General features: G+C 43.4%; 48 protein-coding genes and 1 pseudogene. 29 read left to right on the forward strand and 20 right to left on the reverse strand.

Translation table 11 applies throughout. From position 1 onward, the window contains the following. Positions 1–93 precede the first annotated feature (93 nt). From O9X84_RS14065 to O9X84_RS14090, 6 genes are all read left to right on the forward strand, one after another. Positions 94–396: a M20/M25/M40 family metallo-hydrolase gene (locus O9X84_RS14065; protein WP_269520343.1), complete on the forward strand. Its 303-nt coding sequence runs from the start codon at positions 94–96 to the stop codon at positions 394–396. Positions 397–443: 47 nt separating this feature from the next. Further along, a complete protein-coding gene (locus O9X84_RS14070) occupies positions 444–809 on the forward strand; it encodes a hypothetical protein (protein WP_269520344.1) in 366 nt (121 codons plus the stop codon). A 304-nt stretch (positions 810–1,113) separates the two neighbouring features. Beyond that, positions 1,114–2,556: a uracil-xanthine permease family protein gene (locus O9X84_RS14075; protein WP_269520345.1), complete on the forward strand. Its 1,443-nt coding sequence runs from the start codon at positions 1,114–1,116 to the stop codon at positions 2,554–2,556. A gap of 236 nt (positions 2,557–2,792) precedes the next feature. Then, positions 2,793–5,222, forward strand: a complete 2,430-nt coding sequence (locus O9X84_RS14080; RefSeq protein ID WP_269520346.1) for a TonB-dependent siderophore receptor — start codon at positions 2,793–2,795, stop codon at positions 5,220–5,222. A 161-nt stretch (positions 5,223–5,383) separates the two neighbouring features. Beyond that, positions 5,384–6,490, forward strand: coding sequence for a purine nucleoside permease (locus tag O9X84_RS14085; protein ID WP_269520347.1), 1,107 nt, complete (start codon positions 5,384–5,386; stop codon positions 6,488–6,490). A gap of 129 nt (positions 6,491–6,619) precedes the next feature. Then, the gene (locus O9X84_RS14090) at positions 6,620–6,949 is read left to right on the forward strand and encodes a CCC motif membrane protein (protein ID WP_269520348.1); all 330 of its coding nucleotides are present in this window, start codon (positions 6,620–6,622) and stop codon (positions 6,947–6,949) included. 44 nt (positions 6,950–6,993) lie between these two features. Here the strand turns inward: O9X84_RS14090 and O9X84_RS14095 are convergent, their stop codons facing one another. After that, the gene (locus O9X84_RS14095; RefSeq protein WP_269520349.1) at positions 6,994–9,018 is read right to left on the reverse strand and encodes a response regulator; all 2,025 of its coding nucleotides are present in this window, start codon (positions 9,016–9,018) and stop codon (positions 6,994–6,996) included. Between the two features lie 277 nt (positions 9,019–9,295). Next, positions 9,296–10,222, reverse strand: a complete 927-nt coding sequence (locus tag O9X84_RS14100; RefSeq protein ID WP_269520350.1) for a GGDEF domain-containing response regulator — start codon at positions 10,220–10,222, stop codon at positions 9,296–9,298. A 443-nt stretch (positions 10,223–10,665) separates the two neighbouring features. Here O9X84_RS14100 and O9X84_RS14105 point away from each other — a divergent pair, with 443 nt between their 5' ends. Further along, a complete protein-coding gene (locus tag O9X84_RS14105; RefSeq protein WP_269520351.1) occupies positions 10,666–11,022 on the forward strand; it encodes an Hpt domain-containing protein in 357 nt (118 codons plus the stop codon). A gap of 18 nt (positions 11,023–11,040) precedes the next feature. Here the strand turns inward: O9X84_RS14105 and O9X84_RS14110 are convergent, their stop codons facing one another. Then, the gene (locus tag O9X84_RS14110; RefSeq protein ID WP_269520352.1) at positions 11,041–12,039 is read right to left on the reverse strand and encodes an adenosine deaminase; all 999 of its coding nucleotides are present in this window, start codon (positions 12,037–12,039) and stop codon (positions 11,041–11,043) included. A gap of 347 nt (positions 12,040–12,386) precedes the next feature. Here O9X84_RS14110 and O9X84_RS14115 point away from each other — a divergent pair, with 347 nt between their 5' ends. Then, positions 12,387–13,718, forward strand: coding sequence for an NCS2 family permease (locus tag O9X84_RS14115; protein WP_269520353.1), 1,332 nt, complete (start codon positions 12,387–12,389; stop codon positions 13,716–13,718). 85 nt (positions 13,719–13,803) lie between these two features. Here the strand turns inward: O9X84_RS14115 and O9X84_RS14120 are convergent, their stop codons facing one another. From O9X84_RS14120 to O9X84_RS14130, 3 genes are all read right to left on the reverse strand, one after another. Then, a complete protein-coding gene (locus O9X84_RS14120; RefSeq protein WP_269520354.1) occupies positions 13,804–14,061 on the reverse strand; it encodes a DUF3862 domain-containing protein in 258 nt (85 codons plus the stop codon). 190 nt (positions 14,062–14,251) lie between these two features. Continuing rightward, positions 14,252–15,166 carry an allantoinase PuuE gene (gene puuE, locus O9X84_RS14125; RefSeq protein ID WP_269520355.1) on the reverse strand — a complete coding sequence of 305 codons (915 nt, stop codon included), beginning with the start codon at positions 15,164–15,166 and terminating at the stop codon, positions 14,252–14,254. 3 nt (positions 15,167–15,169) lie between these two features. Beyond that, entirely contained in the window at positions 15,170–15,814 is a 645-nt protein-coding gene (locus O9X84_RS14130; RefSeq protein ID WP_269520356.1) for a TetR/AcrR family transcriptional regulator, read from the reverse strand. A 636-nt stretch (positions 15,815–16,450) separates the two neighbouring features. Between O9X84_RS14130 and xdhA the strand changes: the two genes are divergently transcribed. The 7 genes from xdhA to O9X84_RS14165 all read left to right on the forward strand — a co-directional run bounded on the left by xdhA (position 16,451) and on the right by O9X84_RS14165 (position 24,960). Beyond that, positions 16,451–17,896 carry a xanthine dehydrogenase small subunit gene (xdhA, locus tag O9X84_RS14135; protein WP_269520357.1) on the forward strand — a complete coding sequence of 482 codons (1,446 nt, stop codon included), beginning with the start codon at positions 16,451–16,453 and terminating at the stop codon, positions 17,894–17,896. After that, complete coding sequence (gene xdhB / locus O9X84_RS14140) at positions 17,889–20,318, forward strand: xanthine dehydrogenase molybdopterin binding subunit (protein WP_269520358.1); 2,430 nt, start codon at positions 17,889–17,891, stop codon at positions 20,316–20,318. Before xdhA ends, xdhB begins: the two co-directional genes overlap by 8 nt. Further along, on the forward strand, positions 20,318–21,283 hold the full coding sequence (xdhC, locus tag O9X84_RS14145; protein WP_269520359.1) for a xanthine dehydrogenase accessory protein XdhC: 966 nt from the start codon (positions 20,318–20,320) through the stop codon (positions 21,281–21,283). Before xdhB ends, xdhC begins: the two co-directional genes overlap by 1 nt. Then, complete coding sequence (gene uraD, locus O9X84_RS14150) at positions 21,273–21,788, forward strand: 2-oxo-4-hydroxy-4-carboxy-5-ureidoimidazoline decarboxylase (RefSeq protein ID WP_269520360.1); 516 nt, start codon at positions 21,273–21,275, stop codon at positions 21,786–21,788. The genes xdhC and uraD overlap by 11 nt, the downstream gene beginning before the upstream one ends. A gap of 127 nt (positions 21,789–21,915) precedes the next feature. After that, positions 21,916–22,248 carry a hydroxyisourate hydrolase gene (gene uraH / locus O9X84_RS14155; RefSeq protein ID WP_269520361.1) on the forward strand — a complete coding sequence of 111 codons (333 nt, stop codon included), beginning with the start codon at positions 21,916–21,918 and terminating at the stop codon, positions 22,246–22,248. A 5-nt stretch (positions 22,249–22,253) separates the two neighbouring features. Further along, positions 22,254–23,663, forward strand: coding sequence for a guanine deaminase (gene guaD, locus O9X84_RS14160; RefSeq protein ID WP_269520362.1), 1,410 nt, complete (start codon positions 22,254–22,256; stop codon positions 23,661–23,663). After that, positions 23,650–24,960, forward strand: coding sequence for a urate hydroxylase PuuD (locus O9X84_RS14165; RefSeq protein ID WP_269520363.1), 1,311 nt, complete (start codon positions 23,650–23,652; stop codon positions 24,958–24,960). Before guaD ends, O9X84_RS14165 begins: the two co-directional genes overlap by 14 nt. A 33-nt stretch (positions 24,961–24,993) precedes the next feature. On the opposite strand, the gene O9X84_RS14170 is transcribed toward O9X84_RS14165, so the two are convergent. Continuing rightward, positions 24,994–26,277 carry a diguanylate cyclase gene (locus tag O9X84_RS14170; protein ID WP_269520364.1) on the reverse strand — a complete coding sequence of 428 codons (1,284 nt, stop codon included), beginning with the start codon at positions 26,275–26,277 and terminating at the stop codon, positions 24,994–24,996. A gap of 360 nt (positions 26,278–26,637) precedes the next feature. Between O9X84_RS14170 and O9X84_RS14175 the strand changes: the two genes are divergently transcribed. The 3 genes from O9X84_RS14175 to O9X84_RS14185 all read left to right on the forward strand — a co-directional run bounded on the left by O9X84_RS14175 (position 26,638) and on the right by O9X84_RS14185 (position 31,378). After that, a complete protein-coding gene (locus tag O9X84_RS14175) occupies positions 26,638–27,285 on the forward strand; it encodes an NAD(P)H-dependent oxidoreductase (protein WP_269520365.1) in 648 nt (215 codons plus the stop codon). Further along, entirely contained in the window at positions 27,286–29,244 is a 1,959-nt protein-coding gene (locus tag O9X84_RS14180) for a monovalent cation:proton antiporter-2 (CPA2) family protein (protein WP_269520366.1), read from the forward strand. 202 nt (positions 29,245–29,446) lie between these two features. Continuing rightward, on the forward strand, positions 29,447–31,378 hold the full coding sequence (locus O9X84_RS14185) for an EAL domain-containing protein (protein WP_269520367.1): 1,932 nt from the start codon (positions 29,447–29,449) through the stop codon (positions 31,376–31,378). 11 nt (positions 31,379–31,389) lie between these two features. Here the strand turns inward: O9X84_RS14185 and O9X84_RS14190 are convergent, their stop codons facing one another. The 3 genes from O9X84_RS14190 to O9X84_RS14200 all read right to left on the reverse strand — a co-directional run bounded on the left by O9X84_RS14190 (position 31,390) and on the right by O9X84_RS14200 (position 35,459). After that, positions 31,390–33,111, reverse strand: coding sequence for a putative bifunctional diguanylate cyclase/phosphodiesterase (locus tag O9X84_RS14190; protein ID WP_269520368.1), 1,722 nt, complete (start codon positions 33,109–33,111; stop codon positions 31,390–31,392). Between the two features lie 136 nt (positions 33,112–33,247). Next, complete coding sequence (locus tag O9X84_RS14195; RefSeq protein WP_269520369.1) at positions 33,248–34,534, reverse strand: amidohydrolase; 1,287 nt, start codon at positions 34,532–34,534, stop codon at positions 33,248–33,250. Between the two features lie 145 nt (positions 34,535–34,679). Further along, positions 34,680–35,459, reverse strand: coding sequence for a ferredoxin--NADP reductase (locus O9X84_RS14200; protein ID WP_269520370.1), 780 nt, complete (start codon positions 35,457–35,459; stop codon positions 34,680–34,682). 596 nt (positions 35,460–36,055) lie between these two features. Here O9X84_RS14200 and O9X84_RS14205 point away from each other — a divergent pair. Next, positions 36,056–36,421 (forward strand): response regulator, encoded by a 366-nt coding sequence (locus O9X84_RS14205; protein WP_269520371.1) that lies wholly within the window; start codon positions 36,056–36,058, stop codon positions 36,419–36,421. Then, positions 36,418–36,723: a hypothetical protein gene (locus tag O9X84_RS14210; RefSeq protein ID WP_269520372.1), complete on the forward strand. Its 306-nt coding sequence runs from the start codon at positions 36,418–36,420 to the stop codon at positions 36,721–36,723. The genes O9X84_RS14205 and O9X84_RS14210 overlap by 4 nt, the downstream gene beginning before the upstream one ends. A gap of 39 nt (positions 36,724–36,762) precedes the next feature. Here the strand turns inward: O9X84_RS14210 and O9X84_RS14215 are convergent, their stop codons facing one another. Genes O9X84_RS14215 through O9X84_RS14225 form a run of 3 tightly spaced genes read right to left on the reverse strand, consistent with a single transcriptional unit; the run spans position 36,763 to position 40,038 of the window. Further along, complete coding sequence (locus tag O9X84_RS14215) at positions 36,763–37,659, reverse strand: SDR family NAD(P)-dependent oxidoreductase (RefSeq protein ID WP_269520373.1); 897 nt, start codon at positions 37,657–37,659, stop codon at positions 36,763–36,765. Continuing rightward, positions 37,659–38,483: an alpha/beta hydrolase gene (locus O9X84_RS14220; RefSeq protein ID WP_269520374.1), complete on the reverse strand. Its 825-nt coding sequence runs from the start codon at positions 38,481–38,483 to the stop codon at positions 37,659–37,661. Before O9X84_RS14220 ends, O9X84_RS14215 begins: the two co-directional genes overlap by 1 nt. After that, positions 38,467–40,038 carry a flavin-containing monooxygenase gene (locus O9X84_RS14225; RefSeq protein WP_269520375.1) on the reverse strand — a complete coding sequence of 524 codons (1,572 nt, stop codon included), beginning with the start codon at positions 40,036–40,038 and terminating at the stop codon, positions 38,467–38,469. Before O9X84_RS14225 ends, O9X84_RS14220 begins: the two co-directional genes overlap by 17 nt. Positions 40,039–40,141: 103 nt before the next feature. On the opposite strand from O9X84_RS14225, the gene O9X84_RS14230 reads away from it, so the two are divergent. After that, positions 40,142–41,278: a helix-turn-helix domain-containing protein gene (locus O9X84_RS14230; protein ID WP_269520376.1), complete on the forward strand. Its 1,137-nt coding sequence runs from the start codon at positions 40,142–40,144 to the stop codon at positions 41,276–41,278. A gap of 44 nt (positions 41,279–41,322) precedes the next feature. Here the strand turns inward: O9X84_RS14230 and O9X84_RS14235 are convergent, their stop codons facing one another. The 4 genes from O9X84_RS14235 to O9X84_RS14250 form a co-directional block, all read right to left on the reverse strand. Further along, positions 41,323–42,795: a M20 family peptidase gene (locus O9X84_RS14235; protein WP_269520377.1), complete on the reverse strand. Its 1,473-nt coding sequence runs from the start codon at positions 42,793–42,795 to the stop codon at positions 41,323–41,325. Positions 42,796–42,889: 94 nt separating this feature from the next. After that, complete coding sequence (locus O9X84_RS14240) at positions 42,890–44,857, reverse strand: DNA topoisomerase III (RefSeq protein WP_269520378.1); 1,968 nt, start codon at positions 44,855–44,857, stop codon at positions 42,890–42,892. A 358-nt stretch (positions 44,858–45,215) separates the two neighbouring features. Further along, the gene (locus tag O9X84_RS14245; RefSeq protein ID WP_269520379.1) at positions 45,216–46,136 is read right to left on the reverse strand and encodes a DUF3307 domain-containing protein; all 921 of its coding nucleotides are present in this window, start codon (positions 46,134–46,136) and stop codon (positions 45,216–45,218) included. A 22-nt stretch (positions 46,137–46,158) separates the two neighbouring features. Further along, positions 46,159–46,791, reverse strand: a complete 633-nt coding sequence (locus O9X84_RS14250) for a hypothetical protein (RefSeq protein WP_269520380.1) — start codon at positions 46,789–46,791, stop codon at positions 46,159–46,161. A 315-nt stretch (positions 46,792–47,106) separates the two neighbouring features. Between O9X84_RS14250 and O9X84_RS14255 the strand changes: the two genes are divergently transcribed. Beyond that, on the forward strand, positions 47,107–48,117 hold the full coding sequence (locus tag O9X84_RS14255; RefSeq protein ID WP_269520381.1) for a helix-turn-helix transcriptional regulator: 1,011 nt from the start codon (positions 47,107–47,109) through the stop codon (positions 48,115–48,117). Between the two features lie 74 nt (positions 48,118–48,191). Here O9X84_RS14255 and O9X84_RS14260 read toward each other — a convergent pair whose 3' ends face one another. Continuing rightward, positions 48,192–49,526, reverse strand: a complete 1,335-nt coding sequence (locus O9X84_RS14260; protein WP_269520382.1) for a cell division protein FtsZ — start codon at positions 49,524–49,526, stop codon at positions 48,192–48,194. 145 nt (positions 49,527–49,671) lie between these two features. On the opposite strand from O9X84_RS14260, the gene O9X84_RS14265 reads away from it, so the two are divergent. The 5 genes from O9X84_RS14265 to O9X84_RS14285 all read left to right on the forward strand — a co-directional run bounded on the left by O9X84_RS14265 (position 49,672) and on the right by O9X84_RS14285 (position 53,348). Further along, positions 49,672–50,346 (forward strand): nitroreductase family protein, encoded by a 675-nt coding sequence (locus O9X84_RS14265; protein WP_269520383.1) that lies wholly within the window; start codon positions 49,672–49,674, stop codon positions 50,344–50,346. Between the two features lie 137 nt (positions 50,347–50,483). After that, complete coding sequence (locus O9X84_RS14270) at positions 50,484–51,167, forward strand: spermidine synthase (protein WP_269520384.1); 684 nt, start codon at positions 50,484–50,486, stop codon at positions 51,165–51,167. Between the two features lie 366 nt (positions 51,168–51,533). After that, positions 51,534–52,079 (forward strand): superoxide dismutase [Cu-Zn] SodC, encoded by a 546-nt coding sequence (gene sodC / locus O9X84_RS14275; protein ID WP_269520385.1) that lies wholly within the window; start codon positions 51,534–51,536, stop codon positions 52,077–52,079. Between the two features lie 719 nt (positions 52,080–52,798). Then, complete coding sequence (locus O9X84_RS14280) at positions 52,799–53,041, forward strand: type II toxin-antitoxin system Phd/YefM family antitoxin (RefSeq protein WP_269520386.1); 243 nt, start codon at positions 52,799–52,801, stop codon at positions 53,039–53,041. 7 nt (positions 53,042–53,048) lie between these two features. Further along, positions 53,049–53,348 (forward strand): type II toxin-antitoxin system RelE/ParE family toxin, encoded by a 300-nt coding sequence (locus O9X84_RS14285; protein WP_269520387.1) that lies wholly within the window; start codon positions 53,049–53,051, stop codon positions 53,346–53,348. A gap of 170 nt (positions 53,349–53,518) precedes the next feature. Here the strand turns inward: O9X84_RS14285 and O9X84_RS14290 are convergent, their stop codons facing one another. Together O9X84_RS14290 and O9X84_RS14295 are read right to left on the reverse strand one after the other, a co-directional pair. After that, entirely contained in the window at positions 53,519–54,349 is an 831-nt protein-coding gene (locus O9X84_RS14290) for an IS630 family transposase (protein WP_269520388.1), read from the reverse strand. Between the two features lie 402 nt (positions 54,350–54,751). Further along, the gene (locus O9X84_RS14295) at positions 54,752–54,946 is read right to left on the reverse strand and encodes a hypothetical protein (protein ID WP_269520389.1); all 195 of its coding nucleotides are present in this window, start codon (positions 54,944–54,946) and stop codon (positions 54,752–54,754) included. Between the two features lie 94 nt (positions 54,947–55,040). On the opposite strand from O9X84_RS14295, the gene O9X84_RS14300 reads away from it, so the two are divergent. Continuing rightward, complete coding sequence (locus O9X84_RS14300) at positions 55,041–56,273, forward strand: PDDEXK-like family protein (protein WP_269520446.1); 1,233 nt, start codon at positions 55,041–55,043, stop codon at positions 56,271–56,273. Between the two features lie 191 nt (positions 56,274–56,464). Then, positions 56,465–57,641 (forward strand): annotated as a pseudogene (locus O9X84_RS14305) (IS3 family transposase). Positions 57,642–57,671: the final 30 nt, after the last annotated feature.

Below are 57,671 nucleotides of genomic sequence, written 5' to 3' on the forward strand. Positions count from 1 at the left end.
GATCGATTCCACAATAGTACGGATGTGTATTAGTATAAAAGTTCATTGAGTTTTCTCCCTTGGTTTGGTCGCCTATTAGGATAAACTTAGTTTATGCTGATAGGGAGGAGGCTCAATGATTATCAAACCCATAGTGCTCCCGCCGTTCAGTGCGATGAAGATTTAAAACAAGCGCTCGTGCGAGGTGTAGAGCTAAGCGACATTAAGCCTAGAATTTTGGCCTCAGGGGCAGGTCATGACGCCATGGCAATGGCTGATATTTGCCCAGTGGCTATGCTGTTCACGCGCTGTAAAGGCGGCATTAGCCATCACCCTGGCGAATCGATAAAGGAAAGTGACGTAGAGGCTAGTTTATCGGTGTTGTTTAAAAGCATTGAGAACCTTCAGTATGTCTAACGCCTTATAGGGCGCGGCTACACCTTAAAGGATAGAGGATAACAAGAATGAAAATAAGCAGAATTTATAACGATGATGAGGGGAAAAGCCACTTTGGTGAAGCCCATATCGATTTAAAAGACGGCGGCCCCATTGGGCTGCTTTCTGAAAAATTTGGTGTCGATAAAATTATATTTCGAGAAACACCTGCCGACTATGATTTTAAGTGGCACCCTGCCCCAGCCCGACAACTTTTGTTCATTATTAAAGGTCGCGCTGAATTCACCGTTTCAAATGGCGAGAGTAAAGTGTTAGGTGCAGGTGATGTCTTGCTTCTTGAAGATACCGAAGGCCAAGGGCATTGCTCAAAAGCGTTATTCAATGAAGTACGGCATTCTATCTTTGTCACCCTAGACGATGACACTACGTTTTAAGAAATTAAACCTAATACAGATATTTTTAAAATGACCTTAAGGTCATTTTTTTTTGCACTATTACCACTCAATTGCACATCTAAAGTGCACGATTCACTCCCTGTTTTCAAAACTCTTCTCACATCTTATTTTTATATATATTTTTCAGCCACTTAAATAAAACCAAATTCGAGAACAACAATGACCAACTGGTCAGCTAATTGCTTTATTTACTTTTTATTCTGCTTACTTTTTGTTGCTCACTTTTGCTGATCATTCTTAAGTGCGAAGCGCGAGTACAAAGCACGATTCATTTGGAAATATAATGCACAATAGCGATCTACTTTTTAATCTTCACGACAAGCCTAGTGCACTCACGTCACTTATCGCTGCCTTTCAACATATGTTAGCCAGCTTTGTAGGCGTAATTACACCTACGCTTATTATCGCTTCAACATTAGAGTTAGCAGATTACACTCCCTATCTCATTAGTATGGCTTTGTTTGTAAGTGGTATTGGTACGGCGGTTCAAACCAAACGAATTGGCCCTATTGGCAGCGGTCTCGTGGCTATTCAGGGAACTAGTTTTGCATTTATCAGCGCCCTGTTACTTGCTGGCAATCAAGTGAAAAACAATGGCGGCTCGCCTGAGGATATTCTTGCCCTTTTGTTCGGACTTACCATGGCCGGTGCTGTGGTTGAAATTGTATTTAGCCTATTCATTGCCCAGTTAAAGCGCATTATTACGCCACTCACCACGGGTATTGTCATAACGGCAATTGGGTTGTCATTAATCAACGTGGGTATGACAGACTTGGCAGGTGGTTTTAATGCAGAAGGGTTTGCTGATGTATCAAATTTGGGAATTGGTGTTGCCGTTTTACTTGTTATTGTTTTTTTAAACGCCTCGTCTAATCATTGGCTTAGATTGTCAGCTATTTTTATTGGTATGTTTTTGGGCACTATCTATGTTGCGTTTACCGGCGGCATAAACCTTCAACATTTATCGGTTCTGCCGGTTATCGCGATTCCACAACCCTTCGCATTTGGTATCGACTTCGACATTTCACTATTTTTGCCAATCGCACTCATTTATCTCTTTAGTGCTATCGAAACCGCGGGCGATCTCACTGCCAATAGTCTTTTTTGTAAGCAACCGACTAGTGGACCGCTTTATCTTTCTCGAATTAAGGGAGGGATACTCGGAGACGGCATAAACTCATTGCTAGCAGGCGCATTTAACACATTCCCAAATACTACATTTGGTCAAAATAATGGGGTTATTCAACTAACCGGGATCGCCAGCAGAAAGGTAGGGTTTTATGTGGCTGGTCTGTTTGTTGCTGTAGGGTTTTTTCCTGTTGTTGGCGGCATACTTCAAGCCATTCCAAAGCCTGTGTTAGGAGGAGCAACACTGGTTATGTTTGCCATGGTTGCGGTTGGCGGGCTTAAGCTATTAGCCAGTCACGCGTTAGATAGACGAAGCAGTTTGGTAACCGCTTGCGCACTTGGTATGGCTATTGGCGTGATGATGGTTCCCGAAGCGCTATCCCAATTGCCCGTGTGGCTTAAAAACGTACTGTCCTCTCCTGTCACCTCTGCGGGATTAACCGCAATAGCCTTAGATTTAACCCTGCCCAAAATGACTGATGCAGATTCATCTGTACTAATGCGTGGTGATCTTTCAAAGAGCGATGAAAATCAGCCAATTGCACGTGAAAATCGGGCCGCACTTATTGGTGCAAATAGCGGGCAAAATTCCCATTAATGGTGCGTTCGATATCATATAGAAAAAGCGTTATATAAATATAACATTATATTTATCGAGAATAGAAAATAACCCCACACTTATCAACACGTTAAACATTTCAAAAATGCAGACTAAGTGGACAGGAAGTTGGCACTTATTCTGCTCTTTAGTTTTTATGCATCAAGTTGTGCAGCAAGCAAGAACAGCGTTAAAAAGCGCCACAAAAGAGCTAAATAAAATAAAAAGAGGAAGCCATGAAACACACTACGTTCGCTCTATCCCCCCTATCTCGGGCTCTCATTGTAGGTATTGGTGCTATGGCATCAATATCTACCAGTGCGATTGCGCAAGAGGAAACGCCTAAAGAAGCTGATGTTGAAAAAATTGAAGTCACAGGCTCGCTGGGCAGCTTACCAGGGCAAGACGTTGAATCTGTTTTTGGGTTCGGAAAGTCTATCTTGGAGACCCCTCGCTCTGCTTCAACCATTTCACAAGAGCAAATGGAACGATTTAACGTCACGGATATAGACGAACTGGTTGCCTTTGCACCGGGTACATTTACACAATCTTTCTTTGGTGTGGCAGGCTCTTTGGATGTTCGAGGAACACCAGGTGAAAACTATTTTAGAGGAGTAAAGCGTCTTGATAACCCAGGCAACTACCCTACCCCTATTGGTGCATCTAGCCGAATAGATATAGTACGTGGCCCCGCTTCTCCCATTTACGGCCCATCCAAAATTGGGGGTTACCTTAACTTTAACCCTAAATCTGCTCGCGCATCGTCCGGCCAATACTTAGATTCTCCTACAGGTAGACTTTCTTACACCGCAGGTTCATGGGATAAAAGTATTCTTACCGCTGAAGTGGGCGGCCCTGCTGAGGTGGGTGGTAAAGAAATGGGTTACTATCTTTACGGCGAAGTAGAAAACTCAGATAGCTACTACGACAATACACAAACCGACCAAACCATTTTACAAGCCTCGTTCAATATCGATATTACCGATAATCTGCGCTTTGAGTTTGGTGGAATGTATCATGACTTTGACGGTAACCAGGTGGCTGGTTGGAACCGTTTAACTCAAGACCTCGTTGACGACGGAACCTACATTTCCGGTACAGCATTGCCATTAGATACCGATGGTGACGGACAAATAAGCCATGAAGAATATGGTGCTGTTAACATTGCGGGCAATAGCTTTTTCTACGTGCCTGGCGCAGCATTTACCGACGATGAAGCAACCGACTTGATGAAGCTTCAAAATGTGGGTACAACAACATTAAGCGGTAACCAAGTGCTTGTTGCACCTGATGATCAGCTCGGTAACGAAGCTATTACCCTTTATTTTGATACCATTTTTTACGCTGATGAGTGGGAAATTCGCAACCAGCTTTTCTACGATTATTACGATAACATCAATGAAAACGCCTATGGATTTTCTCAGTTTCACGAAAGCTGGGTAGTAGAAGATAAGCTCATTTTCGCTACCGAATATGAAAAAGACAGTTTACTCGCGCAGTTCCAATTCTCGCCATCTATACGCTACACCGACTTTGAACACGGTGATGACTTTACGTTTGAGTACTTTAACCGCCGCGACCTCACTATGGCGTCATCGCCTTTAGATCGCCGCTTATTGTCAACTCGCTCTGGTAAAAATTACGATAACTACGATGTAGGTAACTACCTAGATTTAGGCATCGCTGCAATGACCGATTTAACGTGGGATTGGGGGCTTAACCTCGTTTTAGGTTTACGTTACGACACCATAGACATTGAAAGTACTTCTCGCAGCGATTTATTACTTTTTGCTACGGGTGATGAGACGCCGGTTTACGCAGAAGAAACTGTAGACGGTTGGTCTTGGAATGCCAGTATTTCCTACGAGTTCGATTTTGGCCTTATTCCCTACTTCACCGCTGCCGAACAGGCAACGCTTGTTGCCGGTCAAGGTGCAGAAATTGGTGTAGGCCAGTTAAACCAACCCGGTTCTAGCGGTGCTTTTGATACTTCAGAACTTATTGAGTACGGTGTTAAAGGCTCGCTATTAGACGACACCCTTTACTTTGCCCTATCGGCCTTTGAGCAAGAGCGTACCGATTTCAACACGCAAAATGTTGTCACCAACAACACGACTAATAACGAAGGTATTGAGTTTGAGCTTCGCTGGGTGGTTAACGAAAACCTTGTGGTTTCAGCAGGCTACACTAACATTGAAGTAATTAACCTTACTGCATTAAGTAACGGCAATCAGTTTGGTTTCTTGGGCGCTGAAGATTTGGTCAACCTTACGGATCCGTCTCTCGTGTTTGGCGGAAATGTTATTGGGCTTAACCTTATTGGTGAAGGTTTTGCCAATTCAGACGGTCGTAAGGCGGGTATTCCTGAAAATATTTATACCCTGACGGCCACATACGATTTTCAAAATGGATACGCAGCCAATGTAAGTGTTGTTGATGTAGAAGAGGTTGCCTCTGGCTTTTCTGCTGCCGTTACACTTCCTGCTTACACCTTAGTGAATGCTGGTCTGTCTTATGAAGCCGAAGATTGGACAGTGAATGTGACGGTTAAGAACTTAACCGATGAACGTTATTTCCGTGCTAACTTCCCGGATTTGTTTGGTAGTCAAATTGTATTGCCTGAGTTACCACGTCACTGGAACGCTACTTTCGCTTATAAATTTTAATCCTGTTATTTAAGCGATAAGTAAAGGTAAATCCAGTTCGCTGGGTTTACCTTTTTTATTAGAGACATTTATTTATGTATTTACGCGTTTTATCCCTATTGCGACCCACTTTGTCATTAAGCGCTTTAACAATTTTGAGCGCTGTGAGCATCTTAAGCGCAATGAGTTTTTCATCATTGGCACAGGACACAAACCCCCAAGCTAATTCTTTATCGTTGTCACTATCGAGTGACAAAGCAGCTTCGGCTCATGAACAAACGAAGTTGAAGGTAAAAGTGGTCGTTGTAAGCATGTTTGAAATTGGCGAGGACACGGGTGACGCTCCGGGAGAGTTCCAGCTTTGGCGTGAACGAGAGTCATTAGATACAATTTACCCTATGCCCCATGCTCATCATGATGTGTTCGCAAATGAACAAAAAGGCATTATTGGTATGGTAACAGGAATGGGTATTGCCAGAGCGTCTGCTGCCATTATGGCGTTAGGGTTAGACCAGCGTTTTGACTTATCACAAGCGTATTGGATAGTGGCGGGCATTGCCGGTATCGACCCATTTGATAGCACCATTGGCAGTGCCGTTTGGACTGACTATGTGGTAGACGGCGACCTTGCTCATCACATTGATGCGCGGGAAATTCCGGATAGCTGGAACACGGGTTACTTTCCTCTATTCACCCACGCACCATACGCAAATGCCGAAAGTGTTAATGTTGAAGACAGCCCAAATGGCGAGGTTTATCAGCTCAACGAAAGTTTAGCAAAGTGGGCATATTCTCTTACTAAAAATACCGAGTTACCTAATACCCCTGCCATGGATGCATTGCGCTCTAAATACCAAGGGTTTCCCAACGCGCTGCAACAACCTGTTGTTACCTATGGCTCTCACCTATCAGCATCTACGTTTTGGCATGGCAAAAAGCTAAATACCTGGGCTAATGACTGGGTTGCTTACTGGACTCGTTCTAAGGGCAACTTTATGACGTCAGGCATGGAAGACTCGGCAACACTGCAAAGTATGAGCTATTTACACAACGCAGGTCTGGTAGACAAAAACCGCTTAGTCATATTGCGTACGGCGAGCAACTTTACTATGCAACCACCAGGGCTTACCGCCGCAGAAAATCTAGAAAAAGAAAGCTCAGGCGATGGGTATGCGGCAATGAGAAGTGCCATTGAATCTGCCTATTTAGTGGGAAGCCAATTCAGCGACTATATTCTTGCCCATTGGGATGAAGTGAAGACTGTACCGCCATCGCTTGATAGGCAGTAAGCAGTAGCCTGCGGTAATGCTACTACTAGAAGAAAGCAGCAGTTCGGCTACTTTTAGCTTTACACCGCCCTATCAATCGATTAAAAATAAACCATCAGGGAAAAACAATAATAATGATTGAAACACTAAATGAACAAATTACCCTATAGCGGCCTTACCTATTGGCTTGCCATGCTCAGCTGTTTTCTTTTTATTTTCGGTGGTTTCACTGTGGTGTTGGCACTTGCTGCCTTGATCCTATCGATAAAGTCTCAACGGCTTTATGCGCAAGCCCCCAATGAATACGACAACATTGGTAAAGTTAACAAAGCAAAAATCATCGCCATTATTGGTTTAGTGCTCAATGTGATCATTCTTGGCGTTACCATTTGGACACTGACAACTATCGGCTGGGATGCGTGGTCAGATGAATTTGTTCGCAAGTGGAATGAAGGGTTAGAAAACGGTCGCGGCTATTAGCGTAAAGGCTGCAGGCTCTGAGCTAATAACCGCATAAACACCATTTAGGCAAAAGTCGATTTGCTAATTAGCGTCTGCTTGACATGAGATAGCAACTCGCTTTTAATCACTGGCTTTGACAAGAAACCCTGCATACCCGCCTCGAAGCACGCTTTTTTATCATCAGGTGCGGTGTGGGCGGTTACCGCGACGATACGACCAACTTCAGACAACAGCTTTTCAGCAAGGATCGCTTTGCTAGCATCAAAGCCGTCAAGCACAGGCATAGCTAAATCCATCAATATGAGGTCGTACTGCTTATCTCTAGCCTTCTCAAGCGCAATTTGCCCATTTTCGGCAGTATCTACAACAAAGCTAAAATCTTCAAACATGGATGACAACACAAGTCTGTTAATGTCGTTATCGTCAACAATGAGCACAGTGATCTTCGTGCTTAACAACTCTGATGAAAACACAACGTCTGAACCAATATTGTCCTGGCTATTTTTCATTATTTCAACAGGCATGACTATATCGAAGCAGGTACCTCGCTGCTCGTTTGAACTCACGGTAAGTTCGCCGTTCATTTTGCTTACCAGTTGTTTAGCTGCTGATAATGCTAAACCGTTATCATTATGAGATTCTGAAGTCTCCTGAGGAGCGTTCTTGAGAGGCTTCAAAAGCTCTCGCATCGCGACTTCACTTATGACAACTCCTGCCCCCTCAACAGACGCATGAAAAACGGCGTTATCTTTTTTATGCAATAAGGCTACGTGAATATTAAGAGCCTCAAGCTGTGGACGTTTAATGAGAAATAAGGAAACATTTTTAAAAGTTTGAGCAACGCGTGCAGCATCTCCAACTACATAAGGATCTACCCCAAATTCAAAAGACCTAGTAAAACCCAAACCCAGAGCGTCACAACGTATCTTAATAATGCTTGAAACCTCTTCAAGAAGTGCTTGGAGACAAAATGGCGCTGTTTCAAGCTCAAAATCTTGTTTGATGATGGTGGTGTAATCTACAACATCGTTAATTAAGCTACCTAATCGATGTGCACTGCGTAAAGCAAAGTCTGCTTTTTTTTCTCGACGACCATCATTCTGCTCATGCTTTATTGCCTCTAGCATACCAACGATGCCATTTAATGGAGTCTTCAATTCGTGGCTGACTCTAGAGAGCAGTGCGCCCTTCTCCGCCGCAATCTCCTCGGCTTCTTTACGCTTTTGATCCAGTGCTATACGCAGCTCCACCGCTTTATTGACATTCTGACAGGTGCCAAATAGCCGCAAGCACTCACCATTTTTTATTTCGGCCATACCGTGAGTTTCAATCCACACAGTGTTTCCTTTTGCGGTAACCAGCCTCAGAGTAGAGCTCCATGGCTCGCCTGTTTCTGCGGTATGGGCCACAATGCGAGAAATCTCGTCCCTATCAAAGCCTTCTTTATAGAACTCAATGGCAGTCGCTAGTGAGGGTTCGAAATCATCATCAACTTCGTGAATTTTCTTAGTCTGTGAAGACCAAGTGAGCGTATCACTCGCGAACTCGACCTCCCACGTACCGATATTGGCGACGCTTTGTAACTTCTCATATAGGGTATCTTGCTGATGTTCTGCTTTTTCTATAGCAAATTTAGATAGCTCCGTGCTCAGCCATTCATCCAATAAAGAAAGTTTATCAACATCATCTTTTCGTTTAGGGTCAACGTTTACGGCAACAAGAAAAATACATTTTTCATCTAATGCGTGGGTTTTTCCTCGAATGAATGTAGTGGCACCAAAGTAAATTTTTACCCAGTTTTTGAACGCACAAGAAGCCTCATCACTTGAGGTAGGAAAGTTACTATCCACTGAAAGAACGCAACTGCTCGAAAAACCACCTGCAAAAGAGGGCATGACAGTAAACGATGGCGCATGTGCAGATGACGCTCTAGCAACTACCTCGACAGTGTCTTTATCTAGACACACCAACGCACACTGAAAAATGTTCATTGTTTTAGCGGCACGCTTAGTGATGTAATGAAACGTTGTTTTTAACTGATCCCCTAATAAGACATTAAGAGTGGATTGCTCATCGAGAAAGATCATTCAAGTAAACCTTTAAACTCATTTTTACACGCCTGCAACGCTGAAAATACCAAAATGACTTCTTTGTTTTCAGCCGACCCAAAAGATTGTTAATTCAAGACCTAGATTACCTATAATTATTAATAGTGAATATTAAACAATAGGATATAAGTCACATTTTTGAGGCGCTATTTTGCACATTGCAATCAATACAATGTGCGTTAAAGTGGTTATTAAGAGATTTACATGATGCAATGTATAAAAGACACATTCGATTTACACGATTAATAGCATCGCTCTAAGCAAAAAAACCGATAGCCTGATTTTTACCCTTCTCTTTGGCAGTAAAAAGCGCCACATCAGCGTTTTTTATGAGAGGATTGACACCACTATCAATGAGGTCTCTAGCAGGCTTTGTCGCATACCCAGCACTGATAGTAACAATTCCATCAATACCATATTCGTGGATAATGTTTGCGTTGTTAACAGCACTCACTATTTGCTCGGCAACAATACGGGCTCCGTTTTCATCTACGTAGGGCAATAAAACCAAAAACTCTTCACCACCAAAGCGGATAACCGCGTCTTTAGGTCGTTTCACCGTATTTTCAACAATTGAAGCAACCTGTTGTAAACACATATCTCCCTCTAGGTGGCCGTAATTATCGTTAAAGAGTTTAAAGCGGTCTATATCAATAAGGATTGCGCCAACACTGCCTTTATCTCTTGCCACCTGCTTAACCGTTTTAGGAATTTCTTTTGCCAAGTATGAGCGATTGTAGAGGCCCGTAAGTTGGTCGTGATAAATCATACTTTCTAGAAACTCGGTACGAGTTTTGTTTTCCAAATGAGTTTTAATGCGGTGAGTCAAGGTCGAGGCATTTACAGGCTTCATCACAAAATCAGAAGCGCCTACTTCCCAGCATGCATTTTCAACCTGCACGTCCATAGTTGCGGTAACAAAAATAATAGGAATAGAGGCCGTTTCAGGAAAGACTCTGAGCGCTTGACACACTTCCAAACCATTTTTATCCGGCATGTTCATATCAAGTAGAACTAGGTCGGGCACCTCTTGACGACATTGTTGTATTGCTTCTCGACCACTGCTTGCTGTTTGGCACGTCACAAAACTTTCGAGAATAGACTCAAATAAAATACGGCTAGTAATTTCATCATCAACAATAAGGACTCTGCAATCTGAAAACGGCTTTATTTTAGATAACATTAATAGCAGTAGCTTTGTAATGAGAGTGTGGAAAAAAGAGTATAAGTCACAAAACGGCCTGTTTTAACGGTTCATAAAATAAGAATAGCTTATACTAAAGTATAACAACTTTAATCTACCGACGTAATAAATTTTTCTGCATTCAGCTTACACTGTCGCAGTCCTACCGAAAAGCAAAGAGCAACGCTAAATATATTAAATGTAATAACATTAGCGATATCTTTTGATTTCAAGACCGGCAATTATAGTGGCTAAAAGAAAATTACTCAGAGCCACTCATCAAGCAATGCAAAGGATTGAACTTTAACAGCCTTTTTATCGGGGTTCGTATTAGATATTGTGAGCCTGTACAACAGTACATGACTTAAAGCCGCTGTAATTATTTCTTTTTTTTGCTATCGTCGTTTTATTGAAGCACCACATATCACAGTAAAGGCTTTGCAATGAACTCAAGCACTAACACTGAAGCACACTTATGGAATGCAAAAGAGGCAATAGCCAGATTGGGCGGTAATGAGGCACTTCTAAATCGTATAGTTAGTATGTATTTAGAACAGGTAGAACTGAAATATCAGCAACTCACTGCCGCTATCACCGCTAACAACCTAGAAGAAATTCGTATGCAAAGCCACTCTTTAAAAGGCTTGTCAGGCGATGTGGGCGCAGATGCTGTGCGTGAAAAAGCTTCTAATATAGAGCAGTTTGCAAAAGACAACGCCATAGACAAAATAGCCAACGAAGCGGACAATTTAGATGCGACAATAAAAGCGACCATTGCCCTGATGGAAAAAGGCCTATAGCACCACGTATGCTACACACTAATGGCTATTAATCTCATCAATAAACTGGCGTTTTTTGTCTTCGGGTAAGAAGCTCGCGGTAAAGCTATTTTTTGCCAGTTTTTTTACATCCTCTTCGCCTATATCAAGAGCTTCGCTAAGCGCGATAAAATTGTCGTTTAAGAACCCACCGAAGTAAGTAGGATCATCTGAGTTAACAGTAACGAGCAGTCCTTCTTTGAGTAGCGAAAGAATATTGTGCTGCTTCATGTGCTCAATGACGCACAATTTAAGATTACTTAAAGGACAGACCGTAAGCGGTATTTGCTTTTCTTTTAAATAATTCATTAACCGTGCGTCTTCCTGACACCTCACACCATGGTCAATTCTATCTACACCCAGTAATTCAATGGCTTCCCAAATGTAGGAAGCTGGCCCTTCTTCACCCGCGTGGGCCACAATTTTAAAGCCGTGTTGTTTTGCTTGTTTAAACACACGCTCAAATTTTGAAGGAGGGTGCCCCAATTCAGAGCTATCAAGACCCACAGCGTGAATATCGGAAAAGTAAGGTTTTGCCTGCTCTAGGGTGTCAAAGGCAGAAGACTCTGGCAAGTGACGCAGAAAAGACATGATAAGATAACTAGAAATACCAAACTGTTGTTCGGCATCTTTAATTGCTCTTAAAAAGCCCGCCATAAACGTTGCAAATTCTATCCCCCGCGCTGTGTGAGTTTGAGGATCGAACATGATTTCCGTATGAACAATGTTTTCTTCGTAACAGCGAGAGAGATAAGCCCACATCAATTGATAAAAATCATCTTCATCAATTAATACCCCTGCGCCAGCATAATATAGGTCGAGAAAACTCTGTAAATCGGAAAAATTGTACGCCGCTGCTATCTCTTCTACGCTATTGTAGGGAAGTGATACACTGTGTTTTGCTGCAAGATTCCACATGAGTTCTGGCGTTAAACTTCCTTCAATATGAAGGTGTAATTCTGCCTTTGGGATCTTTTTTATTGTTTCAATTAATGACATGGCACCTCACTTTACGCACCAAATAAATGCAAACTAACAATAATAGTGCATTATAGTTTATATCTGACTGTGTCTTCATAGGAATTACCGACAAATTCAGGTTTTTGACAGGGTAAACCCCGGTACCTTAGGCCGATTATTCTGCTGACATGTGTACTTTTTGTTCAATTAAATTACCTCAACCTACCATTAAACATGATATGGCATTAAAAACCGAACATATTTTAATAGGATGAAGACCATAGCACGAAACGCACCAACACATTGACTAGTTGGTCAGTTAATTGCTTATGCATGTGATAGCAATAAAGAAAATAACAACAGACACAACACACAGAGATTATTAGATGTTCAATCAACTCCTAGAGCGGTTTTTCAAACTTCAGCAACATGGCACAACCATAAAAACAGAAGTCATTGCTGGCCTTACAACCTTCGCCGCAATGTCTTATATATTAGTCGTCAACCCAGGTATTTTAGGCCTAAGCGGTATGCCAGTTGAAGGGCTCATTACCGTTACTGCGATAGCAGCGTGCTTAGGTACCTTGCTAATGGCACTGATGACTAACTACCCTATTGCCTTAGCGCCAGGAATGGGGTTGAACGCATTTTTTGCGTTTACTATATGCTTGGGAAGAGAGGTTCCTTGGGAAGCAGCACTCGGTATTGTGTTTTACAACGGTATTCTGTTTTTAATCTTATCGTTAACTGGGGTAAGGACAAAAATTGCAGAGTCTATTCCGCCATCGCTTAAAATAGGCGTTCAATGCGGCATCGGACTCTTCATTGCCTTTATCGGTTTAAAAAACGCCGAGCTCATTGTTGATAACCCCGCCACCTTTGTGCAGTTGGGTGACTTATCTAACCCTGCCGTGTTGTTAGCGTTGTTGGGAATAATTTTTACCATTGTGCTAATGATTAAAAAAGTGACCGGCGGCATACTGATTTCTATAATTACACTAACTGTAATTGGCGCATTTGTTCCTACAGAATCAGGAGCGCTGACTCAAACGCCATCGGCCATTGTGGGCATGCCCGAACCCATTTCAAACACCTTTTTAGCCATGGACTTTTGGTACCCCATTGAACACCTAGCGCAAACGTGGGATCTCATTTTCGCACTCATGTTTGTCAATATGTTCGATACTATAGGTACACTCATTGGCGTATCCCGCAAAGCAAACCTGCTTAACGATGATGGAAGGCTGCCTAAAATAGGGCCCGCAATGACAGCAGATGCATCTGCCAGCGTGGTTGGCGCCATGGTAGGTACTTCGCCGGTGACAAGCTATGTGGAGTCTGCTACCGGTGTGTCTGCCGGCGGTCGTACGGGCCTTACTGCTGTAGTTGTTTCGGCGTGTTTTGTGCTATCGCTGTTTCTCACGCCGCTAATGAAAGTTATTCCACTTATGGCAACTACTCCAGCATTGCTTATGGTGGGTATTCTTATGATGGAATCGATACGTCAGCTAGACTTTGACGACTTGGGAGATTTGGCCACAGCGTCGGTAGCACTTATCGCAATGCCCCTCACGTTTAGTATTAGCGAGGGAATTGCATTAGGTTTTATCACTTACGTAGGAATAAAAGTAGGCACAGGTAAATTCAGAGAGGTCAGCTGGCTTACCTACTTTCTTGCGGCGATCTTTGTATTGAGATACGTGCTAGATTTGAAATAGCTTGAACGGTCGAAACAGCTTGAGCGATTGAAACAGCTTGAGCGATTGAAACAGCCTTAACAGAAACAGCGGCGAAAAGTATGGTTTACTTCAAGCCGCTGTAATTAAACGTAACCGCTTTATCCGCCATAAAAATAATCTTGATAACGCTAGAGTCTTCATCGCCCCAGGTACATGCCATCGTCCCCATGGTTTTACCGCAGTTATCAGCAGTGCCAATAATGCTCTCTACTTCTTCTTGCGACATCCCCATCTCCAACCTGTCGTAGTTTTCTTTCGATAGCTTAGAGCAGGCGCTGAGCGCGAAAATACCCACAATCATTGCGATAGTTTTCAGTTTCATAACGGTGTCCTTTATTATTAAAGATAGCGTAAATAGGGTTATCAACAAGTCTACCAGTCACTGTTAGGCTAACCTGATTAAACCCAGCTTAATTTACGCCGCTTTGTTAGGTGCTATTTCACTTTACTTCACTTTTTTAACTTTCTCACTGTATTGCTTTGTAGCACCTTATATTCCACAGAGAACTTGCTTATCCAGCAGTAGTTGGGTGCTCACTGAGCCAGTGTTTTGCAATATCTTCTCTAGTAGCTATCCATACTTTATCGTGAGATTTTACATACTCAATGAAGCGCTTCAACGCCGCCAGTCTTGCTGGACGCCCAATAATTCGGTTGTGCAGACCAATAGACAGCATTTTTGGGGCATCACTGCCCTCTTCCCACAACACGTCAAACGCATCTTTAAGATAGGTAAAAAACTGCTCGCCGCTGTTAAATCCTTGTGGCGATGCAAAGCGCATGTCGTTAGTGTCTAACGTATACGGCACCATCAACAAAGGTTTACTGTAGTGATAGTCAAAATAAGGGAGGTCATCGGCGTAAGAATCCGCACAATACAGAATATCGTCCCGCTCAGCTATTAATTTAAGTGTATTGGGGCTGGTACGGCCGGTGTACCAACCAACGGGCTTTTTACCTGTTAACTGCTCATGTAATACAATCGCGTCATCAATTTCTTTGCGCTCCTGGTCCTCATTCATATCCTGATAATGAATCCAGCGCATTCCGTGACTGGCTATCTCCCATCCAGCGTCCAGCATTGCCTTTACCGCTTCTGGATGGCGCTGCATTGCCATAGTGACGCCAAAAACAGTGACGGGAATTTCTTGCTGAGTAAACAGTCGATGTAATCGCCAGAACCCAGCTCTACTGCCATATTCGTAGAGAGATTCCATACTAAGATGACGATCTTGATAAGCTTGAGCACCAATAATTTCAGAAAGAAACACTTCTGATTTTTCGTCTCCATGAAGAACACAGTTTTCACCGCCCTCTTCATAATTGATAACAAACTGAAGCGCGATTTTAGCGTTTCCAGGCCAGTTTGCTTTCGGTGCGTGTTGTCCGTAGCCAATAAGGTCGCGTGGATAATTAGTCGTCGTCATATGCTATTGAGTAAATCCTTCAGGTACTGTTAAACCGCAACCGCCAAGCACCAGATGAACTACCTCGTTGGTTGCTTGTTCAAAATCGGCTTTATTCATTTTCTTGCCCCGCAGGCGGGTAATCTGCGCTGAAAAGTCTGCATAGTGCTGCGTACTCGCCCAAATACTGTATAACAAATACTCGGGGTTCAACTTTCTAAGCTTTCCAGCATGTATCCAAGCGTGAATAAGTGCTACTCGCCCTTCCATCCATCTCGCATGCTCTTCATCAAAGTAACCACTTAGGTTTTGAGCACCGTTGATAATTTCCATGGCAAATATCTTAGAGGCCGTAGGGTGAAGGCGGGAAACTTCCATTTTTTCTGCAATGTAGACTGCCAGTACATCGGCAGGATCGTCATCAACAGTGGCTTTATCGAAATGGGAGTTCCATAGTGAAAGTGTTTCTTCTAACACCGCTACATACAATTCTTGTTTAGTTTTGAAATAGTAAAGAACATTGGTCTTCGGTAGCCCCACTTCATCAGCTATTTTCTGAACAGCCGTGCCTTTGAATCCGAATTGCGCGAAACACTTTTCCGCAGCCTGAAGTATTTTTCTTCTATTTACAGCTCCAACTCCCGCTTCAGAGCCTCTTACCTTTATCATTGTTATTTATTTCCTTTGCAAAAAATTATGCAAGCGCAATAAACGCCATCAAGCTCTACTGTTACCTTAAACGCCCTTAACGACATAAATGTTACTGTGAACCACTGTTTTTTAATAGACCTACGTTAGCATGAATTAACGTTAGCCCTAAGTAAATATGAGCCAGTGCACCTCACACCCGATTGGTCAACCAGCCCCTACCAAACATCATTCATCATTTACGCATCCTTGTGCTGCCTCTTCTAACCTAGCACGAATCTTGCTGTACTCTTTTGCATAAGAACAGCGAATCTGAATGAGAACAGCGAAATCTGGATTGCAGTCCTTTGTCAGAGTGTGCTCACATTTGCTGTATATAGTCTTTAGCAGCTAAAAGTCGCCACTTAATGTATGAAAATAGCCAAATATTAGGTCAACATACCCTAATCTGGCTTTTTTTATAAGTAAAAAATTGACCACATGGTCTACTTTTATGCTAAAAAGAAAGCTATATTAAAGGACATGATAAAAAGCGGTCTGACCTTCGCTGTACAAATTTTAAAAATAGGCTGTTTTTCTAAACACGCTTCACACGTCGGCGTTTTAAAAGCATTAAGCTAGTGGGAAATATAATGAAAATAATAATAGGGTGTTCACATGATTCGCTTCCTCATTAACCAAGAAAGCGTTGAGATAGATGACGCGAGAGCCGATCTGACGCTTCTTCAATTTATTCGCGAATACAAACACAAAACAGGCACGAAGGAAGGCTGTGCTTCAGGAGATTGTGGCGCTTGCACAGTGGTTGTGGCCGAGCCTAATGCTGACTTTTCTTCGCTTCATTACAGAACCCTTAACAGCTGTATAACGCTGATGAGCGCGGTGCATGGAAAACAACTTATTTTTGTTGAGCATCTCAGCGATGGCAATACCCTGCATCCTGTGCAACAGGCTCTTGTCGACTATCACGGCTCCCAATGCGGGTTCTGTACACCTGGTTTTATTATGTCGATGTTTGCGCTTTATCATACAGCCAGTACTGTGAATAGAGACGATGTGTTAAATGCCCTTTCCGGTAATTTATGTCGCTGTACCGGCTACCGCCCCATTATTGACGCGACGTTGGCAGTCTGTGAGCAGCAAGCTGATGATGCATTTTCGCGAAACACAGCATCTACATTAGGTATGCTACGCACAATATCAACTGAAGGTAATGACACTGTAGGCACTAAGAACTTAATAATGCCTCGAGATAGAAAGTCATTGGCAAAGGCGATAAAAGACAATCCAACGGCCATGTTGGTGTCTGGCAGCACAGATTTAAGTTTAACCTTTACCCAGCAGCTAAAAAATATCGATACACTGATTAGTCTGTCTAATATGGAAGAATTAAAAGTGTGCACCACAACGTCGCACTCTCTCATTATTGGTGCAGCCAATCCAATTAAGGACATCACGCCAGCATTGTTAGAACACTTTCCGCAGCTGGCAGAATTGGTCACTCGCTTCGCCTCTTTGCCAATAAGAAACCAGGCAACGTTAGGGGGCAATGTGGCCAATGCATCTCCCATTGGCGATATGCCGCCAGCGCTTATTGCCCTTAACGCGACGATTATGGTTGATAACGGAGTACAAGAACGAGCCATCCCTGTATCAGAGTTTTTTGTAGGCTATAGAGAGACCGCTTTAAAAACTGATGAATGGATTGCTGCTATCGAAATCCCCTTCCTTAACACTCATCAACGCCTCGCTGCATACAAAATATCCAAACGATTTGAAGATGATATTTCAGCGGTATGTGCCGTATTTAACGTCACTATCAACGAGGGTATTATTGAGCACGTTGATGCAGGTTTTGGTGGCGTTGCAGCCACGCCCGCAAGCTGTAAATCACTACACGACGCCCTGGTAGGCAAAGCATTCACTAACAAAGCATGTGTAGAGCTAGGCAAAGCCGTGCTTATGAATGCGTTTACGCCTATTGATGACGTTCGCGCCACGGCTGAGTATCGCAAAACCGTATTGGCTAATTTATGGCACCGATTCTGGCTGGAGAATCAATCAGACACAACAATGACGACACGAGTGGTGAACCATGCGTAAACTCATAGATTCTCCCCAACAAAAGCAGCAATCATCAGGCCGTGTACACACATCTCAAAAACATGAGAGCGCCATTCGCCAGGTACAGGGCTCTGCTAATTATGTTGATGATATTACTGAGCCGCAAGGAACCTTATATGCGGCAGTAGGACTGAGTGAATGCGCAAGAGGTAAAATTACGGCAATAGACCTAAGCGCAGTGCGTGCCAGTGAAGGCGTTATTGACGTAGTCACGATAGACGATGTACCAGGTCATAAGGATATTGGGCCAGTTTTTAAAGGCGACCCTCTGCTTGCAGATGGTGAGATTAAGTTTTTTGGGCAACCCGTATTCGCGGTATTAGCAACGTCGGTGGTGCTAGCTCGTCAAGCCGCCCTGAAAGGCCAAGTAACGGTAGATGGCGAAACCGCCATTCTCAAGGCTAGCGAGGCACATCAACACAGTGCTTTTGTTCGCCCATCACAGCGATTTGGGCAAGGTAACCCCGATGAAATAATTGAAAATGCTGAACATTCAGTCAGCGGTACCCTAGACATAGGCGGTCAGGAGCACATGTATCTTGAGGGGCAAGTGAGTCTTGCCGTTCCTTGTGAAGAAGATCGGATGAATATTTACACATCAAGTCAGCATCCAAGCGAAGTGCAAAAGCTTGTTGCTGAAGTGCTTGATGTACGATTGCATCGCGTCATGGTAGATATGCGCAGAATGGGCGGTGGATTTGGCGGAAAAGAAACCCAAGCGGCTCAATGGGCCTGTATTGCTGCGCTATTGGCACAGAGAAACCAGCGAGCTGTAAAATTGAGGCTGCCTCGCAATGTGGACATGCACGTTACCGGTAAGCGCCACCCGTTTAGTAACGCCTTTGACGTGGCTTTTGACGAGAATGGCAAAATTACCGCAACGCGCATGGAAGTAAACGGTATCTGTGGGCATTCGCCGGATCTTTCTGACGCTATTGTTGATAGAGCGATGTTTCATGTCGACAACGGGTACTTTTTAGGCGACAGCAACATTGTTGGCCACCGGCTGCAGACTAATATGGTTTCCCACACCGCCTATCGAGGTTTTGGCGGCCCGCAGGGCATGATAATGGCAGAAGCAATGATAGATAAAATTGCTCGTCATGCTGGGCTAGACCCACTCACAGTGCGAAAAAGAAACCTATACGGTGCGTCTACTGGCACCACAACCCCTTACGGCATGGAAATAGAGCATAACCTGCTTCCCGAAATGATTGAGGCGCTAGAGAAAAAAGCCGACTATTGGCAACGAAGAGAAAATATCGCAAGGTTTAATCGCAACAGCCCCATTATTAAAAAAGGGTTGGCGTTAACACCAGTGAAATTTGGTATTTCGTTTACCGCCAAACACCTCAACCAGGCTGGTGCACTCGTTCATATTTACACCGATGGTAGCGTGCAAGTTAATCACGGTGGTACAGAGATGGGCCAAGGCCTGCACACCAAAATAGGCCAAATTGCCGCTAATGAGTTCGGTATCGATTCATCGATGATTGAAGTAACCTCTACTCGAACTGACAAGGTGCCGAACACATCACCTACCGCAGCATCAAGCGGTACCGATCTCAACGGAAAAGCCGTTCAAAATGCCTGCATTACTCTTAAAGAGCGTCTAGCTGAATGCTTTGCTAAGCGTATTGGACGGGATGAACTTGCTCAACAGGTGAGGTTTGAAGATGGTCACGTGGGAATAGGTGATGAGAAGATGTCGTTTTCCGATCTTATTCAAGCTGCCTATTTTGAGCGTGTGTCGTTGTCGACTACGGGTTTTTATCAAACCCCGAAACTAGCGTACAACAGAGAAACCGGCGAAGGCCGTCCATTTTTCTATTTTGCCTATGGTGTCTCAATGTCTGAAGTATCCATTGATACCCTAACAGGCGAATACACAGTGGATCAGGTAGATATTATTCACGATGTAGGAAAAAGCCTTAATCCGGCCATCGATATTGGGCAAATAGAAGGTGCGTTTATTCAGGGAATGGGATGGTTAACTACTGAAGATCTGAAATGGAACGATAGTGGAAAGCTTATCAGCGAAAATATGGCCACGTACAAGATCCCTGCGATCGGCGATACGCCAGCCACTTTCAACGTTGAGCTTTATGGCAAAGAGAATGCAGAAGACAGTATTTATCATTCAAAAGCGGTAGGAGAACCGCCGTTTATGCTGGCTATTTCTGTATGGTGTGCACTAAAAGACGCTATTTCAAGCTTGTCTGGTTACACTATTGACCCACAGCTTGACACCCCTGCCACACCTGAAAAGGTGTTAAATGCTATCATCAGTACTCAGCAGATGATGGACAGTAATGGTTCAGAATCGAGCTCTCATTCAGACTCAGATTCAAAGACAGCTGCAGAGCTCGCCTTAAACTCAAATAAAGTGTCGGGGGGATAATGATTAACCTAACCTGGCGGGCAAAAACGTGGCACGAAGGAATAGCACAATGCCAACAGCACAATATATCTTATGTATTGGTAACTGTTGTTAGCGTTGCAGGTTCTGCCCCACGAGAAACAGGCAGCAAAATGGTAGTCACTGCCTCTGAGAGTATCGATACGATCGGTGGTGGGCATTTAGAACACCATGCTATCGCAACATCACGAGAGTTTCTGCTAAGTAACGAGCCACAAACTGAACTGCGTAGTTATCCGCTAAGCAGTAAGCTAGGGCAATGCTGCGGCGGTGCGGTTAAAGTGCTTTTTGATGTGTGCAATAGCTATCAGCAGCACATTGCCGTGTTCGGTGCCGGACACGTGGCAAAAGCGCTAATCCCCATACTCTCACAACTGCCCGTTAGGATAACGTGGATTGACAGCCGTGAAGCACTTTTCCCTATTGGCTCGACCAATGCAGCAGATGACACAGCCTTGAGCGGAAAATCAGCCTTGAGCGGAAAATCAGCCTTGAGCGCAAATCAACTACCACCCAATGTAGACATTGTCGTTGAGCAAGAGCCTGAAACTGAGGTAGCTCACCTCGCTCCAGGGTCATGGCTTGTAATTTTAACCCATGACCACCAATTAGATTATCGAATTACGGAGCAAGCACTAAAATATCCGTCGCTTCCGTTTGTTGGTCTTATTGGGTCACAAACCAAAGCCAAACGATTTATCACTAAGCTGTCCCATCGTGGATTTGATGAAGCTGCATTGGCGCGGTTATACACGCCTATTGGCAATTCATCTGTCCCCGGAAAGCGACCTATCGAGGTGGCGGTTTCCATAAGCGCACAATTGATTGCGCTGTTACACTGTCAGTCTGACAAAGAAAATACTCACGCTGCTATTAGCAAAACCGATAGCGCACACACCAGAGCAGTTAATACAGAATGCGCGATTAGGGATACCAATGACATTTGATGAGCTAAATAGTCTGGAAGGTGGAAAGGCAGCCAAGTGGTTTGAACAATGCTGCGCTTCTACTAAATGGGTGAATAGCATGGTAGATGCTCGCCCGTATGCAAATATCAATGAGGTAAAGATTCAAGCAAAAGAAGCGTGGGCTACTTGCGGTAGAGAGGATGTGCTAGCTGCTTTCAAAGCTCATCCGATGATTGGCAATGTAGAGTCACTTCGCAAAAAATTTGAAAATACAAAAGCTATCGCCGCGGGCGAACAATCTGGCGCAAGCAAAGCCTCGGAAGACACGCTGCATGATTTAAAAAATGGAAATATTGAGTATCTCAATAAACACGGCTTTATCTTCATTATTTGCGCTACCGGACTATCTGCCGAAACCATGCTTGGTGAGCTTAATAAGCGATTGCCAAACAACACAAACGAAGAGATTAGAATTGCCGCCGAGGAGCAATTAAAGATCACCCTTTTGCGACTCAGTAAAGCGCTGGACGAAACACTGGCCTAAAGCAAAAAAATTAAAAAGCTCATTTGCAAGCTAATTGGACACTTTTCGACGATATTTTAGATGTCACTTTTGACGCCACTATTTAGATATCGCCACTGTGACCATGCTAGAACAAACAGGATTAAAAATGAACACACTATCAAGTCATGTGCTCGATACCACATTGGGAAAGCCCGCACAGGGCATACCATTAACCCTTACTCACCCAAATGGTCATACTGTTGAAGGTATAACCAATGATGACGGTCGTTTTAATGGCTGGGTAGAAAACAGCGCATCTGGGTTTGCGCCTGGCATTTATACCTTGCGCTTTCACTGTCAGCAGTTCTTAAAAGATAACCACGGCAAGTGCTTTTATCCTCATATCGACATTACTTTTGAGCTTGAAGAGCAAGGTGGGCATTACCACGTTCCTCTTCTTATATCGCCATTTGGTTTTAGCAGTTACAGGGGCAGCTAGGTTCAATGCCGTTAAATTCTTCAATTTCAGAGGCTGTACCGCCAACGAGTGTAGCTTCTCCCAAAGCGACTGCTGTACTACAAAAACAGCTATTTCGCGCCAGTATTGCTCATTACCCGAATAATGCGCCCGATATGTCTAGTGCGATGGGTAGCGCTTATGAACAAAGCATTGAAATATTCACTGACGGTGCATTAGTGATAGAAGACAATGTAATTTGCGATATCGGTGACTACGCCACTGTGGCTCAAAAGTATCCAGAGGCCGTCGTCAGTGACTATTCTGGCAAGTGGATATTCCCCGGTTTAATAGACAGTCACTTGCACTACCCACAAACACAGAGCATTGCCAATTACGGCGATCAGCTTCTTAGCTGGCTAGAAAACTACACCTTTCCAGCAGAGATGGCTTTTGCTGATGAAGAGCATGCAAAAAATATTGCCAAGGTTTTCATTAATCAGCTGTTAAAAAATGGCACAACCACGGGCTTTGTTTTTACTACCGTGCATGCGTCTAGTTGCCAAGCATTATTCAGCGCAGCCAGCGATATCAACATGGCGATTGTGGCAGGTAAAGTCTGTATGGATCGCAATTGCCCTTCTAAGCTAAAAGATACGCCAGAACTCGCACAGCGTGAGAGTGCCGACTTAATTGACCAGTGGCATAATAACGGACGTAACAAGTATGCTCTAACTCCGCGGTTTGCACCAACAAGTAGCGATGCGCAGCTAGCGGCTCTTGGCGAGTTGGCAACCCAGTACAAAGATGTGTTTATACAAACTCACCTTTCAGAAAACCGCGATGAAATTGCATGGGTAAACTCTCTTTTTCCAAACGCTAATGGCTATTTGGACGTTTACGACAAACATCACCTAGTAAGGGAGCGTTCTGTATTTGGGCACGGCATTCACCTTAATCAGCAAGAATGGGAAAGATTGGGCGAAGCAAATGCCACGCTAGCATTTTGCCCTACCTCAAATCTGTTTTTAGGCAGCGGCCTTTTTAATATGGAGCAGGCAAGAACAAATAATGTGCATGTTGCCTTAGCCACCGATGTGGGCGCAGGAACCACATTTAATATGTTTAAGACCTACGGTGACGCCTACAAAGTCAGTCAACTTCGCAATGCGCCAATTAGCCCCTTTGAAGGCTTTTATTTGATGACACAGGGCGCGGCAGCTGCCCATCAACTAGATGACGAAATTGGAAATTTAAATCCCAACACTACAGCAGACTTTATTATTGTCGAGCCGCGTTTCGACGAACTTACTTCATTACGTATTGGTGAAAACGCATCTTTTGAAGATGTGTTTTTTGCTCTCAGTATTCTTGGCGATGACCGCATGATTGAACAAACCTGGATCAGCGGTCAATGTTGTTATAATAAAAAGGAGAATCAACATGCCTTGGCTTGACTGGTTTAGTTTATTTGTTCGTTGGTTTCACGTTATCGCTGGCGTAGCGTGGATTGGTGCATCTTTCTATTTTATCTGGCTTGATAATAACCTTCGCGCCCCTGCACAATGGAAAGCGGACAAGGGTATTAAAGGAGATTTATGGGCAATACACGGAGGCGGCTTTTACGAAGTAGCTAAGTACGCCTACGGCCCTGAACAAATGCCTACTACGCTACATTGGTTTAAATGGGAAGCTTACACGACGTGGCTTTCGGGCTTTGCCCTATTAATTATTGTGTATTACTTTGGCGCTTCAGCCTACCTTATCGACCCTCGGGTAAATGCTATCTCGCCCAGCGTCGCTATTGGCTTAGGTTTAGGGCTTATCTTTGGCGGATTAGCGCTATATGAACTCGCCTGTCGAAGCCGACTTGCAAACTACCCCGTTGCCTTTGGTATTTGCCTAGTGACCCTCATTTGTATCGTCACCTTCTTCGCTACCCAATGGTTTAGCGGTCGTGGCGCTTACATTCATGTGGGAGCGCTTATCGGCACCATTATGGCTGGCAATGTGTTTCTTAATATCATGCCCAATCAGCGTAAAATGGTAGCAGCTGTAGCAGCAAAAAAAGACATCGACCCACAGTGGGGCGCAAGCGCAAAGCTTCGTTCATTACACAATAACTACTTCACTCTCCCCTTGCTGTTTATCATGATCTCCAACCATTATCCCATGACCTATCAACATCAGCACAACGACTTAGTACTTATTGCTATTATGATTGCGGCAGCGTGGATTAGACACTTCTTTAATCTACGACATAAAGGGCAAACAAAACCAAGCATATTAGTAACCGGCGCTATCGCTATGCTCGCCATTTCACTTTGGATTTCGTGGCCGCAAGCGGCAGCGGTTACCCCCGAAAGCTCTGGTTCTAACCCTGCTGTAAATGTAGTGGGCTCTGCTGAAATGAAGCAAACGGCGCTTAATGAAACAAGCGGTACGGTTTCACAGAAAGCAACTTCTCATGCGGGTAGTGATACCCTGCCTGAAGCAACCGCAGCGATTAGCAACGAGCACATACAGTCTTTAGTTAATACGCACTGCGTGAGCTGCCACTCGCGAAACCCGAGTGATGATATTTTTAAGGTTGCGCCTGTGGGGGTAATACTTGATACCTGGCAAGATATAGAGCGCTATGCGCCGCAAATAGTAAGACGAACTTCGGTAACCAAAGATATGCCTTTTATGAATAAAACAGGCATGAGTGAAAAAGAGCGTGAGGACATTGCGCGCTGGTTTGCCCAGCGCTAGTTAGCAAAGAAATAGCTTTTTACCGTTAACATTCTAAGACTGTTCATTCACTTTCATGACCTCACTCCCGTGAGGTCTTTTCTTTATTGTGTACATGGCATGGTCTGCAGCATCAAGCCACTCTTGCACTGAAGACAATTCATCGTTCCATTCTTTCCAGCCTACGGCGTAATGAATAGGGATAGATATATTATCTTTTGCTTGCACTACAAACGCCAATTCATCAATTCGAGCAAAAAAACGCTCTACTTCCGTGGCTTTGGTGCCGTATAGGAGAATAACAAACTCATCACCGCCAATGCGTCCGATTTTGTCTGCATCTCGCAACATACCCTGCATTTTTTCGGAAAAAACTTGTAGCGCTTTGTCGCCCACTTTATGACCGTAATTATCGTTTATTTGTTTAAACTCGTTTAAATCGATGTACACCAAGGTAGAGACGTGGTGCTCTCGTTTCATCCGTTCAATCTCTTTAGAAAGTTGCTCGAATATTTCTCGACGATTAATTAAGCCGGTTAACGAATCGGTCTTAGATAAAAAAGCAAGCTCACTCACCGCCCGTTCTAATGCTTGCTGCTGCTCTTTCTCTTTGGTGATATCGTCTGCAGCGCCTAAAATCAGTGTTTGCTGCTCTTTCGCGTCAAATATCAGGCTGCCTCTATCGTGAAGATAGCGAACCTGGCCACTAATATCGTAAATACGATATTGGAGCTCCCAACTTTTAAGAGGTCGTTGACTGAATACTTCTAGCACTTTGGGTTTATCACCTTCATGCACATGGTCGATAAATGCTAGCGGCTTGGCGTATAGCTCGTATTCACTGCGCCCGAATATACTTTGGTAGCCATCGTTTAAATAATGCATTGTTTTAAAATCTGGGCTGGCAACCCAAATAAAAGTGCGGGAGGAAAATTCACTGACAATCTTACTGAAAAGGGCCTCAATCTGAAATAACTCACTCTCAATTCGCTTTTTCTCATCAATATCTTCAACCACAGAGATAAAGAAGTCGGGATTATCGTTGCCATCTCTTACTAGGGAAACCGTTAACTTGCCCCACACTGCCACACCGTCTTTGCGAAGGTATTGCTTTTCCATGGCGTAGCTATCAATTTTTCCTGCGAGCAATTGCTCAAGGTTTGACAGGTCAGAATTGAGGTGTTCGGCAACCGTTATCTCCTGAAAGGTCATACTTTTTAATACGTGCCGCTCGTAACCGAGAAAGTCACAAAGCTTCTGGTTCACTTTAATAAAGGTTCCTTGCGGGCTTACATGGGCTAACCCAACAGCACAAAATTCGAAGGTTTTATCGACCATGCACGACCCCCACTGTAAAAAAATGCATTCCTTGCCCTCTAGCGTTAGCTTTTTATTGTTAGCTTTGTGAAAATGACGCTATATAAATCTCAGGTAAACTTTTACCTTCGTTAAACCTTAGTCTAGATTAGCAATTTTGGGGCACTATCAAAAAAAATAAATTAATTGATTGCCTCACCTCTGAGTAATTTTAAAGCGCACTCTTTAAATCAGGACGCCATCGCTGGCCTATTGAATTAATCTGCCAGCAGTTTACTCGAGCCTCTGTGGTAATCTGTAGCCAACTCAATTAGCTATTTTAGCAAAGAGCAGTATCAGACATGAACAATACTAAGAATGGGCAATATCAGGGTTGAATAAATGAAAAGCGATAGCTACTCAACGTCGTCTATAGCGAGCAACAGTCGACGCATTCTTGTGCTGTTCGCTCATCCTGTACCGCAGCAGTCTGAAGTGAATATTTTTTTATTTAAAGACGCACAGCAGTTACCGCATGTTACCGCTGTTGATGTATATGCCGAATATCCTGATTTCAATATAGATGTCGTCAAAGAGCAGCAGCGACTGGTTAATCACGACGTGATTATTTTTCAATACCCGCTGTATTGGTATTCAACACCATCAATATTAAAAGAGTATCAAGACTTAGTGCTTGAATATGGTTTTGCTTATGGCAAAGGTGGCACTGCATTAAGAGACAAACTCTTTTTCTGTGCCATTAGCGCTGGCGGAAAAGAAGAAGCGTATCAGACTGATGGATTTAATCATTTTACCATACGTCAACTGTTGCAACCTCTCGAGCAAATGGCAAGTATCACGAATATGACATACCTCGCTCCCTTTGCGCTATTTGGCTCTCGCTCTGCATCTCGCGAGGACAGAATATCGACACATAGAGAAAAATGGAAAACGCTATTGAATGCACTTGCTACAGATCAGATTGATTTGGAGCGGGCACAAAACATAGAAAATCTCGCAGATTTAACGATTAGCGGAGCTGAAAAATAGATGACCGCTTATTTTCTCTATATTTTTATTTATTTAGCCGCCGCTGTTATTGCTGTTCCCATAGCTAAACGTTTAGGGTTAGGCAGTGTATTAGGCTATTTAATCGCAGGACTAGTAATAGGGCCCACACTTGGACTCGTGGGTGATGAAACCACCACTATTCAGCATTTTGCTGAGTTTGGTGTGGTGATGATGTTGTTTCTAGTTGGGTTAGAACTTGAACCTAAATCCTTATGGGCGATGAAGTCCCGGCTTATCGGATTGGGCGGCCTGCAGTTATTCATAACCACAGCGCTGATTACCATCATTGCTGTGCTGTTTGAGCAGCCCTTTAGTATCGCCCTTACCATAGGTCTCATTTTTGCTCTGTCGTCCACTGCTATTGTTTTACAAACCTTTCAAGAGAAAGGATTGCAAAAAACCGAGGGAGGGAAAGGCGCGTTTTCAGTGCTGCTATTTCAAGACATTGCGGTAATACCCATGCTGGCGCTTATTCCTTTGCTAGCACTGCCGGAGTTAGTTGCCAATGCTACTAGCGCATCAGGGGAAGCTGGTCATTCTGACGGTTTAAGTATAGTGAATGAATTAGCGCCATGGGCCTACGGATTGGTCATTATAGGCTCGGTGGCATTTGTGACCGTCGGGGGGCATTACCTAAGTCGGCCCTTGTTTAAGTTTGTTTCCTCATCGGGGTTGCGGGAGATATTTACGGCAACTGCATTAATGCTGGTTATTGGCATCGCGGCTTTAATGGGCTTAGTGGGGCTATCACCAGCCTTAGGCGCCTTTTTAGCCGGTGTAGTGCTGGCTAACAGTGAATTTCGTCACGAATTAGAAGCCAATATTGAGCCTTTCAAAGGGTTACTCCTTGGGCTGTTTTTCATCACCGTTGGCGCGGGTATCAATTTTTCGGTATTCGCGTCGAATACCCTGTTAATTATTGCGCTAACAATTTCTGTCATTGTTTTAAAAGCGGTCGTGCTATTTGCAATCTCCCTCATATTTTCATTTCAAGGCAGTAGCAAATGGCTACTAACACTCAGCCTGGCTCAAGCCGGTGAATTTGGCTTTGTACTCCTTAGCTTTGCCTCTCAAAACTACGTTTTGCCGCAGGATATTATTGCCATACTTTCTCTGGTGGTCGCACTCTCCATGTTTCTTACGCCAGGCCTGTTTATATTTTTTGATAAAATAATTCTTCCTCGGTATCAGCGAAGCACGACTCAAAATAAAGAAGACACCATTGATGATAAAGGGACAGTGATCATTGCAGGCATTGGTCGCTTCGGCCAAATTATCAACCGACTGCTAGTAGCGAATGATGTTCATACCGTTGTTTTGGATATACGCGCCGAGCAGGTTGAACTTATTCGCAAAATTGGTACTAAAGCGTATTTCGGCGACGCTTCAAAGCCGGATATTTTACATACTGCGGGGGCAGAAGAGGCCTCACTGCTTATAATCGCCATCGATAATAGAGAAACCGCGGCAGAAATGGTGAAATATGCCAAGCATGCCTACCCTAATATGCGAATTTTAGCCCGGGCCTTTGACCGCGGTCACGGCTACCGACTACGTCAGTTAGGTGCGCACTATGTGGTATCAGAAACGTATCACTCAGCCCTAGAGATGGGGGCTCATGCTCTGCGTTCGCTCCACGCTCACCCATTTCAAGTTGAACGTCAAAAAATGGCGTACAAAGATATAGAAGACCAACAAAATGACGTGCTCTACAATGCATGGCTAGATGATGCTAGCGGCGAACGCATTGACAATAACTACCTTAAGCTTTTTGTAGAGCTCGAATCCTTGATAGGTGAAGCCCTGAATACCGGGTTTCACGACACCCATTCTAAAATGAAAGGCTGGACTCCACCGCCAAAGGACCACGCCGACTCATTCTCTAGTGAAGAAAATCCGACTCAAAAAGGAAAAGAAGGGGACGCACCCAAGGGTTAATACCAACTGCGTTTAATAGGTTCGCAATCGGCTCAACGATAATCTATGCCACTGAACATTTTATACGTCACTTTTGAGCAATAAATAAACTACCTGATAAGGCAACTTGCTGGTATCATTATTTTTTATAATACCGAACATGCGTAATGGAATAGTTAATACGTAATGGACTAGATAAGCTAAAGGGAGTGCAAGAACTAAAATGAAACTATCTACCCACATCAATTTGGGCCTCTTTTTTGTCATTTTTCTCGCTGGTGTCGGTGCGGGATTCGTTGAGGTAATTCAAACTCAAGCCCAGGCTGAGCGCACTGATAGCGCACTAACAGATAAAGCGGCAACACAGCTGGCCACTCAGTTCTCTATGTTACGCAAAGACCAGCTCTCAAATGAAGAGCTTATATCTTCCATGATGTCAACAGCCTTATTCAACGATAGATTATCTGAAATTAGACTCGAAAAAGATGACGGCACTCTACTGGTCAAGGAAGTTAACTCAAGTGCTTTCTACTTTGAAAGTTTGTTATCTAATGTAATCGAGCTTACTCCAGCGCAATCACAAATGAGTGTTCCTTCAACGTCCACTGTGGTTAAGGTAACGAGTAGCTCTCAAGCGCACTATCACTCCCTGTGGCAACAGCTTCTTAAAATTGCACTTTTTTGTGTAGTCATTTATTTATTGTCCTTACTGACAGTTATTGTTTTGGCAAAACTTACTACACGTTCGTTGAGCAACGTAACTAAAAGACTTAACGACATCCAAAACAACGAATTCTCGCCCACTCCAATTAAGTCATCTACTTCGGAGTTTCATTTTTTAGTTAGCGCCGCAAACAATCTTTCTTTTGCCTTAGAGAGCAAGTTTCAAGAACTGACGCGCCAGGCTGAACAATTTAAAGTAGTCGCAAGTAAAGATTCGTTAACCAAAATTGCTAACAGAAATGCCTTCGATAGACATATGAAAGCCATTATTGGCGGTATTGCAGACCCAAAAGAGCACACACTAACACTGGTGCGCTTAGCCCAGCTTAATAGTATTAACCATAAACTCGGCATGTTAGCGGGTGACAATTATGTATGTGGCGTTGCAGAGGTTCTCAAAAAAGCCAGCCAAGAATACTTTAAGGGAGCTTTCGTTTTTAGAATTTCAGGGGGGGACTTCGCCATTGTGAGCGATGTTCAAAATAAAGACCTTCATGAAGAACACCTAGCAATGATATGTAAGGACTTTCTCACTATTAACCCCCTTCGAGACGGCAACAAAGCTGCATGGATTGGCGTTGCGCGGTTCAAAAATACGATGTCGTTGAGGGAAATTATGGAAACTGCGGACAGTGCTCTTTTAGCCGCAACGAAAAGGCCTCAGGGGTGGCAGTTTGCGTCTGACATTGCTCAAGTTCATAGCAATGCCCAATGGCGTCAGCGTTTAGAGTATATAGTGTCTCAGCAATATGCAGACATATTGATTCAGCCCGTAATGAATTTAGAACGTAATACGCCATCTTATTATGAGGCATTCGCACGATTTAAAGATAAGCAAACTAACGACGTTATTCCCATGTCTCAGCTTGTTCCTGCCTCTGAACGGCTAGATCTTGTCCCTAAACTAGATAAGCTGGTTATCAGTATTATTTTTAAAAAGCTTAAAGTGACAACTCATCAAGTTGCGGTAAATATTTCGAATGCTTCAATAGCAAATGCAGAATTTCGAGAGTGGTTAATTCAGCAGTTATCTGAACACGAAAAGCTATGTCATAGACTCATTTTCGAAATTCAAGATGCCGCCCTTATTCACTTCAACGAAGAAGCTATTTCGCTATGTAAGCGTGTTACTCAAATGGGCTGTCGCGTTACGGTTGAACATTTTGGAGACAATTTTGCGTCGTTGTCTGGGTTGCGCGCCATTCAACCTGCGTATGTAAAATTATCTGGCCGTTTGACCGAAAGCATTCATACCAATAAAGATAATCAACTGTTTGTGAGTAGTCTCTTAAATATTGCGCGCAGCTTGAACATAAAAGTTATTGCAGAAAAAATTGAGAATGAAGCCGAATCGGTGGCATTAAATAATCTAGATATTATCCATCAACAAGGCTATTACTTCTCTAAACCCGCTCTTTGGACTGTTTACTAGCGCTTGTAGATCTATTGCTGACACTCTAGCCGCTTTTGGATAGCAGAAGCGGCAAGCGGTTTGGCAAAGAGGTAGCCTTGAGCGCACTCCACTCCTAGGCGCAGACAGTAAGTAAGTTGAGTTTGCGTTTCTATACCCTCCACAACAATTTTAAGATTGAGTTTGTGCCCCAAATTCACGATGGCTTCCATCAATGCACCGTCGTAATCACTCTCTGGGGCATTTTCGAGAAAACTGCGGTCAATTTTCAAGTGGCTTACGGGAAAACGTTTTAGATAACTTAACGAAGAATAGCCCGTTCCGAAATCATCAATAGAGACCTCCACTCCCATGCTACGCTGCTCTTGCAAACCTAAGAGCACTTGCTCATCTGACTTTATTAGCATGTTCTCGGTGAGTTCTAGCCCTATGGCGTGAGGAGGAAGACCATAATTTTCACGGCACCTAGCAAGACGCTCAAAAAAATCACCTTGTTCAAGTTCTCTGCCCGACACATTAATGTGAATACAAATATCAATGCCCATGTTGCGCCATTCACGCGCTTGTTCACAGGCCTTTTCCAAAACCCAAGATCCAATAGAAATGATCAAGTCTGTACGCTCGGCAATAGGAATAAAAACATCTGGGGGCACACTATGCTCAGCTATATTAGGCGTCCACCTAAGCAGGGCCTCACATGAGACTATTTTTCCACTTTTAAGATCGACTTGAGGCTGATAGAGCAGGGTAAATTCATTATTCTCGATAGAGGCTCTCAGACGAGACGCAATGTTTCTTTGCTTGTGAAGCATGACACTCAAATCGTTGCTGAAGATATTATAGCGATTTCTCCCCTGCTCTTTTGCTTCATACATGGCGGCATCAGCATTTTTTAGTAATGTATCAACCTCCACCCCATCGGTTGGGAAAAGGCAAACGCCGACGCTAGAGGTAATAAACACCTTTTCTGTCCCCAAGCAGAAGCGCTCTTTGCAGCAATCAACGATTTCCTCGGCTAGATTCACTAAAGATTGCCTATCGACAATATCATCAACAAGCACGACAAATTCATCACCACCAAAACGAGCTAAAAATGACGCTTCCCCCACACATTCTTTGAGCCTATCAGCGAAAGACTTCAGCAGCCTATCGCCCCACGTGTGGCCTAATGTATCGTTGATATCTTTAAACATATCAAGGTCAATAAAAAAGATCGCCATTGATGTTGATTCATGCCCCGCTTTTTTTACTCTCTCCTCTAGAGCCATCTCTAGGTAGCGTCTGTTTGGAAGACCTGTGAGTAAATCTGTAGTTGCAAGCTTTTCTAGCTCGTTGCGAATGGCGTGTTGTTCACTTAAATCAATATCGACACAATACATTTCTGGGGAGTCGGTGTGCTCACCGAGCATAACGTGGGAAGAGAAAACGTGAACGGTCTTGCCATCTTTGCGCTGAAGTGCCAGTTCACCGCTAGGAATAGGTATGCCTTCTAAAAGCCATTTTTTATGAACTGATAACACATCGTCCCGCATAAGAGCAGGAATAATCAGATCTTCAAGCCGCTTTCCAAGTGCCTCTTCTTGAGAGTAACCATAGATATCTTCGCTCGACGTGTTCCAATAAATAACTCGCCGTTCTTTATCATAGCCTTGCACAGATACTTTAGGTAACGCACTAATTAAGTTAAGAAAATGAGATTCCGCAGACGCAAAGTCTGTATCTAAAGTATTTACCTCGTTTTTATTCAAAGCCATTCTACATCCTTATGTTTAGCCAAACCGTGTAGACGGGCAATTCACGATTGCATCATTAAAGTGTAGTTGAAAAAATTTATTTAACTTAAAAATACGACGTTAACGCGGGCATGCCCGCGTTATAGACACTCACTTTTTATAACTCGCTGTAGTCTAATGCCCAGTTCACGTAGAGCTCGGTACCCACTTTAAGAGAGGATTCATCAGCATAAAAATAAGGAGAGTGATTACTTGGCGCAGACTTAGCATCCTGCCCTTCAGGCGTCACGCCTAAAAAGACAAAAAGACCAGGTACGTCTAATGCGAAGAAAGAAAAGTCTTCGGCACCCGTAACTAAGTCATTCACATGCACTTTATTTTTCCCTGCTACGCGTTCCATGGTGGGTAGCATTTGTCGAGTGAGTTCAATATTGTTAATGGTAACTGGGTAACCTTCATCAATGTGCACATGAGCCTCAGCACCTGTGGCTTTTGCCGTCATTTCTGCGGTAGTAGTGAGTTTTTCAAATATTTGAGCGCGATTATCCATGTCGAAATTGCGAATAGTGCCTTCTAAATAAACCTCGTCAGGAATGATATTGTTGCGAATTCCTCCTTCGACAATACCAAAGCTCACTACAGCAGGCGCCTTGGTAATGTTAATCTGGCGACTAATGACGGTTTGTGTGCTGCCTATAATTTGCCCAGCCGCTACAATAGGATCTACCCCGCCCCACGGCCTAGAGCCATGAGTCTGCTTACCTTTCACCGTAATTTCAAAGCGGTCAGACGACGCCATCAGCGGCCCTTCTCGGTAACCAATATGTCCTGCTGTACCCGCTGACCATACGTGAATTCCAAAAACAGCTTCGGGCTCATACCGCTCAAAAAGCCCCTCTTTAAGCATAAGCTCTGCACCGCCTTCCTCGCCTTTAGGGGCGCCTTCTTCGGCGGGTTGGAAAATAAATACAACGGTGCCTTTAAGCTGGTCTTTCATACTAGCCAGTTTTTCTGCAGCCCCCATCAGCATGGACATATGTAAGTCATGACCACAGGCATGCATTACCCCAACTTCTTTGCCTCGGTATTCAGACTTGGCTTCAGATTTAAACGGTACGTCAGCTTTTTCTACTACAGGTAGAGCGTCCATGTCAGCCCGCATTGCAATGACAGGACCAGGCTGCCCACCTTCTAGCACGCCTATTACCCCCGTGTGTGCAACGCCAGTTTCTACTTTCATGCCTAGGGCATTGAGGTGCTCGGCAAGTACCTTCGACGTTCTAAACTCTCGGTTACTTAGTTCTGGATGTTCATGCAGATCTCGACGCCACTCAATGACTTTTTGCTCAAGCTCTGCGGAAATAGAAATGGGCGTTTGGGCTAATGTAAGTGGACTAAATGCCAGAGTGGCTAGGATTGAAAAAGCGGTGGCAGCGGCTCTCATGGGCGTTCCTCGTTAATACCGTTGAATAACCAGTATGCCTACGTCGCCGCTTGACCACAAATTGATTAGAAGAAATGATTCAATCCCATCGATTAACAACATTATTAAACGACAGAAGTAACAATGGATACTCTAGAGCATCACCTTACTCTAAAAAAGCGTGCTCAATAACAAAGTGACCTTTCTCTCTGGATGTCGCTTTTTTGAAGCCAAGACCGGTAAGGATCTCCATAGTGTCATCTAACATAGATTGGTTACCACATAGCATAAAGCGATCTTCTTCAGTATTAAGCGCTGGAAGGTTAAAATGCGCACTTAATTCACCACTTTTTAATAGTTCAGTTAATCTGCGCTGATGAATGTTATCTTTAAACGGTTCCCTAGTGACAATAGGAAAATACAACAGCTTTTGCGACACAAGTTCGCCAAAATATTCATTGGCCGGTAGCTCATTGCAAATCTGGTATTGATAAGCCAACTCGCTTTTGTAGCGCACACTGTGAACAAGAATGACATTGTCGTAACGCTCGTATATGTCAGGATCTTTTATGATGGACATAAAAGGTGCTAGCCCGGTACCGGTTGCAAGAAGAAAGAGGTTTTTTCCCTCAACTAAAAAATCTGCTACCAGTGTGCCAGCAGGCCTTGTAGACAAAAGCAGTTGTTCACCTACCTTAATATCTTTCAATCGTGAGGTAAGCGCACCGTTAGGAACTTTTATACTAAAAAATTCAAGCTCTTCTTCGTAATTGGCACTCGCGATGCTGTAAGCGCGCATTAAAGGCTTATTATCAACTTCTAAACCCAGCATAACAAACTGTCCATTTTCAAAGGTATAGCTTGGACTACGGGTGGTCTTGATAGAAAAAAGTGATTCGTTCCAATGGTGAACATGGGTAACTGTTTCTGACGTTAAGTTTCGCATTTTCTCCCCAATACGCGTGACACGCTTTCAAATTTTCTTTCTGTATACGCCAACCAATACACCCTTGTGCATGCGTTACGTATGTTAGGTAATAATACCTGAGTAAAACAGTCGGGTAAATAGCCTACTAAATTGCTCAAGTATTTTTGAGTACACAAGTATTTTTGAGTACAAAGGAATAGCGCTCGCCTCCTAAATTTCAACCTATGTCACCGCATTGGTAACTGTAATTTAAAGAGCCTATTTATATTACCCATCGGTTTATGAGTAACCTTATACGGCACTTTTATACGTCTTTCATACGCAAGTTCGATTAATCAGGTTTATGCCGTTTATGAAGCTGTACGAACATTAAATGACATGCTTAAGGATACATGCACGGTCAGTTGAATTGCGCATTGAGAGATTGCGGTCTAGTTTATAGGTAGTATGTCAATTAAGGCCTATATTGATGTGAAATTTACGTGAGTATTCTCATAAATTATCAAAAAGTTTAATACACTCAAATGTCGTATTATTTCGACATATAAAAAATTAAAACTGCTTAATGTACAATTTTTGCACGTTGAGTAACTTCTTATTTAACGAGGATATCTATGTCGTTATCTGTACTCATTGCCGATGACTCTAAGTTGGCAAGACGTAATGTAGTTCGTTCGCTACCGTTAGAAGTAGACTTTGCTGTAACTGAAGTTACCAACGGACAAGAGGCCGTTAGTTTGCTTGCAGATAATACCTATAGCCTTGTATTGCTTGATTTAACCATGCCGAAACTCGATGGCATCGATGTGCTCGAAAGGTTACAAACCCTTGAAAACATGCCGAATGTGGTAGTGATAAGCGCCGACTTTCAACCTGAAAAGCAGCGGGTAGTGAAAGAGCTAGGTGCAAAGTTCTTCCTCCGAAAACCTTTGAAGAAAGAAGATTTAACGGCGGTCTTAATAGAACTCGGGTATTTATGACCACGTCCTCACAGTTAAGTGAAGAAGACACGCAAGAGATTATCTTAGAGCTTTCCAATATCTTGGCGGGCGCCTGCTTATCGGGCCTGTCTGAACAACTAAAACTCACTACAAACTTGAATATGCCGTTGTTGTTTCAGCCAGACAAAGCCAGTTTTGACGGCCTCCCTTGGCAACATAGCCTAGCAATGGAAGTACAATTTTTGATTACGATTTCATCGTTTAGCATGCGGGTTATTTTTTGCTTAGACGACGAATCACTTTCTAGAATTCTCGGCACGTTGGATGTTTACCTTAAATAGCGAAAGAATAATGTCATTGTAAATAACACAAAGAAGCTCTCAGCCTAAAAGCTTCTTAATGCCCAGCAACGGATTAAATATTTTGTCATAGCTACTTGGAAAGAACTTATATAGCCAGTGGACTAGTTTTGCATCAGAACCAATTAAAATACGAGCTGTCTTTTTTCTCATTCCTCTTTCAATTACCTTAGCCGCTTTTGAGGGAGAGGTGCGAGCTACAGCATCAAAGTGCGCCACAATTTTTGTTTTGTTATCGTGATTACCGACATGGGCTTCACCGGTGTTCACATGTTTGTCTAAAGCCTGCTTTTCGCTTTTGGCTGATAACACTTCGCTGGACCTAGCGATATTCGTTTTAATTCCCCCCGGTAACACACACAACACATCAATAGCTTTCTTTTGATACGCCATGTCTTGTCGCAATGCCTCACTAAACCCACGAATAGCAAATTTAGACGTGTGATATGGAGTCAGCATAGGAATTGTTATCAAGCCAAAAATAGACGCCACATTAACAATGAGGCCTCGCTGCGACTTTTCTAATAACGGCATCATTTCTCTGCAACCCGTTATAGCGCCATGTAAATTCACATCTAACACTTTATTAAAGTGCGCCTCAGACGTTTCATCAAAGTAGCCAAATGTGCTTATCCCTGCATTGTTGACAAGCACATCGAGACTGCCAATCTTACCCTCAATAAGCTGCGCTAGATTTTGCCAATCTGCTTTAGCGCTGACATCAGCGACTTGAGCAATAAGCACTGAATTTCCCAATTCATCAGTGATAGCTGAAAGGTTTTCTTTATTTATGTCAGTAAGAATAAGGCTAGCACCCGATTTGGCCAATAGCTTTGCCAATGCCTGGCCTATGCCCGAACCAGCTCCGGTGATGAGAATCGTTTTGTTTTTCCATGTTAGTGCTTGAGACTGCTTCATTATATTTTCTCTAACCATCTAAAAATGTGGTTGCTAACCGCAGGTAAATGACTTCCACCAATAGTCCAATGGCACGCCTCATCAATAACCTTTAATGTCACTTGTTCGGCCTTTTGAGAGACGCCTTTTGACGCAAACTGAATGCTGTATTTCTTTGCAATTTTTCGCTGCACTGAAACGGGTGTAATGCGGTCTTGTGCGCCACACACTAACAGTATGGGGCAATTTATATCGTTGGCATTTACACGTGTTGGCGGGCGTGGAAATAAGAACCACATGCCTATTTCTAATGAAGCCCTTCCCGACTCCAGTGTGGCTTTATATAAAATGTCTCGCTGAATATCTGGCGATTGGGTGTTAGCAATGCCGTACTTCACGTTCTTAAGTCGCAAGTCTGTGGTTCTTTTCCACAGCGGAAACTTAAATAAATTGTGACCGAACGTGCGTATTACCGACCACGACCAACTGTTTATGCCAGCTGGTGAAGCGCTTGAAATTAAGACCATTTTCTTAACCTCAGTGCGCGCGGCAACAAGCTGCGCCAATAAACCGCCCATAGAGTGGCCGACTAGAATGGGAGGCTCCTCTAATGTGTTAATAAACAACAAAAGATCTTCGACATAGTCGGCAATACTGGCTTGCGCTAGTGCCTCTCGCCTTGCTTTATTGTTAAGCTCGACTCTTGGAAAATGATAGGACAAGCGAGGTGTATAAACCCGGTAGCCTTTTTGTGTAAACATCGCCTTCAACTCTGACAATGTCTCTGGCGTACTCCACATACCGTGAATTAGCACAACGGCTTGTGAGCTACTCAATTGCTGCATGCACTTGTGCCTCATCTTTTGTATTTTTACCCTGAGGGCACTGCGATTGCGCGTCCAGTCTATGGAAGTCGGCGAGCGGTGTATTATCGTCAAACCGCAATACATCATCGGCCAGCTTACTGTGCTTTATGGCAAGTAAATCTTTTATGTATAAATCTTTGTTACACCAAGGAAACTCTGAGCCCTGAGAGGGTAACTCATCCAGCTTGCGCAGAATATAGCCAGACTTGAGCCCCACAATATTCTCTCTTGGCGCGTTGGGGTTACGGTATGGATAAACGCTGTCGTGGCCGTGTTGCTCCATGTAATCAAGTAATCGACACACATAATCAAAAGTCAGTTCAGCTTTAAGCGTCCACGATGAGTTGGTATACCCAAAAACCCACACAAAATTGGGAAGCTGACTGAACATCATACCTTTGTAGTTGGTGAGCTTGTTGCCGTGTACTTTATGCCCATCCACAGATAAGTTGATATTTCCCCATAGCTGCAAATCGAGGCCGGTAGCTGGCACGATAATATCCGCATCGATATGTGTGCCATTTTTTGTTAACACGCCGGTTTGTGTGAAACGGTCAATATGGTCGGTAACGATGGTGCTTTTACCCGTGCGCACCGAATTAAACAAGTCTGCATCGGGCACCAGCGCCATACGCTGATCCCAAGGCTGATAATCGGGGTTGAAATGCGTGTCTACATCTGCCGCGCCATCAAGGTCTTTAACATTCATTTTGCGTATTATTTTTCGCACGAAATTGGGGAATTTCTTTGATAGCACAAAGGACATTTGCTGCAAGGTAGCGTACTTAAGGCGCATAATTCGATTGGTTAATCCGGCGGGTAACACGCGCGATAACATACGAAATAGCACATCAGAGGCAGGGCGAGACACTATATAACTAGGAGAACGCTGCAGCATGGTCACGTGGGCTGCTTTTTTTGCCATAGCAGGCACCAATGTAACCGCCGTTGCTCCACTACCAATAACAATCACTTTTTTATCGCTATAATCGAGATCTTCAGGCCATTTTTGAGGATGAACGACGGTGCCTTTGAAATCATCAAAGCCTTTAAAATTAGGCAGATAACCCTTTTCATAATTATAATAGCCCGAGCAGCAGGTAAAAAACTTTGCGGCGATATGATATTCAGACCCGTCTGCTCGTGAAATGGTAACCAACCAACGATTTTTAGTTGAATCCCAATTAGCAGATTTTACTTTTTGTTGAAAACGAATGTATTGGTTAAGACCTTCATCTTGTACCAGCTCGCCTAGGTAATGTTGAATTCGTTCGGCAGTGGCGATGTACTCTCTGTCAGTCCATGGCTTAAAGGAGAACGCAAACGTGTACATATCAGAGTCTGAACGTATCCCCGGGTATTTAAATAAGTCCCAGGTGCCACCAAAGTTCTCACGACTTTCGATAACAGCAAACGAGTTGTGTGGGCGCTTTTTCTTAAGTGTATAGCTCATTCCTAAGCCAGAGATCCCAGCTCCCACAATAAGCACATCAAGTGCTTCATACTCAATATGTTCTTCTTCGTTTGCCTTCATTTCATGTCACCAGATTTTATTATTATCGACAGTCTCCACAATAGAGAGCGGTGGCAACATAAACTATGACATAGGCTGTCAATCATTGACTTAAACGGCCATTATGGCAATATGTGTAAATGATGAAATAAGCAACGCTGAAAACGTTATGACGGTGAACACATCTCAGGTAAGTGAGTCTGGTAGTCTCTTTGAGGATAAGCAGCTTCTCGGTGTTACTCAGCCGTTTAAGCGAAAGCGCTCTATTTTGGGGTTACTTCCTCTCTTTAAAGCATTGGAAGAACAAGGACGCAGCCCGCAATCAATCCTTGCTGCTCGTGGGTTATCCCTCGATAACCTCACAGGCGCGGCTATGATTGACACCCATTTGGAGCTAGACATTGTGGGCGATACCATTGAATTACTTAACGATCCGATTTTAGGCGTAAAAGTGGGTAGCCAAGTGTCGTTTACCTCTTACGGCACTTACGCCATGCTGCTAATGACAGCAGATACATTGTTAGAATCGGCTCGCGTTGGTGCGCAATTTCAGCACCTGTCTTTACTCTTTTCTCACATGACATTGCACTTTGATTCTCAGGGCCTTGAGGTGCGCTATACTGTGCCCGATGCACCTAGAAAGTTAAGAGATTTTATTGCCGATAGAGATCTCATGGGCACTTATATATTTATGCGGGAGTTTTTGGCAGGGGCGCCACATGTATTAATAGGAGGCACCGTGCGTTCAAAGCCAGAACGACATCATTTAGCGAATTATAAAAAATATTTGAATTTTGATGTAAGCTTTGACCAACCTTATAATTGGTTTCGCATTCCCGCCGCCATGCTTAGGCTTAGTCAACAACACAGTAATATTTGGGCACATAAATTGTACAAAGCCCAAGCCTATGAATTACTCAACACTTTTTATCCCGCTCAGCAAGACTTGATTACACAAGTGAAAACTCTTATTGCGGGCTATCAATCGGCTTATCCTTCGGCATCCGAATTGGCACAAATTATGGGCGTGAGCGAGCGAACCCTTCGACGAAAACTCGATGCGGCAGGCTCTAGCTATCGCAATATTATCGATGCACAACAACAAAAACGCGCAATTGATATGCTGTCATCACAGCGGTTATCCATTGCGGTAATTGCAAGTCAGCTAGGCTACGCCGAGTCTGCCAGCTTTCTCAGAGCATTTAAGCGCTGGACGGGGCTCACGCCCAAGCGCTTTTTACAGCAGCAAAATACGCCATAATGCTCTTTCGATAAGTAGCAAATTAGCTAAGTAACTTCTGGCCTCTATTCACCAGCATCTGCAAGCAAGCTGTAAAAGTAACTCACCGCTTGCAGGTAATCACTTACCGCCAGCTGCTCGTTGACACCGTGGAATCGCTTCAGGCTTTCTTTATCTAGCCTTACCATCATGAATCGATAGACGTTATCGGATAAGCCATAAAAATGCTTTGCATCCGTGCCTCCCATTACCAGATATGGCGCAACTAACACTTTGTCGTCCATGCGACGAATGTTAGACTCGATGAGCTTATACCCAGTACTGTTAAGCGGCGAAAGTTGTGATGGTTCATTTTCCATAAACGTCTCAACGCTCACTCTAGAATCATCAATTGCCTCAACAATGTGCTGCTTCACACTGGCTATGCTATCACCGGGCAGAATACGTACGTTCACCACTGCACTGGCTATTGTAGGTAATATGTTCGACTTACTGCTCCCCTCCAACATAGTGGCTGCAATGGTAGTGCGAATACCAGCCGCGCTGCTTGGCGCTGACAGCATAGACTGCTCTACAATGGGCGAGAACAACCATAAATTAGCCATGGGCAGCTGCAAAGACAGCGGTGCATAAGCCGCTACATGAGAAAATGTGTTGTAGCTGTAGCTTAAATTAGTATCAAACTGGCTATTTTCTATATTCACAATGGCCTGGCTTAACACGCCTGCTGCTGTATGATCAGGAGGCTGAGAAGAATGCCCACCTTCTGAGGCTACAGTAAGCCGTAGGTTTACAAAGCCTTTTTCTGCAACGCCAACCATAGCAACCGGCTGCTCGACGCCTTTCATCAACCCTTGAGTAATAGCCCCGCCTTCATCAAGCACAAACTCAAAACTAAGACCTTGTTGCTCAAAATGTTCTGCAATTTTTGCGGCGCCCTGCTTACCGCCAATTTCCTCATCGTGACCAAACGCAAAATATATACTTCGCTGTGGAGAAAAGCCCTCTCTTAGACGGGTTTCCATTGCCTCAAGCAAAGCCATAACCGTTACTTTGTCGTCGATGGTGCCTCTACCCCAAACAACATCGTCTACAATGGCGCCACTAAAGGGTGCCTGCTTCCACTGCTCTGCTGTACCTTCATCTACAGGTACTACATCCATATGCCCCATAAACAGTGCTGGCTTAAGAGCAGGGTTGCTACCCTTTACGTGATAAACCAAGCTGTACTGGTTAATGGTGTAATGTTCGGCCTGCTGATGAACAAGGGGAAAACTAGCGCGTATGTGTTCATGTAACCCTAGAAAAGCCTGAGGGTTTAGCCTTGACGGATCATCATATGAAATCGTCTCAAACTGGATCGCTTTAGCAAATCGCGCTACCGCGGCGTCTTCGTTAAGCGGTGCTTTAGGCAGCGAGCTGTCTACCTGTAGCTGAGTGTCTTTAAAACTCAGTAACGTATTCACGTACAACACTATAGTAAGAACAAGAACGACTGACACTAAGCCAGCTATTATCTGAATTCGGGACTTTTTCATTATTCATTTACCCAAAAATAGTAAGTAAGAGGTTTGAGATAGTAGTAGCACGATGCAACGATAAAGTCTTGTTGTGACAACACGTAGTGCTGTTTTACGACTCCTTCTTTTTGGTTCGCCTACGCTTTTTATAGGCAGGCTTCACCGTTGATTTTATGCCTTTCAGTGACACAGGCACGTTGTTTGACGCAATGTCGATAAGCTCGTGTAAGGTATTTTCTAGTGGCTGCATAAAACTTTTATAGTTTGTCTGTTGCTCGGCAATGCTATTTAACGTTGACTCCCATTTAGCCGTCATATCGGGTGTTGTGCACATTTCAGGAAGGGCTTCTACCAAGCCAATTCCTGCGGGTGTAGCATTAATAATTTTGCCTTGTCGCTTCAAAAAGCCACGCTTAAACAACAGCTCGATTATTCCGGCCCGCGTGGCTTCAGTGCCCAAACCGTCAGTATCTTTTAATATTGCCTTTAAGCTTCGGTCTTTAACAAAGCGATTTATCCCCGTCATGGCAGCGAGCAGTGTGGCGTCAGTAAAGTGTTTGGGAGGCTGAGTCTGCTTTTCTAGCAACTCTCCTTTTTCGCAATGCAGGCTGTCGTTTTTGTTCAGTTCTGGCAGCGAGCCTTTTTGCCATGGGCTATCAGAGTTCGATTTGCTTTCTCCGCCCTTTTCGCTTCCTTTATCGCTGCTTTTTTCGCTAGTTCTTTCAAAGAGCACTTTCCATCCCAGTTGCTCGGTAACATTGGCAGTTGTGGCAAACTTGCCACCTGCAATGGTTAGCGCAACATGAGTTTGTTGATAAATAAAAGCAGGATAAAACTGAGCAAGATACTGCCTAACGATAAGGCCATACACGTTTCGTTCTAGATGACTTAAGGACAGCCCTAAAGGTGATTTTTCTGTCGGGATAATGGCATGATGAGCGCTAACTTTGGCATTATTCCACGCTTTGGACTTAATAGAAGTATCGGCTTGTTGAGCCGCACTAGAAAACGGTAACTCTGCTTTGGCAAGCATAGCCACAATGGACTTCGCCAAGGAGAATTGCTCGCTGGGAAGGTATCGGCAGTCTGAGCGAGGATAGGTAATGAGCTTGTGTTTTTCGTACAGCGACTGACACACATCGAGCACCAGCTTGGCGTTCATACCAAATTGCTTAGCCGCATCAATTTGTAGGGTTGAAAGATTGAAAGGTAAAGGTGCATTCAGCTTTTTTTGCTGCTTTTTAATATCATCAATGGTTGCAGGTTGATTCGATATCCTTGCTACCACATTTTCAGCTAACCCCTTTGAAAGTACACGCCCTTCATCATCCATATAAGCCTGACACGCCTCGCTCGGCTGCCACTTTGCAGTAAACGGTTGCTGTGAAGGCGTTGTAATATGGGCCAACACCTCATAAAAAGGCTTCGATACGAAATTGTTAATTTCCTTATCTCTATTCACCACCAGCCCCAATATGGGTGTTTGCACTCGTCCTACAGACAGCACCCCTTGATAACCAACTTTGCCACCCTGAATGGTATAGGCTCGCGTTAGGTTAATACCGTATAGCCAGTCGGCGCGGCTTCTTGCCAATGCTGATACCGAAAGAGGAATAAAATGCTTATTAGGTTGCAGCTGGTTTAAAGAGCGCTTTACCGCGGGTAAGTTTAAATCGCTGATAAGTAAGCGCTGCATACTGTCGCGCTTTTGTGATGGTACGTTTAAGTAATCGATAACCTCATCAACCAGAAGTTGCCCTTCCCTGTCTGGGTCGCCAGCATGAATGATTTGGCTACACTGCTTCACAAATTTACGGATTATCGCTAGCTGGCTTTTTGTTTTATATTTTGGTTTTAGCTGCCACTGGTTAGGGATAATAGGTAAGTGTTCTAACTGCCATTTCTTAAATTTTTCATCGTAACTATCGGGGTCTGCTTGTTCGAGAATATGGCCCACACACCACGTAACTACATCGCCACCAGCTGTTTCGATATAACCTTGGTGCTTTTTTTGAGGCTTAGGTAAGGCCTCTGCGATGGCTCTTCCTAGGCTAGGCTTCTCGGCAATGTATAACTTCATCGGCTCTATTTAGCATATTATTTTGAGTGGGTGGTGCATGTTTGACTACATGTGAAGGCTTTGTATAAAAGCTGCATTCGAGGCTTCATCTGAAACTTTTTCTGTAGCTATATGTAACTGCGTTCAACTACCTGTAACTACTCACATGAAAACTCGTTTAATGAATGCTTTATTATGTCTATCGCCATAATAAATAACCACTGTCATTATATCCAGTTATTTCTATCAGGCAGCGTTTTAGTAGTCTGGTTTAGTCGCATTAGTTTAGAAGCTTAGTTTAATCGCCTAGTTTTGAAGCATAGTTTTGAAGCTTAATTTTGAAGCCTAGTTTTGAAGCTTAGTTTTGAAGCATATAAGGTCACAGCTTGCCCATACACCACTTTGCTACAAGGCCCGTCGCGATTGTTATAACCACACTGGTCAGCGTACCTAGCAACACATACTCGGTAAGCTTTTTGTCTTCGCTCTTTGTTAAATCGCCAAACCTAAAGATGGACTTTGCCGCAATTAAAAAGCCAATTGCAGCAAATTGATTCAACAACACAAAAGTAAGAATAAGTAGTCGCTCTAAATAGCCAATACGCTGACCCGCCATGGCTAGGGTGCGCTGTACGGGAAGCTGCACTAATTCGCTGGTGCGTTTAGGGTTGGTCAACTCCTCTAGCTCTTGGGTCCATGGCGAAAGCAGCTGTTTTATAACAATAGAAGTAGGGCTTAAAATAATTAAATATGCGAGCAGCAGTACCAAATGCTGATAGTTTATGGCGTAAATATGCTGCAGTAATGGCGTGATCTGTTGTGTTAATAGCGCCCACAAGATGATAGCAACGGTAATATGCGCAGCTTGATCGATAATAAAAGCAAAGGTAGTTGGGCTAGCGTAAGACTTAATTGCGTCAATGATAAAATGAGTCATCGTTACGCCAATAGCCACTAAAAATAAGGGTATAAGCTCTATTGCCGTTTCACTTGATGCAGCGCCAGTCTCTTTTGTCGCAAGCGTGGCAAATAAAGATAAAATCAATAAAGCAAAAAATGCCAGCACGCCATGAAGTAAAGCATGTAAGTACAATGCCGGAGACAGCAGATGTTTAGTATTGCGACTTTTTACCCAGCCGGTAGGCTGAAAATAGAAGTCTCCCAACACGTGGGCTACCAATAGCCCGGCTATCAGGGCTAGCTGTTGTAACTGCAGCTGCTCTGCACCTATTCCACCCATATTCAGCACTCCTATGCTCAACACCTCTGTACCCAACACTTGTATACCAAGGGCTTCCATTCTATATCTCCTGCCCCTAACATCACGCGCTAATTTCAGATGCCATATGCTCAAGATATTCATTCACCAAGTGATATCCACTGGCATTTAAAATTCGGGTAACGTTGCTTCTCGTTTTGCCCAGCGTATTCGCAATGTGTTCATGGGCTTTATCTTTTGCACAAATATAGGCAAGCAGGGTTTCTGATTGAGTTTGAGTTAACGCCGTAATATGGCTATCTAAAAATGCGGTTAGCAGTGCTGCATGCTTATTTAAAGCTTCATCATCGCTAGTAAACACCAAGTATTGCGATTTCAGAGTATCTAATGCCCTACCCGAACGAACGAAGGCATCTCCACTCCCAGTTTTTACCTGTCCATCAGTAACGTTTACCTCGCCAAGACCAACGCTAATACGAATATCGGTTGAGGGCGTGCAAGCTTTTAGAGCAAGCCTTATGCATACCGCAGTTTGCATGGCATTTTGCGGTGAGGGTATTACGGCCTGAAACGCATCGCCACGAAACACATCATACTCGCCATGATACATTGCCGTTTGCGCTTTAAGCGTTGTGGTGAGTACTGCCAGCACATGTTTTAAATCTTCATCATTTAAGTGCTGTGAGTTGGCGATGTCACCGGTGATCACCGCTGCCCGCTTTGTTAATTTATCCATTATCCCCTCTAAAAATGAGTTTCGCTGAAGGTGGGAGCTTATCCGTTATAATTCTAGATTGCCTGTATTTTTATACATATGCAACACTGTGTACTGAACACTTTGTGAGCAACAAGAAACCATTAATTCACACTTTTTAAAAAGAGCCCATAAATAGTCACATAACTCAAAGTTACCATAAATAATCACATGAAATACAATATTTAAACATTCGCTATTACTCTATACTTCGTGAACTCACAACATGCGACATTTTTTGTCGCATGCTGTTGATATGCTATCGTGCTACCACATAAAGGAAACTTGTTTACTACAATGAGCGCATTTCAACGCAAATTAGACATTTTACAATTTGTGCCAACGGCACCACGTAAAGTATCAAGCCGGCAAATATTTGAGAATCTGCAGAATTGCGGTCACAGCCACATTGATATGCGGACGATACAAAGAGATTTAGTCAATTTAGAAACCGTTGGACTTTTTGGTCTCGAAGTAGACAAACGCTCAAAACCCTATGGCTGGTTTATCAATGCCAACTTTAAAAAGCTGAATCTTAGCTTGATGGATGGCAATACAGCGCTTGCATTTAAGGTACTCGAGCAATCAGGCGCCACCCTGCCTAATTCAACACTTAGCGAATTGCAGCCCTACTTCACCAAGGCAACGCAAATTCTGCAACAAGACAGCGATTCTCTACTCAGCAACTGGTTAAAATCGGTGGCAGAATCGCATATCACCCAGCCCCTTTTACCTCCAGAAATAGATGCAATTTCTTTTGAAAGGCTTAAAAGCGCCATCTTTTTCAAAAAACAAATTTCGGCTGATATTAAACGCATTTTTAGCGGTGGCAATACGATGCTTTGGAAACACTACGATCGAGTAAACCCTATGGGGTTGGTTAAACAGGATGGTCGCCAATTGTTTGTCTGTTCGTTTGGGGAGCTACACAAAAGACGCTACGCGCTACCCTTACATTTTATCAGAAACGTGCAGGTAACCGAGGATGACTGTCAGCAGAGCTTTGGCGAACTTGAAAGCGTTCAGCTACTCAATAACAACAGAAAACAGAGCATTGAGCTTAAACTGCTGGTAAAAAATAATTCGCTCTTTCTTCTTCACGGCTACAGGCTTTCTGAAGATCAAACCATTAGTCAGTCTGCCCATCCCGACCAATCGTTTTTAACCGCAACCGTAAAAGATACCAATAAGCTAAGAGCGTTTTTAAGAGGGCTTGGCGACAATATTGAAGTTATCGGCCCCCAAAAATTAAGAAATTACTTTTTAGAAATGTCGCAGAAACTATTCACGACCTACAGTCGCTCATAGTCTGCATGGCAGATTGTAAGTGTTGTCTTGCGCGCCAGTACGCCACTGGCGCTGTCCACTTCCCCTTTAATGAGTCACTGCTTCATTTGCTGGCGAATAAATGCCGGAATATTGAAATACTTCGACTCAAGATTTGCGTTAATGCGAGAACCGTTCATTTTCATAGGTAACATTTCTTCTATAAACTCACGATATTCTTCTAATTCTCTGCTTTGCTCTATCATATCGACTTCTTCTAACAGACTGAATTGCTCTAACTGCTTGTAGTGTTCTAACTCAGTGTATTCGGCTGACTCAGTACTTTTCTCAAATTCGCCACCTTCTTTTATTTCGCTATGCTGTGGGGCAACAGGAATGCCCGTTGCAATAACTAATACTTCACTAAAATGGGGTAGCTCCGCCGATACCGTTACGCCAGTTATTATGAGCGCTCGGGAACTCTCAATTAAATTTTGCAGTGTCGCCAGCATTTGCTCATACATCGCTAAACTAGGCTCTTCCTTGCAAGTAAGCTGCACAATAACGCCCTGCGCTCCAATGATACTTTGATCATCAACCAATGGATTTTCTAAAGCGTGAGTTAACGCATCGCACAGTAAGCTACCATCTTCTGCTACCCCAACACCTAATGCCGTATTTCCCTCTAATGACAAAATATGGCTAAAGTCATTAATATCTACATTGATATAGCCTGTCTTTGTCAGCATAGTGATAATAGCTTCTACAATTCGGTGCATCTGTGTATCGCAATGGCGAAATGCCGACAACAGACCAACGGTTTCATTTAATGCGGCCATCAGCGAATCGTTTGAAAGCACTAACGTGGCATTTGCGGCTGCTTTTATTTCTTGAAGAGCAGTAAGCGCAATTTCTTTTCGCTTACTGCCTTCGGATTTGAACGGCAAAGTAACAAAGCACATCACGTCTATGTTGTTTTTCTTAGCCATGTCTAAAAGAACAGGCGTAACCCCACTGCCAGTACCACCACCTAACCCAGCAATAATGATGATAATGGTATCGTTTTCTATCAACGTACTTAGGGCCTCTTCACTTTGGAGAGCGGCGTTGTATGCCACCTGCGGATCGGCGCCTGCTCCGTACCCTTTTGTTGTGGCTTCGCCTATAAGAAGAACTTCATGATTATTACATTGGTGAAGTGCAGATATATCGGTATTGATAGAAGTAAATCGAATATTGGAATGTTGACACAAGCCGGCCATGTTGGTGATTGCGTTACCTCCACAACCGCCAACGCCGATTACGTGAATATTAATTTCTTTAGATTTTGTCTCTTTAAATTCCGAGTCTTTAGATTCTTTTTCTTTAGATTCTTTTTCTTTAGATAATAAATTGTGCATGCTGTGCCCCTCAATGAAATCATTGGCAGTAAGTGGGGTTAAAAAGGACATTAAGCATGCATTGTCCTTACGACAAAAACTGACGCACTTCGACAGAGGCACATAATTAAGCTCACTCTTTTTTTGATAGTGAGCGTCAATCCCTTTACTCTATGGCGAATAAAAAAATACAAATACGCCCACGACGGATAAAATAATGCAGCCTCACGACCAATTGCCCTTACATGACTTTATAGAATATTCAGAACCCACCATGAAGTCGCGAAGCGCTGACTTTTTAAAAGCCATGCAGCGACGACACAGTATTCGCCATTTTAGCGACCGCTCGGTGGACAAACACATTATCGAGAACTGCTTATTAACTGCTGGCACTGCACCAAGCGGCGCCAATCATCAGCCCTGGCACTTTGCTGCCATTAACTCTCCCTCGATGAAACAAAAGATCCGTGAGCACGCCGAAGCCCATGAACGTGGCTTTTATGAAGGACGCGCCGGGCAACAATGGCTAAACGACTTGAAACCATTAGGAACAGACGCAGCAAAACCGTATTTGGAAATAGCGCCTTGGCTTATTGCTGTGTTTAGTCAAAAATTTGGAGAAACCGAAGGTGGAGAAAAGCAGCAAAACTACTATGTTCATGAGTCGGTAGGCATTGCCGTGGGAATGCTGATTACCGCCCTACACAACGCCGGATTAGCGACGCTTACCCATACCCCTAAGCCTATGAACTTTTTAACCGACGTGTGTGGTAGACCCGATAACGAAAGAGCGTACATGCTGATAATTGCGGGATATCCTGCCGACAATGCGACTATACCGGCTCACGCCACACAGAAGAAATCACTCAGTGATATTGCGAGCTTTTTATAATCACTGGAGGCTGGGTTTGCATGTCGGTGTGTTAACTGGGGTAGTAAATTTGGTTCTGACCCCATTTATTTCTGTGCTACTCTGCGCGCCGGCATTCAATTCACGCAATATATACGGTTAAAAGGACACGTCTTCACATGGTTCCATGGGTTAAATTAGGTACAGCTAAAATTCCAAACAATGGTGGCGAGTTAACCTTTTCTCAGCGAGATCAGGAGTTTAGTATTAGGCTTTCTGGCATTCGTGGCGAATTAATGAATAGCCGCGTGTTCAATTCAGAAAAAGAACTGTCTCAAATGGGCTGTGCCCATCTTAAAACGACACCGAACGCTCATGTTTTAGTGGGTGGGTTAGGCATGGGGTATACACTACGAGCCGCGCTGAATGAAGTTACGCCAAGCTCTAAGGTTACCGTTGCCGAACTCATCCCTGAAGTTGTAGAGTGGAATAAAGGCCCCCTTGGCAACTGCGCTAAAAACCCACTACAAGACCCTAGAACGAATGTTGTACTTGGAGATGTTAAACACCTTTTAAATACCGGAAAGCCAACGTTTGATGCAATATTGCTCGACGTGGACAATGGCCCTGAAGGCCTAACTCACTCCGACAATAACTGGATTTATTCAATAGACGGTTTAGAAGAAATTTATAATGTGCTTAAACCTGGTGGCATGCTTGCCATATGGTCTGCTGGGCCTGATTATTTATTTTCCGTTCGCTTAAAAAATGCAGGCTACAAAGTGTCTACACGTATTGCCAGAGCTCGCAAAGGAAAAGGAAGTAAGCACACTATTTTCCTAGCTAAAAAAACCACGGACTAAAGCATTAGTGCGCTTAGGCTAAACGCTGTTCATTGCCATCTACCCCTTATATTTACGCCTTACATTTACTTCTCGTATTGGTTTTCAACAACCTGACGGTTAACAGAAGCTCAGTAGTGAGCGTATTAAAGGTATGTGATGAGGTGAAGAGTTTCGGTAATTTTTTCATAATAACGTCCGAATCATACGAGCAGGCGGTGATGTTCGCAGTGAATCTTTGGCTTCAATATAGCGTAAAAGCTCCTTTTAATAAGGGCTGTAGCGCTTTTACGAATCATCAAATTAAGCTGGCTTGTTTCGTGCTGCTAATCTTTGTACCTAGCAATAAATGCTAATAACGTTGAATATGAAGATAAGGAGAACATCATGAAGAAACGTTTACAATTTACCCTTGCAGGGTCAATGTCATTACTACTAAGCGCAGGTTGTTTCGCGGGCCATCATCAAGAAGATGGTAAAGAGGTTATAATGAAAAACCTAGAAACTGGCAAGAGTATTGGCAGTGTAATGGTGAGCAGTTATGACGATGACGGCGTTGTGTTTACGCCTAGCCTTTCAGGATTAACACCAGGGGTGCATGGTTTTCACGTGCATCAGAATGGTGATTGCTCACCTTCAATGAAAGACGGCAAAAAGGTATTAGGCGGCGCAGCAGGTGGACACTTTGACCCCGAAAATACAGGCAAGCACGGAACCCCTTGGTCTGAAAAAGGTCACGAAGGCGACCTCCCTGTTATTTACGTTGACGAAAACGGACATGCCGACCAACCTATTTTCGCGCCAGAACTAGAACTTGAAGACATTAAAGGTCGCGCGTTAATGATTCACGCACAAGGTGATAACTATTCAGATACCCCCAAAAAGCTCGGCGGCGGTGGCGAACGCGTGGCCTGCGGTGTCATTAGTGAATAAGGGTAGTAAGCAAAAGCAGTCAATAAGAGCAGTAAAATAGATACATTGCCAATGTATTTAGGTTCTGTTTACATACAAGAAAAGCGGCATAACGCCGCTTTTCTTGGTAGTAATCGCACTTTTGCCAAACCAAGCTCCAATAACTGTCGTGCTTCAAACCCAGTTATTTTCAATCGAACCACTTGGCTTGATTGCTAAACAACAGCGAGTGACGAGGGCCGTTTTCTCAGTTATGAAAAAATGGCACTGTTAGTGTACATTTGCTTGAAAGCCCTTCGGTTACTGATAAACCTGAATCAAATGCTTCAATCCTATCAAGACGAAATAGAGCATATGCCTGCTTCCTAAGATTGTTGTTTACTTGGGTTACCTTGCACCACAAGGGATGAAATGGAAACGCAGAGACTCTTCAATTAGCTTTAAGGACTTTGCAATCACGGACTATAAAAGTTTCGCCGGTGGAATTGTTGAAATTAGCTACAGTCTTTATTGCGTTTTAATTTTGGGTCAGAAGAATTCTTCTGGCCTTATCATTATCACAAAAAGACCAACACGCGCTTACACGTTACAACTCATTTGTCGATAAGGTAGTTTACTTGCTCAGTGAGAAAAAGTGCCCACTGCATATTTTCTCTGCGCTAATCGCACGGTTTAATTATATTGCACATTCTGCGCGATAAACTACAATGTTATCTCACTTACGAATTTGGAGCTTAACCATGCAGACATTAACAGCGAATGATGCCAAACGTAATTTCGGTGAACTGCTGCTGAACGCTCAACGTGAGCCAGTCAAAATTAGTAGAAACAACAAAGATGTTGTTGTTGTGATGTCGATTAGAGACTATGAAGAGCTTGAAGCTATGAAGGCCGATTACATCAAACATTGCTTTGAGTCCGCAAAAGCAAACTTAGCACAAGACAATGTAGTTGACGGTGAAAACTTCCTAAACGCGTTGTAAGTAAAGTATGCACAAAAGTAAATATAAACTAAGTCAATTAGCACAGACTCATTTACACAAAATCAAACATTATACCGTTAAAAACTTTTCCGAGAGGCAGTGGAACGCATACAAAGACACGCTTCTCACTGGATTTCAGATGCTTGCTGATAATACATCAGTAGGCAGAAGCTGTGACGATTTATATGAAAATGGATTTTATTTCCCGATTGGTAAGCACACCGCTTACTTTACTAAGGAAGACAGCTTTATTTTGGTCGTTGCAGTCCTTGGGCAATCGCAATTACCACAAAATCATTTACGATAATTATCACACCCTTTCACGTTGAGTTAGGATGACAGTCTTGATGCATGTTCCGGCCCATTCCGATCACCCATTTCCCCGACCGTTCGTGCACTGCAACGCATATTTGTGTAAGCTTGAATTAGAGCCTTCAACGCCTCAGAGTTATCTAGCAACCAAGTCTTAGAGAAACTTTAAATGGTTTTTGCTTTACGGTACGTTTTTCTTAAGTGCTCCATTAGCCGGATAAATATCTCTGAACATTTTGACTGTCGGCCAACATAAAGCACTTTGCACGTTCCGGCGTTTAGCGCGCCTGCCAGATAGTATTTTTCATTTTGTCCTGGTGTCGGAACTAACCTCTGTTTTCCTCTGCCCCCCCAATCTGCCCCTATCTTCGGATTCAGGTGAATATCCACTTCATCCTCATAAAACACAGGGGGCTCAGCCGAACATTTATCTAGTGCCGCTGTAATCGCGGCCAATTTCTCTTCCTTATGCGGATCCCGTATCCGTAAAGTCGGGGCAGCTCTGCGCCAAACGATGCCGAGTTCTGGCATCCATCGTCGTAATGTAGAGCTGTGTATACGAATGCCTGTATTTTCGTGAATCACTTTCGCCAGTAATTCAGAACTCCAGCGGCTGCGCTGATAACCAAGTTCTTGCGGTGTCCATGGAATCAACAAGAACAGTATTTGGACTATTGCGTCTCCAGGTAAATAAGCAGGCTTGCCATGCTCTACATCTTTTAAACCGTCGATTGCAGATTCTTCATACCACTTGCACCAGCGATTAACCGATGAACGCGCAGCACTCAGAAGCAATGCAACATGCTTGCGTGATTGGCCCTTGTGTACCAAAAGCACCGCATTTGCTCGACGACTAAAGCGCTTGTCCTTGCTACGTTGAACGATTTTTTCTAAACGGCGTCTCTCAGGCCGGTCAATCAATGATATTCTGTTCATACTCAGTGTGGATATGTGTTGGTGAATGTTTGGCGACTGATCTGATCGCTTAATGCACACTGAGTTCCCTTAAAGCGATGATCTACACTTCGGAACAGTTATTTAGCGGTACACGACGTGCTTTCACTTCTCACGGCCATATTCAAGAATTATATAATTCGGAACTAGGCTTGTTTAATGACCCGCAGAACATTTGGTGAATCAGTGATAAAAAGTCTGCATGATGCACTGTTCCTCGCTAAATTAGCGCAGACTTCTACAATAGCGGCATCTTAATGGGTAGCCGTAAGAGATATCCAAAGGTAAGCATTGTATATACTAGCTCAGACTTGACTCGGCAGTTTAGCCGAATACGTTATAGCTCTTTTCCAAGAGTCTGTGAATTTTCAAAGGTATCCATGCACAAACAGAAACGCCCTATTCATTCAGTTTAAGAGTAATTATAATTTTGGCTCTCACTTGTTACCCTAGCGAAGTTTTCCAGTAAACAATGAACTTATTCAAAGGTGGATTACAGTCTAATTTAATTTGCTCAATGGCCGCCTGGTGCAAAATCATCAGCACTTCATCAATATGTGTTTTTTCGCCTGCTATCAGCTGAAAATTGTTTTGACCAAGAAGCCCCTCCAACGCAAAGCTCACGGCGAATACGAACATTACTATTTGCATTAATTTTAAGTTTATTATAGCGTCGTAATCATAAAAATATTTAGTTATGCATATCAATAGTCAAGGCTGAATTTTGCAACCAATGGTGTTTGGATTGGAGCGCTTCTTTGTTAATAATGAAGACGTTCAAAAAATTGAATCTTATTTGCGTACTTTCAATCCTCTTCGAGTCATGAAAGTGGAGCGAATGGAAATTAGGCATTCTGCAATTCTTGGTTGGTTGTTGAACCCCCATGAAAATCATTCTATTGGTGATTGGTTCCTAAAAGCTTTTTTATCAGAAGCACTGAAGGAAAAATCCACCACCGTGTCTTCGCTGGATGTCTACTCAAGCGATCTTTCTTGTGCGAGTGTTTACATCGAACACGACAATATCGATATATTGATAGATGTTCCGTCTGAAAAGTGGGTATTCATCATTGAGAATAAAGTTGGCGCAAAGCAATCTACAGATCAACTTAGGAAATACCGTCTAAAGATGGAGTCACGCTATAAAAGTATGGGTTACACCATATGCGGTATTTTTTTAACCCTAAATGATGAAGTGCCAGATGATCCAACTTATGCATCATTTAGATATATTAGCTGTCTCAAACTTCTTTCACTTCTTTTGCAACAATTTAAAGATTCGTTGTCAATAAAGATAGGCGATTTCATTGGTTATTATCTCGACATTATTGAAAGGGAATGTGGTGTGAGTGCAGAAAAAGAAAAGATGATTAAATTAGCAAAACAGCTATATAGAGAACATAAGGATGTCATTGATTTTGTGTACGAACACGGAAAATCTACGGAGTTCAAATACGCAGCTGAAGATACTTTTGCAAAGGGTGCCTATCTAACAGAAGACACATCTTATCGCTTATTGTCCATCTCAAGTAGCATGGTTTCCTTTCTGCCAGAAACCTGGATACAGTTTTTTGAAATAGCCAACGAAAGAAAGGGTTCTTATTTCTGGGAAGGTTGTGAAAAGTATTGGTCACAATATCCTTTTATCATGTTTATCTATCTGGCAGACGGTAAGCTAAAATTGGTTGCTGAACTGGGTCCCATTACTGATCACGATTTAAGAGTTGAGATTATCCACGCGTTTAAAACGTCTCAATACGTTGGAATTAGACATTTTGGCGCGAATGCGACGAGTAAAGAGGCTAGATTTTCAAGGTTTATTAACTCGAAGGCTTTCACTGTTAAGGTTGATGAAGATCAACAACATGACTCTGAATACCTGAAGCATAAGATTAAAGAACTGCTCAACAAAGCAAAGGGACACATTGTTGATCCTACAAGTGATATATTAGGCGGATTATTGTGATTCCCTAGGGGTTATGTGAATTAGATTAATTAATAGTAATATATCGCATCAAAAAGGCTGCTTAACTTAACGGCTTAACATAAATTGAAAGTAAATCTTTAAAAACTTGAATAATATCTGACGTCTGACGTGGTCTAATTGAATTGACCAGTCCAGTTAAGAGTATAATGATAACTTAACTGGAGAGAGAAATGCCCGAAAGAAAGCGTTACACCAAAGAATTTAAACTCGATGCTGTTAGCCTTGTGCTTGATTAAGGCCATAGCAGAACCGATGCTGCCAAAATGTTAGATGTTAATAATCAGATGATCAGTCGGTGGGTCAAAGAATACCAGCAAGATGATGATGGGCAAGCATTTAGAGGCAACGGCAAATTAACACCAGAGCAAGAAGAGATCCGTCGGCTTAAAGCGCAGGTCAAACAGCTTGAAATGGAAAAGCGCAGATTAAAGGAAGCGACTGTCTTTTTCGCCAAGGAAACGAAGTAAAATATCGTTTCATCGCGCAACGAAAAAAGACCTATCCAGTCGATTTAATGTGTCGACTGTTGGGCGTGAAGAGAAATGGCTTCTACCGGTATGTGAAGAAGCAGGAATTGCCGCAGACACAGAAGGATAATGAAAAAGCGAAGATGCTCGAATGGGTTAAAGCATAGATGTTGCGAGTGACCATACATACGGTAGCCGTAGAATGCAGCGAGCATTGAACTGTTTAGGTTATCCAGTAGGCAGACAGCAAACGCGACAGCTAATGAAAGAAGCCAACGTAAAGGTTCGATACAAGAAAAAGTATAAAATCACTACCAATAGTGATCACGACAAACCCGTATTCGACAATGTGCTCAACCGTGAGTTTGACGTCAACGCACCGGACCAAGCGTATGTTTGCGATATTACCTACGTTTGGACACGTGAAGGTTGGTTGTATTTAGCCGTGGTTATTGATCTGTTCTCGCGGAAAGTTGTGGGTTGGAGTATGGGCTCGAGAATGAAGGCCAAGCTTGTTTGCGATGCACTGACAATGGCGATTTGGCAACGTCGTCCGAAGCCAGGATTGATTCTTCATTCTGATAGAGGAAGTCAGTATGCTAGTGACCAGTATCGTCGATTATTGAAAGGCCATGGCTTTATAGGCAGCATGAGTCGAAAAGGGGACTGTTGGGACAATACCGTGGTAGAGAGTTTCTTCGGTACACTGAAACAAGAACGTGTGCACTGGAGATCATATCAAACGCATCACGAAGCACAGCAAGATATCTTGCAATACATCGCGACGTTTTATAACCCGATAAGGTTACATTCATACCTAGGCTATATGAGTCCTAATCAGTATGAAGTGGCAGCATTGGAACAGAAGAAAGTAGCTTAACTGGGTTGGTCAATTTTGGTTGACCACGTC

The sequence above is a fragment of the Alteromonas sp. BMJM2 genome (genome assembly GCF_027257845.1).
Taxonomy (GTDB): domain Bacteria; phylum Pseudomonadota; class Gammaproteobacteria; order Enterobacterales; family Alteromonadaceae; genus Alteromonas.

Coding starts and splice junctions, on each gene's coding strand:
- O9X84_RS14205 (WP_269520371.1), top strand. CDS start 36,056: ATGTCGTTATCTGTACTCATTGCCGATGACTCTAAGTTGGCAAGACGT.
- O9X84_RS14165 (WP_269520363.1), top strand. CDS start 23,650: ATGCCTTGGCTTGACTGGTTTAGTTTATTTGTTCGTTGGTTTCACGTT.
- O9X84_RS14260 (WP_269520382.1), bottom strand. CDS start 49,526: ATGTCCTTTTTAACCCCACTTACTGCCAATGATTTCATTGAGGGGCAC.
- O9X84_RS14270 (WP_269520384.1), top strand. CDS start 50,484: ATGGTTCCATGGGTTAAATTAGGTACAGCTAAAATTCCAAACAATGGT.
- O9X84_RS14225 (WP_269520375.1), bottom strand. CDS start 40,038: ATGAAGGCAAACGAAGAAGAACATATTGAGTATGAAGCACTTGATGTG.
- O9X84_RS14110 (WP_269520352.1), bottom strand. CDS start 12,039: ATGTCATTAATTGAAACAATAAAAAAGATCCCAAAGGCAGAATTACAC.
- O9X84_RS14105 (WP_269520351.1), top strand. CDS start 10,666: ATGAACTCAAGCACTAACACTGAAGCACACTTATGGAATGCAAAAGAG.
- O9X84_RS14240 (WP_269520378.1), bottom strand. CDS start 44,857: ATGAAGTTATACATTGCCGAGAAGCCTAGCCTAGGAAGAGCCATCGCA.
- O9X84_RS14175 (WP_269520365.1), top strand. CDS start 26,638: ATGAAAAGCGATAGCTACTCAACGTCGTCTATAGCGAGCAACAGTCGA.
- puuE (WP_269520355.1), bottom strand. CDS start 15,166: ATGACGACGACTAATTATCCACGCGACCTTATTGGCTACGGACAACAC.
- O9X84_RS14075 (WP_269520345.1), top strand. CDS start 1,114: ATGCACAATAGCGATCTACTTTTTAATCTTCACGACAAGCCTAGTGCA.
- xdhC (WP_269520359.1), top strand. CDS start 20,318: ATGATTAACCTAACCTGGCGGGCAAAAACGTGGCACGAAGGAATAGCA.
- O9X84_RS14285 (WP_269520387.1), top strand. CDS start 53,049: ATGCACAAAAGTAAATATAAACTAAGTCAATTAGCACAGACTCATTTA.
- O9X84_RS14120 (WP_269520354.1), bottom strand. CDS start 14,061: ATGAAACTGAAAACTATCGCAATGATTGTGGGTATTTTCGCGCTCAGC.
- O9X84_RS14080 (WP_269520346.1), top strand. CDS start 2,793: ATGAAACACACTACGTTCGCTCTATCCCCCCTATCTCGGGCTCTCATT.
- O9X84_RS14280 (WP_269520386.1), top strand. CDS start 52,799: ATGCAGACATTAACAGCGAATGATGCCAAACGTAATTTCGGTGAACTG.
- guaD (WP_269520362.1), top strand. CDS start 22,254: ATGCCGTTAAATTCTTCAATTTCAGAGGCTGTACCGCCAACGAGTGTA.
- O9X84_RS14090 (WP_269520348.1), top strand. CDS start 6,620: ATGAACAAATTACCCTATAGCGGCCTTACCTATTGGCTTGCCATGCTC.
- O9X84_RS14085 (WP_269520347.1), top strand. CDS start 5,384: ATGAGTTTTTCATCATTGGCACAGGACACAAACCCCCAAGCTAATTCT.
- O9X84_RS14180 (WP_269520366.1), top strand. CDS start 27,286: ATGACCGCTTATTTTCTCTATATTTTTATTTATTTAGCCGCCGCTGTT.
- O9X84_RS14300 (WP_269520446.1), top strand. CDS start 55,041: ATGGTGTTTGGATTGGAGCGCTTCTTTGTTAATAATGAAGACGTTCAA.
- O9X84_RS14130 (WP_269520356.1), bottom strand. CDS start 15,814: ATGATAAAGGTAAGAGGCTCTGAAGCGGGAGTTGGAGCTGTAAATAGA.
- O9X84_RS14250 (WP_269520380.1), bottom strand. CDS start 46,791: ATGGATAAATTAACAAAGCGGGCAGCGGTGATCACCGGTGACATCGCC.
- O9X84_RS14170 (WP_269520364.1), bottom strand. CDS start 26,277: ATGGTCGATAAAACCTTCGAATTTTGTGCTGTTGGGTTAGCCCATGTA.
- O9X84_RS14230 (WP_269520376.1), top strand. CDS start 40,142: ATGGCAATATGTGTAAATGATGAAATAAGCAACGCTGAAAACGTTATG.
- O9X84_RS14100 (WP_269520350.1), bottom strand. CDS start 10,222: ATGTTATCTAAAATAAAGCCGTTTTCAGATTGCAGAGTCCTTATTGTT.
- O9X84_RS14115 (WP_269520353.1), top strand. CDS start 12,387: ATGTTCAATCAACTCCTAGAGCGGTTTTTCAAACTTCAGCAACATGGC.
- O9X84_RS14245 (WP_269520379.1), bottom strand. CDS start 46,136: ATGGAAGCCCTTGGTATACAAGTGTTGGGTACAGAGGTGTTGAGCATA.
- O9X84_RS14195 (WP_269520369.1), bottom strand. CDS start 34,534: ATGAGAGCCGCTGCCACCGCTTTTTCAATCCTAGCCACTCTGGCATTT.
- O9X84_RS14095 (WP_269520349.1), bottom strand. CDS start 9,018: ATGATCTTTCTCGATGAGCAATCCACTCTTAATGTCTTATTAGGGGAT.
- O9X84_RS14200 (WP_269520370.1), bottom strand. CDS start 35,459: ATGCGAAACTTAACGTCAGAAACAGTTACCCATGTTCACCATTGGAAC.
- O9X84_RS14185 (WP_269520367.1), top strand. CDS start 29,447: ATGAAACTATCTACCCACATCAATTTGGGCCTCTTTTTTGTCATTTTT.
- O9X84_RS14235 (WP_269520377.1), bottom strand. CDS start 42,795: ATGAAAAAGTCCCGAATTCAGATAATAGCTGGCTTAGTGTCAGTCGTT.
- uraD (WP_269520360.1), top strand. CDS start 21,273: ATGACATTTGATGAGCTAAATAGTCTGGAAGGTGGAAAGGCAGCCAAG.
- O9X84_RS14065 (WP_269520343.1), top strand. CDS start 94: ATGCTGATAGGGAGGAGGCTCAATGATTATCAAACCCATAGTGCTCCC.
- xdhA (WP_269520357.1), top strand. CDS start 16,451: ATGATTCGCTTCCTCATTAACCAAGAAAGCGTTGAGATAGATGACGCG.
- O9X84_RS14210 (WP_269520372.1), top strand. CDS start 36,418: ATGACCACGTCCTCACAGTTAAGTGAAGAAGACACGCAAGAGATTATC.
- O9X84_RS14220 (WP_269520374.1), bottom strand. CDS start 38,483: ATGCAGCAATTGAGTAGCTCACAAGCCGTTGTGCTAATTCACGGTATG.
- O9X84_RS14190 (WP_269520368.1), bottom strand. CDS start 33,111: ATGGCTTTGAATAAAAACGAGGTAAATACTTTAGATACAGACTTTGCG.
- O9X84_RS14295 (WP_269520389.1), bottom strand. CDS start 54,946: ATGTTCGTATTCGCCGTGAGCTTTGCGTTGGAGGGGCTTCTTGGTCAA.
- uraH (WP_269520361.1), top strand. CDS start 21,916: ATGAACACACTATCAAGTCATGTGCTCGATACCACATTGGGAAAGCCC.
- O9X84_RS14265 (WP_269520383.1), top strand. CDS start 49,672: ATGCAGCCTCACGACCAATTGCCCTTACATGACTTTATAGAATATTCA.
- O9X84_RS14070 (WP_269520344.1), top strand. CDS start 444: ATGAAAATAAGCAGAATTTATAACGATGATGAGGGGAAAAGCCACTTT.
- O9X84_RS14215 (WP_269520373.1), bottom strand. CDS start 37,659: ATGAAGCAGTCTCAAGCACTAACATGGAAAAACAAAACGATTCTCATC.
- xdhB (WP_269520358.1), top strand. CDS start 17,889: ATGCGTAAACTCATAGATTCTCCCCAACAAAAGCAGCAATCATCAGGC.
- O9X84_RS14255 (WP_269520381.1), top strand. CDS start 47,107: ATGAGCGCATTTCAACGCAAATTAGACATTTTACAATTTGTGCCAACG.
- sodC (WP_269520385.1), top strand. CDS start 51,534: ATGAAGAAACGTTTACAATTTACCCTTGCAGGGTCAATGTCATTACTA.